Annotated in this window: 37 protein-coding genes and 2 pseudogenes (1 of these 39 running past the window's edge); 18 read left to right on the top strand and 21 right to left on the bottom strand. The window is 59.8% G+C overall.

All coding sequences use genetic code 11. The features are described from left to right. From AD659_RS27515 to AD659_RS27500, 4 genes are all read right to left on the bottom strand, one after another. Positions 1 to 6607: the 5' portion of a dermonecrotic toxin domain-containing protein gene (locus tag AD659_RS27515; protein ID WP_053126683.1), read on the bottom strand. It extends 440 nt beyond the left edge of the window; only the first 6607 of its 7047 coding nucleotides appear in the window; its start codon is at positions 6605 to 6607; its stop codon lies beyond the left edge, outside the window. Positions 6608 to 6783: 176 nt separating this feature from the next. Next, entirely contained in the window at positions 6784 to 7884 is a 1101-nt protein-coding gene (locus AD659_RS27510; protein WP_053126681.1) for a polyamine ABC transporter substrate-binding protein, read from the bottom strand. Between the two features lie 11 nt (positions 7885 to 7895). Then, the gene (locus AD659_RS27505) at positions 7896 to 8927 is read right to left on the bottom strand and encodes a histone deacetylase family protein (protein ID WP_053126679.1); all 1032 of its coding nucleotides are present in this window, start codon (positions 8925 to 8927) and stop codon (positions 7896 to 7898) included. 279 nt (positions 8928 to 9206) lie between these two features. Beyond that, positions 9207 to 9773, bottom strand: coding sequence for a hypothetical protein (locus AD659_RS27500; RefSeq protein WP_053126677.1), 567 nt, complete (start codon positions 9771 to 9773; stop codon positions 9207 to 9209). A gap of 483 nt (positions 9774 to 10256) precedes the next feature. Here AD659_RS27500 and AD659_RS27490 point away from each other — a divergent pair, with 483 nt between their 5' ends. Both AD659_RS27490 and AD659_RS27485 read left to right on the top strand, forming a co-directional pair. Continuing rightward, the gene (locus AD659_RS27490; RefSeq protein WP_153043964.1) at positions 10257 to 11399 is read left to right on the top strand and encodes a hypothetical protein; all 1143 of its coding nucleotides are present in this window, start codon (positions 10257 to 10259) and stop codon (positions 11397 to 11399) included. A gap of 164 nt (positions 11400 to 11563) precedes the next feature. After that, positions 11564 to 12715: an alpha/beta hydrolase gene (locus AD659_RS27485; protein ID WP_082343622.1), complete on the top strand. Its 1152-nt coding sequence runs from the start codon at positions 11564 to 11566 to the stop codon at positions 12713 to 12715. A gap of 601 nt (positions 12716 to 13316) precedes the next feature. Here the strand turns inward: AD659_RS27485 and AD659_RS27480 are convergent. From AD659_RS27480 to tssI, 4 genes and pseudogenes are all read right to left on the bottom strand, one after another. Beyond that, the gene (locus AD659_RS27480; RefSeq protein ID WP_053126668.1) at positions 13317 to 13676 is read right to left on the bottom strand and encodes a DUF6124 family protein; all 360 of its coding nucleotides are present in this window, start codon (positions 13674 to 13676) and stop codon (positions 13317 to 13319) included. Between the two features lie 618 nt (positions 13677 to 14294). After that, a complete protein-coding gene (locus AD659_RS27475) occupies positions 14295 to 14873 on the bottom strand; it encodes a plasmid pRiA4b ORF-3 family protein (RefSeq protein WP_053127127.1) in 579 nt (192 codons plus the stop codon). 210 nt (positions 14874 to 15083) lie between these two features. Then, a complete protein-coding gene (locus AD659_RS27470; RefSeq protein ID WP_331716617.1) occupies positions 15084 to 16250 on the bottom strand; it encodes a lipase family protein in 1167 nt (388 codons plus the stop codon). A 5-nt stretch (positions 16251 to 16255) separates the two neighbouring features. Beyond that, positions 16256 to 17653, bottom strand: a pseudogene (gene tssI / locus AD659_RS27465) (type VI secretion system tip protein TssI/VgrG); the annotation flags it as partial. A 446-nt stretch (positions 17654 to 18099) separates the two neighbouring features. Here tssI and tssA point away from each other — a divergent pair. The 16 genes from tssA to AD659_RS27385 all read left to right on the top strand — a co-directional run bounded on the left by tssA (position 18100) and on the right by AD659_RS27385 (position 37855). Then, entirely contained in the window at positions 18100 to 19656 is a 1557-nt protein-coding gene (tssA, locus tag AD659_RS27460; protein ID WP_053126666.1) for a type VI secretion system protein TssA, read from the top strand. Positions 19657 to 19686: 30 nt separating this feature from the next. Then, the gene (gene tssB, locus AD659_RS27455) at positions 19687 to 20190 is read left to right on the top strand and encodes a type VI secretion system contractile sheath small subunit (RefSeq protein ID WP_053126665.1); all 504 of its coding nucleotides are present in this window, start codon (positions 19687 to 19689) and stop codon (positions 20188 to 20190) included. Positions 20191 to 20215: 25 nt separating this feature from the next. Beyond that, positions 20216 to 21691 (top strand): type VI secretion system contractile sheath large subunit, encoded by a 1476-nt coding sequence (tssC, locus tag AD659_RS27450; RefSeq protein WP_053126662.1) that lies wholly within the window; start codon positions 20216 to 20218, stop codon positions 21689 to 21691. 6 nt (positions 21692 to 21697) lie between these two features. Beyond that, positions 21698 to 22108, top strand: a complete 411-nt coding sequence (tssE, locus tag AD659_RS27445; RefSeq protein WP_053126661.1) for a type VI secretion system baseplate subunit TssE — start codon at positions 21698 to 21700, stop codon at positions 22106 to 22108. Positions 22109 to 22114: 6 nt separating this feature from the next. Beyond that, positions 22115 to 23902: a type VI secretion system baseplate subunit TssF gene (tssF, locus tag AD659_RS27440; RefSeq protein ID WP_053126659.1), complete on the top strand. Its 1788-nt coding sequence runs from the start codon at positions 22115 to 22117 to the stop codon at positions 23900 to 23902. Then, positions 23866 to 24870 carry a type VI secretion system baseplate subunit TssG gene (tssG, locus tag AD659_RS27435; RefSeq protein WP_053126657.1) on the top strand — a complete coding sequence of 335 codons (1005 nt, stop codon included), beginning with the start codon at positions 23866 to 23868 and terminating at the stop codon, positions 24868 to 24870. Before tssF (AD659_RS27440) ends, tssG (AD659_RS27435) begins: the two co-directional genes overlap by 37 nt. Positions 24871 to 24881: 11 nt before the next feature. Then, positions 24882 to 27467 (top strand): type VI secretion system ATPase TssH, encoded by a 2586-nt coding sequence (gene tssH / locus AD659_RS27430; protein ID WP_053127126.1) that lies wholly within the window; start codon positions 24882 to 24884, stop codon positions 27465 to 27467. Between the two features lie 10 nt (positions 27468 to 27477). Beyond that, a complete protein-coding gene (locus AD659_RS27425) occupies positions 27478 to 28989 on the top strand; it encodes a sigma-54 interaction domain-containing protein (RefSeq protein WP_053126655.1) in 1512 nt (503 codons plus the stop codon). 61 nt (positions 28990 to 29050) lie between these two features. Continuing rightward, positions 29051 to 29191, top strand: a complete 141-nt coding sequence (locus tag AD659_RS27420; protein WP_053126653.1) for a hypothetical protein — start codon at positions 29051 to 29053, stop codon at positions 29189 to 29191. A 20-nt stretch (positions 29192 to 29211) separates the two neighbouring features. Next, positions 29212 to 30057: a type VI secretion system-associated FHA domain protein TagH gene (gene tagH, locus AD659_RS27415; protein WP_053126651.1), complete on the top strand. Its 846-nt coding sequence runs from the start codon at positions 29212 to 29214 to the stop codon at positions 30055 to 30057. A gap of 5 nt (positions 30058 to 30062) precedes the next feature. Next, positions 30063 to 30566 carry a type VI secretion system lipoprotein TssJ gene (gene tssJ, locus AD659_RS27410; protein WP_053126649.1) on the top strand — a complete coding sequence of 168 codons (504 nt, stop codon included), beginning with the start codon at positions 30063 to 30065 and terminating at the stop codon, positions 30564 to 30566. Then, positions 30563 to 31894, top strand: a complete 1332-nt coding sequence (gene tssK, locus AD659_RS27405) for a type VI secretion system baseplate subunit TssK (protein ID WP_053126647.1) — start codon at positions 30563 to 30565, stop codon at positions 31892 to 31894. Before tssJ ends, tssK begins: the two co-directional genes overlap by 4 nt. A gap of 5 nt (positions 31895 to 31899) precedes the next feature. Beyond that, on the top strand, positions 31900 to 32763 hold the full coding sequence (gene icmH / locus AD659_RS27400) for a type IVB secretion system protein IcmH/DotU (RefSeq protein WP_053126645.1): 864 nt from the start codon (positions 31900 to 31902) through the stop codon (positions 32761 to 32763). A gap of 13 nt (positions 32764 to 32776) precedes the next feature. Then, complete coding sequence (gene tssM / locus AD659_RS27395; RefSeq protein WP_053126643.1) at positions 32777 to 36214, top strand: type VI secretion system membrane subunit TssM; 3438 nt, start codon at positions 32777 to 32779, stop codon at positions 36212 to 36214. Next, entirely contained in the window at positions 36211 to 36939 is a 729-nt protein-coding gene (locus tag AD659_RS27390) for a PP2C family protein-serine/threonine phosphatase (RefSeq protein WP_053126641.1), read from the top strand. The genes tssM and AD659_RS27390 overlap by 4 nt, the downstream gene beginning before the upstream one ends. Before the next feature lie 31 nt (positions 36940 to 36970). Further along, on the top strand, positions 36971 to 37855 hold the full coding sequence (locus AD659_RS27385) for a serine/threonine-protein kinase (protein ID WP_053126640.1): 885 nt from the start codon (positions 36971 to 36973) through the stop codon (positions 37853 to 37855). Positions 37856 to 38188: 333 nt separating this feature from the next. On the opposite strand, the pseudogene AD659_RS30615 reads toward AD659_RS27385, so the two are convergent. From AD659_RS30615 to AD659_RS27325, 13 genes and pseudogenes are all read right to left on the bottom strand, one after another. After that, a pseudogene (locus tag AD659_RS30615) lies at positions 38189 to 38275 on the bottom strand (DUF6124 family protein); the annotation flags it as partial. A 37-nt stretch (positions 38276 to 38312) separates the two neighbouring features. Beyond that, positions 38313 to 38978, bottom strand: a complete 666-nt coding sequence (locus AD659_RS27380) for a hypothetical protein (RefSeq protein ID WP_053126638.1) — start codon at positions 38976 to 38978, stop codon at positions 38313 to 38315. Next, positions 38975 to 43306, bottom strand: a complete 4332-nt coding sequence (locus AD659_RS27375) for an RHS repeat-associated core domain-containing protein (RefSeq protein WP_053126636.1) — start codon at positions 43304 to 43306, stop codon at positions 38975 to 38977. The genes AD659_RS27380 and AD659_RS27375 overlap by 4 nt, the downstream gene beginning before the upstream one ends. A 72-nt stretch (positions 43307 to 43378) precedes the next feature. Further along, positions 43379 to 43657 carry an antitoxin Xre/MbcA/ParS toxin-binding domain-containing protein gene (locus AD659_RS27370; protein ID WP_053126634.1) on the bottom strand — a complete coding sequence of 93 codons (279 nt, stop codon included), beginning with the start codon at positions 43655 to 43657 and terminating at the stop codon, positions 43379 to 43381. A 1-nt stretch (position 43658) separates the two neighbouring features. Continuing rightward, on the bottom strand, positions 43659 to 48110 hold the full coding sequence (locus AD659_RS27365) for an RHS repeat-associated core domain-containing protein (protein WP_053126632.1): 4452 nt from the start codon (positions 48108 to 48110) through the stop codon (positions 43659 to 43661). 12 nt (positions 48111 to 48122) lie between these two features. Further along, positions 48123 to 48557, bottom strand: coding sequence for a DcrB-related protein (locus AD659_RS27360; protein WP_053126629.1), 435 nt, complete (start codon positions 48555 to 48557; stop codon positions 48123 to 48125). Between the two features lie 18 nt (positions 48558 to 48575). Then, positions 48576 to 50507, bottom strand: a complete 1932-nt coding sequence (locus AD659_RS27355) for a type VI secretion system Vgr family protein (protein ID WP_053126627.1) — start codon at positions 50505 to 50507, stop codon at positions 48576 to 48578. Between the two features lie 173 nt (positions 50508 to 50680). Then, positions 50681 to 53359 (bottom strand): type VI secretion system ATPase TssH, encoded by a 2679-nt coding sequence (tssH, locus tag AD659_RS27350; RefSeq protein WP_053126626.1) that lies wholly within the window; start codon positions 53357 to 53359, stop codon positions 50681 to 50683. Next, the gene (gene tssG / locus AD659_RS27345; protein WP_053126623.1) at positions 53352 to 54404 is read right to left on the bottom strand and encodes a type VI secretion system baseplate subunit TssG; all 1053 of its coding nucleotides are present in this window, start codon (positions 54402 to 54404) and stop codon (positions 53352 to 53354) included. The genes tssH (AD659_RS27350) and tssG (AD659_RS27345) overlap by 8 nt, the downstream gene beginning before the upstream one ends. Continuing rightward, the gene (gene tssF / locus AD659_RS27340; protein ID WP_053126622.1) at positions 54368 to 56227 is read right to left on the bottom strand and encodes a type VI secretion system baseplate subunit TssF; all 1860 of its coding nucleotides are present in this window, start codon (positions 56225 to 56227) and stop codon (positions 54368 to 54370) included. Before tssF (AD659_RS27340) ends, tssG (AD659_RS27345) begins: the two co-directional genes overlap by 37 nt. After that, complete coding sequence (gene tssE / locus AD659_RS27335; protein ID WP_039593609.1) at positions 56224 to 56736, bottom strand: type VI secretion system baseplate subunit TssE; 513 nt, start codon at positions 56734 to 56736, stop codon at positions 56224 to 56226. The genes tssF (AD659_RS27340) and tssE (AD659_RS27335) overlap by 4 nt, the downstream gene beginning before the upstream one ends. Next, on the bottom strand, positions 56730 to 57179 hold the full coding sequence (locus tag AD659_RS27330) for a hypothetical protein (RefSeq protein ID WP_053126620.1): 450 nt from the start codon (positions 57177 to 57179) through the stop codon (positions 56730 to 56732). Before AD659_RS27330 ends, tssE (AD659_RS27335) begins: the two co-directional genes overlap by 7 nt. Then, positions 57176 to 57631, bottom strand: coding sequence for a type VI secretion system amidase effector protein Tae4 (locus tag AD659_RS27325; protein WP_053126618.1), 456 nt, complete (start codon positions 57629 to 57631; stop codon positions 57176 to 57178). The genes AD659_RS27330 and AD659_RS27325 overlap by 4 nt, the downstream gene beginning before the upstream one ends. Positions 57632 to 57671 lie beyond the last annotated feature (40 nt).

Below are 57671 nucleotides of genomic sequence, written 5' to 3'. Positions count from 1 at the left end.
GCGCTACCCGTTGTTGCTCCACCGAGAGGCCAACCGTTTCGTTTGCCGCATTGTCCAGGCCTTTCGTGATCGCGATGGCGACCTTCTCCATTCTATTGGCGTGTGCGTTCAGGATCAGGCCGATACCGCTGGGCGACCGCTCTGGCTGCTTCGTGTATTGCTCGACCAGGGCCTTGAACGCCGCCAATCCGTCGAGCAGGGCCTTGCCCTTGGTGATGCTGGTGGACAGCACCGGGACGGCCAACGGCGTGTCGGTATTTACATGGGGCAGCCACTCGCCGGTTTCCTTGCGGTGGAAGGTGGCGATGATTCGGTTCGTGAGCGGATGCTTGACGTCGACCCAATCGGTTTCTTCTCGGGTCTTGGTTAAACGGGGTTCGCCACTGACCAGCCCCCAGAAGCGCGCCCGGATGAATTTTTTCCTGGGCTTGGGGCGTTCCTGGTAAGGACCGGCTTCGCTTCGCCGGTTACTTCTTTCGTCGAGGGCGCGGACCAGATGACGCACCGCCCGTTCTTTAAGAAGACCGATCTGCTTGCCCAGTCGATTGAGTTCCGTTGCACGGACGCTGCCCTTGTATTCCTCGGCCAGGTATTGGCGGTGCTCCTCGATGGCCGTGAACTGCTCCGTCAGGCTGCCGAATGCGTCGATCTGCTCGTCCAGGCGGATCACGCTTCGCTCATTGATGGCCTCGTGCAAGCTTTGAAAAGCGACCGTGGTGTTGTCGACAAGCTGGTTGATGTCCGCCCAGCCTTCGGGCAGGTCGTTGACGCTTTCCAGTGACAGGCAGAGGTGGCGATACATGTCCAACTGGATGAGCCGAATCGCATCGCTCTTGTAGGCTGGCATCCTCGCCCGGTGTTGCCGGAGCAGTTCAACGCCTTCGCGCCCGACCTTCCTCAGCCGGGAAAAGCGCGTTTCCATGTAATCCAGGCGCTCGATCATGTCGTCACCGATCCTGATCATGCTGTCGGCGGCATCGACGTGCGCTTGTTCCACGCTCTCGATGTTCGAGGTGGTCATGTCCACGGCCGTCTTCAGGGCGGGGGCGAATCGCTCCTGCAAGGTGTCGATCTCCTCGAACGTGAAGTTGATCTGCGCGTTCAGGTAACCGAGCCGGGCCTGAGGTGCGTCGGGCCTTGATTGGAAGACCGGCCACTGGATCAATATCGCCAACGCCTCTTCATAGCTTTCCCGCTGTGTTTTCAAGGTGCTCAAATAAACCTTGTGCCTGGCCTCCCTGGAAGCGCCCGAAGCCTGGTTCATTTCCTGGGCGTTCATGGTCAGCAGCTTCTGGTCCTGGGTTTTACGTTCCTCGAACCGGTTCAGCTCGGCAAGCAGTTGGACGCTGAGGCGTTTCGCCTCCGCGAGGACTTTTTGCCTGACGCCTTTCGACCCGCTGCCGCGCAAACGCAGGCGCGTGTCGACACGCCATTCGCCCTCTGCATCGTTGATCAGGGGTGAACCGGTGCGTGCGGGGTCGTTTCCATCGACGATGGAGACTTGCTCGCCTTCCACTTTCACATTGAACCACTGGTTGGCCATTTTTGCGTACCACTTCCCTCGCTGCTCGTAGAGCCCTTTGAGCGCGCCTTCGATCATGGGTTGTTCGGCGTTGTCGGGTGGGTTCACGCTGAAGGATTCAAGCAGCTTCGCGCGCTTGGCGGGTTGGCCCGTCAAGGCACCGCTGGCGTGGATGACCTCGTAGTGCTCAGGTGAACGTTTCTTGTCCGTAAAAGGGGCCAGCTTCTCGATCACGCGTTCAGATTGGGTCGGGCTTACCCGTTCATGGACGACCGCTGGCGCCTGCAGTCGACGGCTGTCCGCGCTTTCCCTGGCGCGGTCGATGGCGTGGGTGGTGATCGCCATGGCCATGTTCAGCAACACGTCGACGAAGGCTTCCCACTTGGCTTGGCTCGTTGCTTCGTCGCTCTGCGTCAACGTTTCCAGGTCGTCCAGGATTTGCCAGAGCCAGGCTGCAGTGCCCACGGCGGTCCCCAGGTAAGGCAGTGCCAGGTTGAAAATCAACCAGCCTGCCTGTTTGAAGGTGGCCCAACGATTTTCGCGGTTGGACACCGATTGACGATCGGCCAACTCGACCAGGGCATCGGCATTGGCTTTGAACAGCCGTGGCAGGAAATCAGCCCCCAGGGTTTTCTCGCTCAAACCGATGGGCGTGCTATTGAACCAGGACGACACAGGGTCTACCGCAAACTCCGCGATGGCCCAGGGTGAAGGCAGGGCTCCCGGAAAAACGAATCGGCTGTAGCTTGCCCGCACGCCATCGGGTAGCCACGCCAGTACCGATTGGCGCAAGGAAGGCGTTTGCCTGATGGCGTAGATCAGGTTGCTGAACGACGGGTACTGGCACAGTTGCGGCTCAAGCAACGGTCGATACAGCAGGCAGGGACCGGCATTCGGATCGTGCGGGCCGATGATGAACATGTTGGTCACGACGTCGGCCGAGGTGCCCAACGAGTGCTTGGATTCGAACGCCAATGGGCGCAGGACGATGGCTTGCCCATCGACCTGGCGATCGGACGCCTTGGGTTCCATCACCGCAGCGACATAGCGATAACCGCGCTCATCGATGTCTCCCACCCCACGGATTTTGCTCTCCAGCGCCAGCATCGGTAACTGGATGCATAACTGAGCGGTGTAGAGGTTTTCACGCCGGGTCGATTCGGCCGGATCGTCGAGTAGTTTGGTTTTGATCAGCTCGGGATAAATCCGACCGATGTCGGCGGTGGTGACGAGGCTTTCGACGTAATCGGCCGTCATCCACCCGGGTAATGCATGGCCATCGACCGATCGAACTGTTTTGTCCCCCAGGGGCAGCGCAATCAGGTTTTGCAAGGCCAGCTCGACGAGGCTGAACCGAGTGGTTTCGATTTTGCCGGGGACCACGAAAGTCCCCCAGACGACGGGGCTGCGTATCTGGATCTCGATGTTTTCCAGGTCGAGGGTCGAGGCGTCGGCATGGTCCGATTGCATCTGCTGCGTCAGTCGGTTCAACGCGTACTGCTTGATGGCGGGAATACCCTCCAGGTAGGTCTTGCCGGCATGGGCGCTGCTCAGCGCCGAGAGATTTTTCAGGTGTTGGGCGAACAGGAACTGATCGGAGGTCGACGCGGCCTGCAGCCACTCGGGAATCTGTTTCTCGAACCAGTCCCCGGTAGGTCCGTTAGTGCTGTCCGGTCCGTTGTTGTCAGCCTGTTCACTCTCGTCGGCGATCAAGCCTTCCAGGTAACCGGGATCCCCGATGATTTTGACCTGCATGGCGATCAACCCGCAGGCCTTGTGATCGAACACATTGCCGTCGGGTTCGTACAGCCGCCATTGGAGTTTTGTGCGGTTGACGGTGTTCAGATGCGTCGGGAGGGATCGCCCCAGCGCGTCTTGTGAGTCGAACTTCTCATAACCGTTGCGCAGCGAGTACATCAGGATGACTTCTTTGCCGGCGACCTTTCCGATCAAGACCACGATCGAGTTTTCGTTCGCGCGGCTGACCGTATCGCCGTCCACTTCATCGATATCGATCAAATAGCCGAGTCGGGTTCGAGGGTAGTCGGGCCGCGACTGGAATACCGGCCACTCCAACAGGATTTGCAAGGCTTGCTCGTAGCTTGCCCGCTGGGCTTTCAAGGTACTGACGTATACGTCGCGCTTGGTCTCCTTGGCCGCGCCGGTCGCCTCGTTCATTTCCTGCGCCTGCATCGTCAGCAGCTTCTGGTGCTGGGGTTTCTTGGCTTCGAACAGGTTCAGTTCGAGCAGCAGGCTGATCCGGTGACGTTTCGCATCGGCGATGACTTTCTGCCTGACGCCTTGCGATCCGCTGCCGCGGATTCGCAAACGCGTATCGATGTGCCATTCGCCGTGGATGTCATTCATCAGCGGCGGGCCGGCGCGCGTAGGGTCTTTGCTATCGATGATGGACACCTGTTCCCCCTCGACCAGCACCTTGAACCATTGGCCGGCCAGGTTGGCGTGCCAGTCCCCATTCTGCTCGTAGAGCCCCTTGAGCGCGCCCTCGGTCTGGCGTTGGCCAGGGTCTTGGGGCGCTTCGACGCTGAAGCTGTCCAGCAGCTTGGCGCTCTCCCTCGACCGGCCCATCAGCGCACCGCTGGAACGAATGGTCTCGTAGTGCTCGGTCGGCAATGCGGTGCTGGCCAGGGGCGAAAGTTGCTCTATCACGAGTTCGGGTTTGGGTTTCGGCAGGCTTTCCAATTCGCGTACCACCTCCGGTACTTCCGGGGCCTCGGGCCGGCGCGGACGGCGGGCGGTCCTGGCGCTCTCAAGGGTGTGGGTAATGATCGCCAAAGCGATGTTCAATAGCAGGTCGGTGAACGTCTCCCACTTGGCTTGGCGGTCGGCCCCTTCGCGGGTCTGGGTCAGCTTTTCCATGTCGTCCAGGATCTGCCAGAGCCACGTGGCGGTGCCCACGGCTGTTCCCAAGTAGGGCAAGGCGAGGTTGAGGATCAGCCAGCCGGCCCGTTTAAGGGTTTGCCAGCGATTCTCGCGATTGGAGATCGATTCCCGATCGGCCAATTCGACCAGGGCATTGGCATTGGCTTTGAACAATAGCGGCAGGAAATCCGCGCCCAGGGTCTTGTCGGTCAAACCAACGGGGCCGCTATTGGCCAGGGACGACAATGGCGCGGCCACGAACGCGACGATGCTCCAGGGGGAGGGCAGCAGGTCCGGGAACACGTATCGGCCGTAATCGTCACGCACCCCATCGGGCAACCAGGCCAGCACTGATTGGCGCAAGACCGGCGTTTGCCTGATCGCATACAGCAAATTGCTGAACGACGGGTATTGGCACAACTGCGGGTCAAGCATCGGTCGGTACAGCAGGCAGGGCCCGGCGTTCGAATCCTGGGGGCCGATGACGAACATGTTGGTGACCACGTCCTGCGAACTGCCCAGTTGCAGCTCCGGGACGAAGGCCAGTTGGCGCAGGACGATGAGGTTGCCGTCCACCTTGCGATCGGCTTCGTCAGGCTCCATCAGCGCCGCGACGTAACGGTAACCCTTTTCGTCGAGGTTACCCTGGCCGCGAATCTTGCCTTCCAGTGCCAGCATCGGCAGCTGGATGCGCAACTGGGCGGTGTAGAGTTTTTCGCGGCTGGCCGATTCTGTTGGATCGTCGAGCAACTTGCTTTTGACCAGCTCGGGATAAACGCGACCGATATCGACTTGGGTGATCAGGTTTTCGAGGTAGGCGACGGTCATCCATTCGGGCAGTTCCGTACCGTCCTGGAACTTGACGGTCTTATTGCCGAGCGGGAGTGCGATCAGGTTTTGCAAGGCCAGCTCCACGAGGCTGAAGCGGCTGGTGTCGATCCGACCGGGCACCACGAAACTCCCCCAGATCACCGGGCTGCGCACCTCGATCTCGATTGCTTCCAGATCGAGCTTCGAGGCGTCGGCATGGTCGGCCGTCATCTGGGTTTGCAGGGCGTTCAACGCATAGGCCTTGAGGGAGGGAATATCGTCCAGGTAGGTTTTGCCGGCATGGGTGTGACTCAGGATCGACAGGTTTTTCATGTGCTGGGCGAACAGCACCTGATCGGAGGGCGAGGCCGCCAGCAACCAATGGGGCATCTGTTTCTGGAACCAGGTCTCCACAATGTCGTCATTGGCATCCACGCTGGGGGACTGGCTGGTTTCGCGGAACGTCAACACGTCCGGGACGTTGGAGACACCGATGATCTTGACCTGCTCGGCGATCATCCCGCAGGCCTTGTAATCGAAGATGTTGCCGTCGGGCTCATACAGCCGCCATTGGATTTTCCGGTAGCTGTCCGGGCCCAAATGGGCCGAGAGCGATTGCCCCAACGCCTGCTGGGTCTCGAACCGTTCATAGCCGTTGACGATCGAGTATTTAAGGATGACCTCCTTGTCGTCGATCTTGCCGATCAGCACCACGATGGTGTTGTCACTCATGCGCTGCACTTGGTCGCCGTCGATGCCATCGATGTCGATCAAATAGGCGTGGGCGTCATAGAGGTTATTGTCCTGGCGGCCTTGCCGGTCGGGATAACGAAACAGATGCCGGGCCATGGCGCATTCAGCCTCGCTCCAACCCTTGACCCGCCGGACGTCCCAGGCCGTGCGCAGCGCACTGGAGAGTTCATGCCAGCGCGGGCCGGCATCGCCCACCGAGGCATTCCAATAAGCCAATTGCTGTTCCTGGCAGGCCGTCAACATGGCCGGTTGCAGCTCATTGAGCAGCCGCCCGATCTGGTCGATGCGCACCGGCAAATGCACGTCGGGGGACGTGAGCGGGAGCTGGGTCAGAAAATGCAGCCCTTCGATCAGCAGCGTCGGGCCGCTGTCGTTCACCAGCCCGGCGAGCATGTCGCTGAGGGTTTCGTAGCGCGTCTGGCGTTCGACGATTTCGTCGCCGACGATGTCCCACGCCGGCTCGCCGACCACGGTGGTGTGAGGATCAAGATTGAGCGTGGGATAGAGCTTCTTGAGGCCGTCCCGCAAGAGAATAGCGGCCACCTCGGGGTAAGTGGGGCCGGCGAGCAACCGATTGAGCACGGCGTCCTTGGGGTCGGTGGCGGGCTTGAGGCGGGTGGCGGTAGAGGTTTGTGTCATCGAAGTCTCCCTGACTTGTGCGACGTGGAGTCCCGCAGCGAAACGCTTGGGAAATCCATGCTAGGGCGGCACAAGCCAGGGAAGGTGGTAACTATGTATAGCGCCTGGGTTCACTTGACCCGTGGCGAGGGAGCTTGCTCCCGCTTGAGCGCAAAGCGCTCACAAAGCAGTCAACCTCACTGCCCCGATTTAATCCGCGTCCAGGCCCGCGTCCGCGCACGCTCGGCATCCCTGGGCAACGGTTGCAACGTGTAGAGCGTGGTCATGGCCGCTTCAGTCGGGTACAGGTTGGGATTGCCGCGAATCGCCGGGTCCACCTTCTCGGTAGCGTCCTTGTTCGGGTTCGGATAACCGACAAAATCGCTGATCGGCGCAATCACCTGCGGTTGCAGCAAATAGTTGATGAAGGTGTAGGCGTCGTCCGGGTTTTTCGCGCCTTTGGGGATCGCGAGCATGTCGAACCAGATCGGCGCGCCTTCCTTGGGCAAGCGCATGTCCACCGTCACACCGTTCTTGGCTTCCTTGGCCCGGTTGGCCGCCTGGGAGAAGCTGCCGGAATAGCCCACCGCCACGCAGATATCACCGTTGGCGATGTCGGCCATGTACTTGGACGAGTGGAAATAGGTGATGTACGGGCGCACCTTCATCATCAGCGCCTCGGCCTTGGCGTAGTCCGCCGGCTGCTTGCTGTTGGGGTCCAGGCCCAGGTGCTGCAAGGCCAGGGGCAGGATCTCCGACGGCGAATCGAGCAGCGCCACGCCGCACTGCTTGAGCTTGCTGATGTTCTCTTCCTTGAAGATCAGGTCCCAACTGTCCACCGGCGCGTTATCGCCGAGGGCGGCCTTGACCTTGTCCGGGTTGAAGCCGATCAGGATGGTGCCGTACATGTAGGGCACGGCGAACTTGTTGCCCGGGTCGTTGGCCTCGATCAGCTTCATCAGCTTGGGGTCGAGGTGGTTCCAGTTCGGCAGCTTGCTGCGGTCCAGGGGCTGGAACACTCCGGCTTCGATCTGCTTGGCCAGGAACACGTTGGACGGCACCACCACGTCATAGCCGGAGTTGCCCGTCAGCAGCTTGGCCTCCAGGGCCTCGTTGGTGTCGAAGATGTCGTAGACCAGCTTGACCTGGCTGTTCTGCGCCTTGAAATCCTCCAGGGCCTTGGGCGTGATGTAGTCGAACCAGTTGTAGACGCGCAAGGTGCGCTCCTCGGCCTGGGCAGCGCCGCAAAGCAGCGCGGCGCACACGGCTGGGGCCATTAAACGCTTGAGTCTGTTCATGCTGTTGTTCCTCATGGGGCGCTTTGGAAACCTTCAAGAACGTTCACGGCATTGATGCCGATTTCTGCCACCGCGTAACCGCCTTCCATCACAAACAGCGTCGGCTTGCCGAGCGCCGCGATGCGCTTGCCCATCGCCAGGTAGTCCGGGCTGTCGAGCTTGAATTGCGAAATGGGGTCATCCTTGAACGTGTCCACGCCCAGGGACACGACGATGACATCGGCGTCGTAACCGCGGATTTGCCCGCAGGCCTGCTCCAGCGCCGCGCTCCAGGTGTCCCAGCCTGAGCCGGCTGGCAAAGGGTAGTTGAAATTGAAACCCTCACCTTCGCCCTCGCCATGCTCGTCGGCATAACCCAGGAAAAACGGAAACTCCGCCTCTGGATGGCCGTGGATCGACGCAAACAACACGTCGCTGCGCTCATAGAAAATCGATTGGGTGCCGTTGCCGTGGTGGTAATCCACATCCAGGATCGCAACCTTCTTATGGCCCTGGTCGAGAAAGGCCTGGGCGGCGATGGCCGCGTTGTTGAGGTAGCAATAACCGCCCATCAAGTCCCCGGCGGCGTGGTGCCCCGGTGGGCGGCACAAGGCAAAGGCACTGCGCGCACCACGCTGGATGTCCGCCTGGGCGGTGAGGGCCACTTGCGCGGCGCTGTAGGCCGCCTGCCAAGTGCCAGCGGTGATCGGCGCGCCGGCGTCGAAGCTGTAATAACCCAGTTGGCCGTGCAGGCTGGTGGGGATGATCGTGCGAAAGGTCCGCGCCGGCCAGGTGAAGGGCAACAAATCGCCCTCGCGGTTGTACTTGGCCCAGCGGTCCCAGGCGCCTTTGAAAAATTCCAGGTACGCCGCACTGTGGATACGCTGGATCGGCCCCAAGCCAAAATCCTGCGGCGCCTCCACCGGCCCCAGCCCCTGCGCCTTGACCCGCTCCAACACATGATCGGCCCGCGACGGCATCTCGAAACAGGGCATCAGTTGCCCGTCCATCAACTCGCAGCGGCCGTGGTGCAGGTGGTGATCGTCTGAGTAGATCGTCAGCATTTTTGTTCTCCGCAAGGCTGGTCGGTTTGAATACAGTCTTGCGGTGTACGGGGTTTTGGAGAACGGCAGGAGAGGCCAAAAGGGGATCTAAATGGCCAATAAATTTGACCGTAAATCGCCCCTTGTTGGCGCGGGTGTGCGCGGGGTTGGGGCATACGGGCCGTTGGCTTGAGAGGTTTTGAAAAGTCGCAGCGAACACGCGTGCTTAGGGGAAAGGAGACGAGTAAATGAATGACCGGGCCCCCCTGGAGAGACCGGCCATTCAGTGCATCTTTTCAATCATTGGGGCTTGATGGCGGGAAGCGAGAGGGCAGCACGAATTTCGTTCAAGGACTCGTAGAAGTCCTTGGTGATTCCGAACAGCCCTTTGCGAATCTCGTGAATCAGAGCCTCGTCCTTTTGCTTGGCGATCTCAATGAACAGGGCAAACGTCAAGGAGATGCCCCGTGGCAGTCGCATGTAACCCTTATTTACTAGCTGCTGGGCGCGCAGTTCAAGCAATGGGAGGTTCCCTTTAAACACGGCATCCACTTTATCGATGCTATCCAGCTTCAGTTTGGTGCTGAGGTAACGGTCGTACTGGATGGTGTGCTCGCTTTCATACCATTCCGAAAGAATCTCGATTCCGAATTTTTTCGCCAGCTCGGCATCCATCGCCGAAACCAGCAAATTCGACCGGGCATAGGTGGAGATGTAGTTGTAAAACTCCCGCTCCAACGTCTCAAGGATCAAGGTGTTTTTCGATTTGCCAAGCGTATTGGCCACAGCGGCGATGGTCTTGTCCAGGCTGCTGCTCAAATTGCGCAGCGTGTAGGAGACCGTTTCGGCCTTTTCAACATCGTTCATAGGATACAGCTCTGGTAACGCTCCTCCGAAGCAGAGGAGATGGAATCATCCTGTGCTCATAGAACCATTTAGTCAACAGTGGTTCATAAAATAAAATATGGTTATTTATTGGTCGCTTGAATCTCGACTCGTTAGGAACGTACCTTTTCCCAAGGTACGCAGGGCTGCGCGAAGCCTTTCAGCGCAAAGGCCAAGTCGCAAACCATTTCGAGGTGATCACAGAATGGGCACCCAACACCAATCCCTGTGGGAGCGAGCTTGCTCGCGATGGCGGCAGCACATGCATACCCCGATCTGAAGGCACGCACGATCCGTGGCGAGGGAGCTTGCTCCCGCTCGGCGGCGCAGCCGTCGTAAATCGGTTGATGCGGTGTGTCTGTGCGGTGATAGGAAGGCGCTTGAGCAAATTCATGAATGATGGCATTTTGGATCCAGTATCGAGGCCTCGCTGTATTGCAATTTTCACAATCAAGGACGTACACCGTGAATGACATATCATCAACTCAACTTCCCCCACCAGCTAACTGGCAAGATTTTGAAAGCCTCTGTCGCGATTTATGGGCGAAGATTTGGGATGATGAAAATGCCCAGAAACATGGTAGAAGTGGTCAGAATCAAAATGGCGTTGATGTTTCTGGGAAGGATTTTTTCCACTCCGGTGAGGTTTGCGGGGTGCAGTGTAAAGGGAAAGATAGCTACTCAAATAAAATAGTATCGATCAAAGAACTCGACGAAGAAGTCGATAAAGCAAAAAAATTCGAGCCTGGTCTTAGCCTATTTATAATGGCGACTTCTGGCCCTAAAGATACTACCGTGGAAAAGCGCGCTCGGGAGCTGACAAAGGAGCATGAGGCAGAGGGGCTTTTCCGAGTGGTAGTAATGGGATGGCGAGACATTCTCGAAAAATTAGCCGATCATGAAGATATTCTTAGGAAGTATTATCCTTGGATGTTCATGTCTCATAAGGATCCGGTAGGGCAGCTATATAACTTTTGGCGTGAAGAGATCGGGCTTGCAAGCTTGGTACATTATTGCTGCGAGTTACCTTTTCATGAGGTTGATGTCCGGATCTCGGAAACATTTACCGGTCGGCTTCAATCGTATTTAGCGAAAATGGACTGGGTTGTTAAGGATTATGAAGGGATTTTGAGCGTTGCTCCGCTTTTGGTTGGTATATCAAATTTCAATATGGTTTGTCGTGATTTGCTAACGATTTGCTTTGTGCATGAGAATAAACATTATAAAGATGATGTGTACACATACTGGGTAAGCTGTTCGCACTTGGAGTATAGCCATAGAGGTAACTATATATCTTACCGAAAAGGTGTCCTTCAAAAGTTATATTATGAATTGATTGTGGCTGCTAATTATGTTGTGGCTCTCAAGAATAAATTTCCTAACGGATCGTTTGAAAAATATGTGCCGTTCAGAAAAGAGTGGGATGAAATTGAATATTTTCCCACCTATGATGAGTCTGCCGCTGCTCTCGGTAAGCTATATCTTGGTTATTATGAGATAGATCTTTTTATACGCAGGCAATTTTACCCAGAGCCAACGGCTATAACGCCGGATGGGATTAAATTTCCTTATAGTACGAACCACCCAAGTGACGGTTTTTTTTGGTGAGAGACTGCTTCTGATCGACTCTCGTGGGACTAAATAGACCTACAGGAGGGAGAGTCGCGCTAATGGAGCGGGGAAGTTACGTAATTTCTGCCGGCAGTGGCTTTTTGACACAACAGAATCTTGGGCCATAATGCTTTAGACGGTTTCTTATTAAGGAGAAAAGCATGAAGCCACTTTTGTTTGTTCACATTATTATTCTGGTTTTCTTGAGCGGTTGCCAATTAAAAAATGATGCTGTTAAGGATGGTGACGTAGTTGATCCCAATGCAGGCTATGGAGCAAATACAGGTGCAGTCGATAATGGTGAGCTAGGAATCGTTCGGCCAGTCACTGATGGGGCTCACGGATTAGTTAAGGTTTTATTCGCAACAAACAGAAAGCAATTAGACTCCGAACGGTGCACAGAAGCATATAGTGGGCGCCGGGGCAGCTTTGGTGATACCAAATATGGATATTGCATGGTCTCAATTCCGGTTGGGCACGAAGTTGGAGTAATTGAAGAGAAGAGATGGTACCAGTTAAGTGAAGATCCTGACAAACATGTGATGCTTTTGGGAGGGCAGACAATCAGTAAAAAAGAATTCGATAAATTACTAAATTTAGGGTTGGCTAATAAATCGACTTCTACGTTGCTCTTTGTGCATGGCTACAATGTCAGTTTTGCTGATGCAGCAAAGCGTACCGCGCAAATAGCTTATGATCTGAATTTTTCCGGTGTTCCATTGTTTTTTAGCTGGCCAGCAAATGGGACTGTACTCTCGTACTCTGCTGATGAGGCTAGTGTCGAATGGTCAGAGCCGGCATTGTATAATTTTCTTGTAGACCATCTTTCTAATCCAAAGATAGATCAGACGTTTTTGATTGCTCATAGCATGGGGAATAGAGCGGTTCTGAACTCGTTGGAGCGTTTAAAACTTGAGCGTCCTGATTTGCGATATAAACTGAAGGAAGTCGTCTTGGCTGCTCCAGATGTGGATGCTGAACAGTTTGTCGATATTATAGTGCCGAAAATAGCTGACCCGAAGACGCCGGTTACTTTGTATGCTTCGAATAGAGACAAGGCTTTGCAGACCTCAAAGAGCCTTCACTATTACAAGCGCGCCGGGGATGTGCCAGAAGTTATAAAGGTATTTGGTGGCGTGGAGTTTATCGATGCAAGCGCTGTTAAGACGGACTTTTTAAACCACTCTTATGTATCAGAGTCTAGGTCTGTTATAAGTGATATCTTAGATTTGTTTGGTGGAAGCCGTCCTGCTAGTAGAAGTGGTTTGCGTGTAAGGGACGCTCAGGTAGGGCAATATTGGGAAATAAAGTAGTTGCAGTCGGCAAGGTTGCTCGACACGATTGTTTCGGAGGGCAATTTTTTGAGTGGCGAAAATTTGCATGCGAATTCCAATGAGAGGAGCACCGATATTTTTCAATACAGCTTCGTCTCTCTATGAATGTCAGCAATGCCGATTGCTGCCTGTCGAAGAGCGGTCGATTATAGCTGAGACGCGCCGCCGCTAGTTTGTCGCCTCTGACCTAGAACTGGCGTAATCAAGAGTTCTATTACGCAGATCGGAGCTTTTTTCAGCGCGCCAAGAAAATCTTCATTCGAACCAGTATTGCGCATTCTTCTTGACTCACCGTACACCCCCTAAAATATTCAGGCTGAGCTTCTCAGAGCGGGTACCCATTGCCAATCCCCTGTGGGAGCTTGCTCGCGAAGGCTGCAATACATACACATCTAAATCCGCCCTTTCCTCGGTCTGAGGTTTATGCGATCCGTGGCGAGGGAGCTTGCTCCCGCTCGGCGGCGCAGCCGTCGCAAACCGGCCGACGCGGTATTTCCGGAGAAAAGCGTCAGCTTGTTTTGGGGCGGCTTCGCCACCCAGCGGGGATAAATCCCCTCGCCACAGGTGGGTGGTGTCGCGGTTAGCGCGGGTCGACGTTATCCAGCACTCGGTTCGCCAGCAATGAACTCATCTCGATCAATTGCTGAATGCCGAGGGCGATGTGGCGGCGGGGGCCTTCCAGGTCGAAGGCGAGGTTGCTGATCATCGCGTCGGCGGATGCCAGGTTTTCGCTTAGGTTGGCGAGCAGGCATTCGTTGTCGGCGTTTTTTGACACGGTGAAGAGTTGGTCCGGTTTGGATGCATCTTCAGGTTTTTCCGGTTTGGGTAACAGGTAGTGATCCAAGACGCGTTTGGCGGTTTCGTCGTGCTTTTTGTTTTTGCGACCGGAATGGGTAGACGTTGAGTCAGTTTCTGGAGGGTTCGGAGTTATCTTGAACATTTTTACGTTTCCTTTGTTAGTAGGCCGCAACCATCTCGCTACTAAACGAAGGGGTGGCAGCTGTGCGCAAGTTAGTAGACCGGTAAAGGACAACGGAAACCCGGCGCGCCTGAAGGCGCCATGCGCACAGCCGCCATCGAGTGCAGGCGATGCCTGACTGATGAGACTCATGCAACCGTTGTCATTACCGGGCTACTAAACCCGACCACTGATGAGCAGTGGCAGGGAAACGATAGAACCCATGGGCAAGGCGCACAAGCGGGCGGATTCTGGCCTAGTTGTAGGCAATGGCGCAAGGATTCGTAGCTTGGTGGAAGCGTTGCGCAGGGTGAATAAACAAGCCTTCGTAATGCCCAGGATTCGGGGCGAGGAGGCTTGCTCTTGCTCGGTAGTGCAGCGGTTTTTCTGTAGGAATGCGTCGGCTTTTTTGGGGCTGCTGCGCAGCCCAGCGGGAGCAAGCTCCCTCGCCACAGGTTGAGTGTCGTTGACCATCCCGAGGTGATCATAGAGCGGGCATACACCGCCAATCCCCTGTGGGAGCGAGCTTGCTCGCGATGGCGGCAGCACGTTACATACCCAATCTGAAGGGTAAAGGTCCGAACTACACCGGTTTGAAACTCAGACCTTGAGTTGTTTAAACCATTGGTTTACGCCTTCGCAATCAAAGAGCGTCGGGTCAAAGATCTCCCCGTACCATTCCACCATAGCGTCATGCTCGGGATGTTCAGAGTTAGCCATGGCCTCTAAAAACACTTCGTAACCCGGAACTCCACCCACGTCTTCCGGCGGGCAAGCATTGGCGCCCTCGATGCAGTACGGCACTTGAGGGTAGGTAGCAGCAGGTAAGGTTTTTTCGACCTTGATACGGTGATGCCAGTCATCACCAAAGTCATAGAGATAATTGAATGTTCGCTTTCCGTTCAGTGCCTTGATCAAGGTTTTACGAGCTTCCGGATTCACCGGCGGTCCCCAGCCATCAGGATCGGGCACGCCGTAATTCTCACCGGCAATTTTAAATTCATGCAGATGGTAATCGCCCCAACCCATCACGATCTGGATCACCTGATGCAACCTGCCCAGGGTAATGTTTTCAGGCACTGCGAACCGACGCCAAATCGTTGGAGTCATCCACTTCAGCTCGATGTGCAGTAGCAACAAGTCACGCTTGGGCTTTGGCAAGCGAACAGTTTTAGTCATGGGGCAAGCAGCCTTGCAGTGTTTCGTGAGTGTAGAGATACGTTCCAGTACGTAGGTCATAGTAATGAACAATCTGAGTCAATCAATGTTGCTCCTGCGGTCATGCCCAGTTTCAAGGTAATTGAACAACCTGAGTCCGGCCATTTTCGCTTCCTCCCGCTCGGCCGGTCCGATGCTTCGGATCGGCCGCTGTATTGGCAACTGCGCCGATCAGACAATGGAATCAAGATCCAGCGTGAACGGTTTACCGATGGCATACCCGTGGGCACCACGGATCAACTCACTGTCGTCATCCTTGGACGGCGCCATCGCCAATGGCTCGGCCACTCTGTTTTCCGGATGTGCCTGCCAACGGGCCAGGCTTTTTGCCAATTGCTCAGGTTGTTCCGACAAGCTCCCATAGACGTCTTTTCCGCTCACCGACGCAGTGCGCAACGTGGCCAGGCGCGCGCGCGTGCTGTGCAGCTTGTCGACCTCACGGATGAGCGCAATGTTGATGGCGTTTTCGCTACGTCCATTGGGCGCGCCCCGTCCCGCCAGGCGACGCTCTTCATCACGCAACTGCTGGGTAATCCGGGCCAGTGCTTTGTCGATCCCATCATATTCGCGCTCTGTCACTAGCGTGCTTCCGCTGATTTGTGCTTCCTGCCAACGCCGCAAAGTCGCCCAGCAAGCAGGAATGTAGCTGGGAACCATGAAGTGATTGCCGGTCTGGACGAGTTGGGCCAGTAATGCCGGACGGTCCGGCAGGCCATGTTTATGCTTGAGGGCCACCTCGCAGGCGGCGTGTTGGGTGATGGTGTCGCAACGGGGCATCCACAGGATGGAAGAGCGCTCCTTGCGATCGAATTCCACCGGCAGGAAATGCCGCAAGGTGCCGTGGTGTTCATACGGTTCGCCCGTCCAGCGGGTGATGCCCGCGACGAACACGGAAAGCCCGACCGGTACGTTGGCGAATGCAAGGGCCAACCCTGTGCCATAAACGCCTCCCTTGGTATTCATCCAACTACCGGGCACGCTGGGTATCGGGTCGTTGTGGTTGACCATTCGATAATGCACCAGGGCTTCGGCATTTTTTATGAAGGTGGCATCAGCGGCGCGAGGTGCACCGTAGGTGTAGAGCTGGAGTGTGTAGCCTTCCGGTCTGCGCCGCAGCATTTCTGCGAGCAGCAATGCCACCGCACCACCCAGGCTGTGGCCGCAGATCAGCAGTTTTTGCCCGGCATAGAACCGGTCCAGATAGTTCGTCACGAAGGCGGCGGTTTTTTTGGCAGCGCCATAGAACCCTCGATGCACCTGGCCGACACCTTCTTCAAACGGCACTTGGCGTGCGTCGGCGTCGCGGAGGAAGTCGGCGAGTTGTTGGGTGCCGCGCACGGCTAAGGCAAGGCATTGGCGCTATTGGTCAGGCATCCGCTGATCAAGGGCTTGTCGGGATCGCCCTCGATGAAGGTCACCAACACCTCCATGCCCACCCTTGGGACCGTGACACCGCCGTATTGGTTGCCCGCCCAGTTGGAGGCGACTCGCAACCAACAACTGCTACCGTCGTCGAAGAGCCCCGCGCGATCCCAGAAAAACCTGACCTTTACCCGGCCATACGGGTCGCAGTGGATATCTTCACCCTGAGGGCCGGTGACGATTGCTGTCTGACTCCCCGATACACGTGGTTTCTTATACATCCGTTGCGAACGGAAGCTCGCCTCCCAAGGTGTAGCAACGAAGCGATTGCGATAGCCCTGGTTGAAGGAGGCTTCATGCCTGCGCGTGTCGCTGGGGGCTATTTCCTCAAGCACTTGCGGCTGTTTGCCTTCGTGATGCACCTCGGTCAGGAGCCATAAGTCGTTCCATTCCTGGCGAGGGTGTTCACTCAATGTCAGGAAATGCCCCGTCGTCAGTGCCGGTTGATCGCTCTCTCCTTCGGCTTGGCAGTAGTCGGCGCGATGGCGTTCCAGGGCTCGCCGGCTCAATAACTTGCCGCGTTTCTCTTGGGTAAAGTCTCCCGGATATTCATAGGCTTCCAAGTCAGGCCGGAATTTTTCAAAGCCAGGCTGGCAGGTGCTTTCCAACAGGAATGCCGACTTCTTGAAATCATAATCACGGCGTGTGACGCGGCTGGTCCGGGTCTCCAGTCGCAGGCCAAACCGATGAATAACCGGTTCGTCGTAAACCAGGCCGCTGTCGTGTTTATAGACAGTGCGGTGTTTGAGTCGGGGAAATACGGTCTGGTCATCTCCCAATACCAACTGATGACCCGAACGACTGTGCTGGAAGTGATAATGCAGGCCTTCTTCGTGACACAGGCGCTCAACGAAGTGCAAGTCGGATTCGCCGTACTGCACGCAGTAATCTCGGGGCGGATAATGTGCACTTAGTTGGAAACGGTGAGCGTCAGTGAGAATGCCGTGTTCCTTGAAAATCAGAGTGATGATTTGCGGCACACTGGCGTGTTGGAAAATACGCTGGTTGATGCGGTGTTCCAAATAAGCCAGTCGTGGCACTAAGCGTATTTGGTAATAAGTCAAACGCTGGTCTGAGTCGCCTTGTGCAACACGATAAATCAGACCATGAACACCGCTTCCCTGTTTATCGAATGATAGAAAGGCCTGTCTGTTTAATAAGTGTTCCAAGTCCATATTCGCATGTTCGCTGACGAGTTCAATGTCGAACGAATAAGGTGTGCTCATGGCTTCGCAACCTTCGAAGGCCGCGACTTGAAGGTCATGTTCGAAATCCGTAATGGTTAGGCAGAAGCTGGGCAAATCAAGGGTGTGTGGCATGGGAACGTCCTTGGGCTGTGGCTTTGACTCCTTTTCACATTGAAGCAGCCGGGATGGGCGAGCACGTAGGCACCGGTAAAAAAAGAAAAGGCTGTAGGACCTTTCCTCGCTGGGAGGGCAGGTTGCGAATGAAATAATTTGAAGCGATTTGCCGTTGCTTGAAGAGCGGATTTCAAGGTTGTCCAATGTCGCTCAGATGTCGGAAATTTCAGTGGGGCGTAATTTGGATTTGTTTCTTTGAAAAAAGGAAAGCTCCTACTTTTTTATGCTGAAAATCTTGGCATTCTTCGCGGCGTTCGCTGGTAAGGAAGCAGCGCGGGCTTAGGAAGGGTGCCGGGATTATATTTGGCGAAACTTCCTACGAGTGAAGTTGAATATTTACCTTGAATAACCAAGTCATCCAAACAACCCATGCCACAAACCGAATTGTCATAGCAGGGTCGTGAATGTCGTACTCCGAAAAACTGTCCGCCTATTATCTGGCGCTCGCTAAAACGCCCGTGTCCAAGGAGTTTTTCTCGGGGGCGGACGTGCGTTTTTCAAATGAATACGAAGCGCTGGAAAGTGAGCTGGGCAAAGCCCAGTCGATGCACGAAAGTGGCCAGGTCGACTGGCTAAAGGTCCTTGAAGCAAGTGAAGCGCTGTTGCGCACCCAGTCGAAGGACCTCCGGGTAGCGGCCTGGTTGGTTTGGGCGTTGTATCAGCGTGAATCGTTCCAGGGGCTGCTGGCCGGGCTGGGACTGTTGCTGCACTTATGCAAGCACCATTGGCTTGAAGTTCATCCGACCAAAATCCGAACCCGTGCCGCCAGCGTCAATTGGCTGGTACCTCGCCTGGAGCAAGCGCTCGGCGATGACATTGCGATCAAGGAGCAGTTGCCGATGTTCCGTCATCTGGCGGAACAACTGGAAGGCCTCGATGCTGCTTGCACCGCTCACTTGGGTGATGATGCGCCTCTACTGCTACCGCTGTGTCGGCGTCTCAACACCATGATCCAGCGGGCCACCGAGAGCCGGCCGCAGCCTGGTGCCATTGGGACGGTCGTGGCTCAGGTCAAGCAAGTCGCGACCCAGTTGCTCACGCCCGGTGCTCCGCTCGAAAACGAAAAAGAAGCTCACAAGGCCCTGCGTGCCCAGCAGGAAGGCGCCCGTCCGTTATGCAACTGGTGGCTCAAACAGAAAGCGACTGACGTTCGTGCCCTGCGCCTGAATCGCACCATGCTCTGGTTGGCCATCGATGTGTTGCCCGAGCGCAACGCCGAGCAGGTCACCCAGTTGCGTGGCCTGCCGGCGGACAAGCTCAAGGTCTATCAGGACCGTCTCCAACAGGGCGACTACGCAGACCTGCTTGTGGAGATCGAGGCCAGCCTGGCGACAGCACCGTTCTGGTTTGATGGCCAGCGGCTTGCCTGGGAATGTCTGCAAGGGCTGAACGCGGAGCTTGCCATGTGTGAAGTGGAAGTCCCTTTCGCATTATTTATCCAGCGCCTGCCGGGCATTGTCGAATTGCGCTGGCATGACGGTACGCCGTTCGCCGATCCGGCCACCCGGGGATGGATCGCTGCCCAGGTCATGCCTCGCCTGCAAAGGCCTGGCACGGCGCCCTCGGTCGATGTTGCCGATAACCATGCCCCCTGGGAGCGGGCGCTGGAAGAGGCCCAGGCAAGCTTGCGCAAGGAAGGTCTGAAGCCTGCTGTTCAGATGCTCAGGCACGGCCTGCAAAGCGCCTTTGGGGCACGCGAGCGATTTCTCTGGCGGTTCGCGATGGCTCGCCTGTGCTTCTCGGCCAAGAAATATGAACTCACCAAAGTCCAGCTGGAGGCGCTCGATCAGACGCTGTGCCATGCGGGCCTCAATACCTGGGAGCCCGCCCTGGAGGTGCAGGTGCTGCACCTGTTGCACAGTTGTTGCGAGTTGTTGCCACAGAACCACTCTGTACGTGAGTGCAAGGAAGAGACCTATCGCAGGTTGTGTCACCTCGACCTGGAACGGGTCATTGAATAGGCCTCCGGGCCCAACTGTTAGGAGAAAGTCATGGCCAAAGAAGGCTCGGTCGCCCCCAAGGAACGCATCAACGTCACCTTCAAGCCCGCCACTGGTGGCGCTCAGGAAGAAATTGAACTGCCGTTGAAACTGTTGGCGATCGGTGATTACACCCACCGCAAGGACGAACGCAAGATCGAGGATCGCAAGCCGATTGGCATCGACAAGATGACCTTTGACGAAGTGTTGGCCAAGCAAGAGCTGAGCCTGACCCTGAGCGTACCGAATCGTCTCCAGGCAGAGAGCGGCACTGAGGAGTTGGCTTTACAGCTGCGCTTGAATTCGATGAAGGACTTCAACCCGGCGAGCCTGGTCGAGCAAGTACCGGAGCTCAGCAAACTGATGGCGCTGCGCGACGCATTGGTCGCGCTCAAAGGGCCATTGGGCAACGCCCCGGCGTTTCGCAAAGCCATCGAAAGCGTACTCGCCCATGACGATTCACGCCGTCGCGTATTGAGTGAGTTGGGCCTGGACACCACAGCGAAGAGCGCTTGATTCTTTCAGCCAAGGAAGCCGAAACATGAATACCCATGCAGTACCGCAGCAGAGCCGGGACGACGCTGATTACAGCATTCTCGATAGCATCATCGCCCAGACCCGCCTGACCCCGGACGATGAGGCCTATGACATTGCCAGGCGAGGTGTGTCTGCATTCATCGAGGAACTGCTCAAGCCGCAGAACAGCGGCGAGCCGGTCAAGAAAGCCATGGTCGACCGCATGATCGCCGAAATCGATGCCAAGCTCAGTCGCCAGGTGGACGAGGTCCTTCATCATCCGCAGTTCCAGGCATTGGAGTCGGCATGGCGCGGTTTGCAGCTGTTGGTAGACCGCACCGACTTTCGCGAAAACATCAAGATAGAAATGCTCAATGTGTCCAAGGATGACTTACTGGACGACTTCGAGGATTCGCCCGAGGTCATGCAGTCGGGCCTATACAAGCACATCTACACCGCTGAGTACGGCCAGTTCGGTGGACAGCCGGTGGGGGCGGTCATCGCCAACTACTTCATGTCCCCAAGCTCGCCGGACGTGAAATTGATGCAGTACGTGTCCAGTGTCGCCTGTATGTCCCATGCGCCCTTCATCGCCGCGGCAGGTCCGAAGTTCTTTGGCCTGGAGAGCTTCACCGGGCTGCCGGACCTCAAGGACCTGAAAGACCATTTCGAGGGCCCGCAATTCGCCAAGTGGCAGAGCTTCCGTCAATCGGAAGACGCCCGCTATTTCGGCCTGACCGTACCGCGCTTCCTGTTGCGCAATCCATACGACCCGCAGGAGAACCCGGTCAAGTCGTTCGTGTACAAGGAAACCGTTGCCAACAGCCATGAGCATTATTTGTGGGGTAACACGGCGTACGCGTTTGGTACGAGGCTGACCGACAGCTTCGCCAGGTTTCGCTGGTGCCCGAACATCGTCGGTCCCCAAAGCGGTGGTGCGGTTGAAGATTTGCCCTTACACCACTTCCAAAGCATGGGCGAAATCGAAACCAAGATTCCGACCGAAGTGCTGGTGTCCGACCGTCGCGAATACGAGCTGGCCGAGGAGGGCTTCATCTCCCTGACCATGCGTAAAGGCAGTGACAATGCCGCGTTCTTTTCCGCCAGCTCGGTGCAGAAAGCGAAGTTCTTCGGTAACAGCGTCGAGGACAAGCATGCAGAGCTCAACTACAAGCTTGGCACCCAGTTGCCGTACATGATGATCGTCAATCGCCTGGCTCATTACCTGAAGGTTCTGCAACGGGAGCAATTGGGCTCCTGGAAGGAGCGCACGGACCTGGAGCGTGAGCTCAATAACTGGATCCGCCAATACGTGGCCGACCAGGAGAACCCGAGCGCCGAAGTCCGTGGCCGCCGGCCGCTGCGTGCAGCGAAGATCGTGGTCAGTGATGTGGAAGGGGAGCCGGGCTGGTACCGCGTTGGCCTCAACGTTCGGCCTCACTTCAAGTACATGGGCGCCGATTTCACACTGTCATTGGTTGGCAAACTGGACAAGGCGTAAGCACCGATGACTTACGGCAGCCTTTTCGAGCGCCTGGCCGGTGATTCTGGAAAACGCGCGGATTTGAGCCGCGAGGCGTGCGTCGTCGCATCCGTGGCTGCGCACCTGGCGAGAATGCTCAGCACCCGGGCAGGTAGCGTTCAGACACTGTCGGATTACGGGCTGCCGGTCCTCAATGACATGCGCTTAAGCCTGCACGACGCGGGGAGCCAGGCCCGCAAGGCGATCGAGACCTTCATCAAGGTCTATGAGCCACGCTTGCGCAATGTCCGTGTCGTTTCAATGCTGAGTAACGCCGATCAGCTTCGCCTGGCCTTCAGCATCGATGCGTTGCTGGATGTGGAGGGGGTCAAGCGGCAGGTCAGTTTTTCCGCGCGCCTGGACGGCAGCGGTCAGGTCAAGGTCAGACAAGGATAGCCATTGATGTCGTTCAATCATTACTACCAGAGCGAGCTGACGGCGCTCCGCCAGCTGGGCCGCCGTTTCGCCGAGCGTAACCCGGCGTTGGCGCCCTTCCTCGGGCAGGCCGGACGGGACCCGGACGTAGAGCGGCTACTGGAGGGTTTTGCCTTCCTGACCGGGCGATTGCGCCAGAAGCTCGATGACCAATTGCCGGAGCTGAGTCATTCGTTGATGCAACTGTTGTGGCCGAACTACACGCGGCCATTGCCAGCCTTCGGCATTTTGCAGTTCGATCCGCTGCAGCGATCCGGTCCCGCGCTGCGGGTCGAGCGCGACACGCCGGTCGAAAGCAAGCCTGTCCAGCAGGTGCGTTGCCAATTCCGCACGTGTTACCCCACCGATGTGCTGGCGCTCGATCTGGTCCGGTTGAGTTATTCGGTGAAAGGGGAAGGGTCGTTGTTGAGCTTGCATCTGCAGATGCGTTGCGACGGTCATTTGGGCGAGCTGCAACTGAGCCGTCTGCGTCTGCATCTGACTGGCGAGCGCTACATCAGCCAGATGCTCTATCTCAGCCTGTTACGCAACCTTGAAGGTATCGAGCTGATCCCGCTGGACGTCTCCGGCGAGGCCCTGCGGGCGGCAGATGGCAGCCCGGCGACGCTCCGGCTCCCCGCTGACTGTGTCCTGCCAGTAGGGTTTGCCGAAGAAGAGGCGTTGATCCCTTATCCGCTGAATACCTTTCGTGGCTATCGCTACCTGCAGGAATATTTCGCTTTCCAGGACAAGTTCCTGTTCGTCGACATCAATGGCCTGGACGTGATCAACGCCTTGCCGCGCGGCAGTATCGAGCGGATGTGTGGCCTGGAATTGCGTTTCGATATTGGCAAAAGTGGTATCCAGCGGATGCGCCCGACCCTGGATAACATAAAGCTGTACTGCACCCCGATCGTCAATTTGTTCAAGCACGACGCCCAGCCAATCCGCCTCGACAGCAAGCAGGATGAGTACCTGCTGCTGCCGGCCGATTATGACCAGGAGCACTGCGGCGTGTTTTCAGTCGAAAGCGTCACTGGCTGGAACCCCGGTGGGCTTGGTTATCAGGCCTATGTACCGTTCGAATCCTTCGAGCACGATGCAAGCTTCGATGTGCCCCACAGTCGTCCCTATTACAGCGTTCGCCAGCGGCCTTCCTTGCTGCACGGTGGTCTGGACACCTGTCTGGGCTTTGGTGTCCGGCATGCTCATCCTCATGAAACGCTGTCGATCGAATTGATGTGCACCAACCAGAACCTGCCACGCCAGCTCAAGCCAGGGGACATCGATCAACCCGGTGAAAAGAGCCCTGAGGCGCTGAGTTTTCGCAACATCGGTCCGGTCACGCCAAGCTTCGCACCGCCACTCAATCGCGACTTCCTCTGGAAGCTGATCAGCAACATGTCACTCAATTACCTGTCGTTGGCAGACGTCAATGCGCTCAAGGTGATTCTCGAAACCTACGATTTCCCGCGTTACCACGACGAGCAGGTAGGAAAAGTCAGCAAGCGTTTGTTGGATGGGCTCAAGTCGATCCGGCACCAGCCTATCGATCGGCTGCACCGGGGCTTGCCGGTGCGTGGCTTGCGTACCGAACTGACCATCGACCCGCAGGGCTATATCGGCGAGGGCGACTTGTTCGTCTTTGCCTCGGTCCTCAACGAGTTTTTCGCGCTCTATGCCAGCCTCAATTCGTATCACGAGCTGCGAGTGAACAGCACACAAGGAGAGGTGTACCAATGGACACCCCGCATGGGCCAACAGCCGCTGCTATAAGCGTGCTGACGCAAGGAATACGTGAGTATTCATTGTTTCAGGCGGTGTTGCTGGTCATTGACCGGCTGCGCGAGGTCCATCCTGGCCTGGACGATGACGCGTTGTACGACCGGTTGGAGTTCCAGGCCAACCCAAGCCTGGGTTTCCCGGCCAGCGATATCGATCGCGTGGAGTTTTTCGAAGAACACGGCCAGGTTCGGGCGCGTCTGCGCTTGAACCTGGTCAGCCTGGTCGGTGCAGGATCGCCGTTACCGGCGTTCTATGGCGAACAGGCATTGGGAGAGGAAAACGGTAACCCGACCCGGGACTTCCTCGACATTTTTCACCATCGTCTCCAACGGCTGATGCTGCCGATATGGCGCAAGTACCGTTACTGCGCAAGTTTTCAGAGCGGTGCGCGAGACCCGTTTTCCGAGCAGTTGTACGCGTTGATCGGTCTGGGGGGCGAGGAGATTCGCAAGGCCAGCCAACTGAACTGGAAGCGCCTGCTGCCGTACCTGGGCTTGCTGAGTCTGCGTGCCCATTCGGCGGCGCTGATCGAAGCCGTACTGCGTTATTACTTCAAGCACGCCGAACTGAACCTCGAACAGTGCATCGAGCGGCGCGTGGACATTCTTGACGAGCAACGCAATCGCCTGGGCAGTGCCAACAGCCTGCTCAGCCAGGACCTGATGCTCGGCGAGCGGGTGCGCGACCGCAGTGGCAAATTCCGGATCCATATCGGCGAGCTGGACTGGCAGCGTTTTCACGAATTCCTGCCCATCGGAAGCGGTTACCAGCCGTTGTGCTCGCTGGTGCGATTCACCCTGCGTGATCCCCTCGAATATGACATTCGCCTGGTCCTGCGCGAGCAGGAAATTCGTGAGCTGTGCATAGGCGAACAGAACACCTGCCGCCTGGGATGGACCAGTTGGCTGAGACACGAGCGCGCCGATGGCGTGGTGACCCTTGGCGGCAAAATTCATTAGGAATGGACGACATGATCAACGTAGACCTTCAGCAACTGATCCAGGCGCTGGACGCCGAAACCAGAAGCGACCTGGAGCACTCGGCCGAGCAATGCGTCGCCCGTGGCGCGGACAAAGTTCTGGTGGAAGATCTGTTGCTGGGCTTGTTGGAGCGTCCCCAGGGTCTGCTCGTGCGCGCCTTGCAGGATGCCCAGGTAAGTGCCGGCGAGTTGAGCGCGGCCCTGCAACCACGGATGGGGCACAGCGCTTCGCGCAATCCGGTATTCGCCCCGGAGTTGGTGCAATGGTTTCAGGATGGACTGTTGGTTGCCAATCTCGAACTCGGCCACAGCCAGGTCGGGCAGGCTGCGTTGATCCTGGCGTTGCTGCGCAACCCGCTTCGCTACGCAGGGAGTGCTTATCTGGCGCTGCTTACCCGGCTGAACGTCGATCGGTTGAAAGAATTCGCCTTGTCGCAACAGACCCAACCGGTTATCGACCAGCCCGCCACATCCGGCGACTCCCTGCTGGCGCGCTTTACCCATGATCTGACCCGGCAGGCCCGCGAAGGTCAACTCGACCCGGTGCTTTGTCGCGACGGCGAAATCAGGCAGATGATCGATGTCCTTGTTCGTCGCCGAAAAAACAATCCGATCGTTGTCGGTGAAGCCGGGGTAGGCAAGACCGCCATTGTCGAGGGTCTGGCGCTGCGCATCGCCGCCGGGGAGGTCCCGCCAGTGCTTCAAGGCGTTGAATTGCTTTCACTGGACATGGGACTGCTGCAAGCCGGCGCCAGCATAAAAGGTGAATTCGAGCGTCGTCTCAGGGGCGTGATCGACGAGGTCAAGGCTTCGCCAACACCCATCATCCTGTTCATCGACGAGGCCCACACCATGATTGGCGCGGGTAACAATGCCGGGGGCGCCGATGCAGCCAACCTGCTCAAGCCGGCCTTGGCCCGGGGTGAGCTGCGTACGATTGCGGCCACAACTTGGACCGAGTACAAGAAATACTTCGAGAAAGATCCGGCACTGGCCCGTCGTTTCCAACCGGTGCAATTGCACGAGCCGACCGTCAGCGAAGCGGTGACCATCCTGCGTGGCCTGGCCCGGGTCTATGAGGACAGTCACGGCATTTACCTGCGTGATGATGCGGTCGTCGCGGCGGCGCAATTGTCGGCACGCTACCTGACCGGTCGTCAGCTACCGGACAAGGCCGTGGACGTGCTCGACACCGCCTGCGCTCGTGTGCGCATCAGCCTGGCTGCTGCTCCGCAAAGCCTGGAGCGACTGCGTGGAGAGCTGGCGGAGGGCGAGCGCCAACGCCAGGCGCTGCGTCGTGATGTACAGGCCGGTCTATCGATCGATCTTCAGGCACTGGAGGCCCTGGAGGTACGTCTGCAGGACATCGAAGACCAGTACCAAACACTGGAAATTCATTGGACCGAGCAACGTATCCTTGCGGAGCGTTTGCTGTCGCTGCGCCAGCAATTGGCCCGAGCCCGGGTAAGTGAGGTGGACCGAGCCCTCAGCGTGGACGCCCTGGAAGCGGCGGTGCGTGAAACACACGATACGCTGGTGACGGCGCAAACCCAGGAGCGCCTGGTCAGCTTCGAAGTTTGCCCGCGACTGGTAGCTGAAGTGATCAACGCCTGGACTGGCGTGCCGCTGGCGCAACTGGCGCGAGAGCACAATCTGCAAGTCGCCAGTTTCGCGACGAACCTTGGGGCGCGCATTCGCGGCCAGGCGTCGGCCGTGCAGGCACTTGATCGCGTGATGCGCGCTGCAGCCGCAGGTTTGAACAAACCCGACGCCCCGGTAGGTGTGTTTTTGCTGGTAGGGCCCAGTGGCGTCGGCAAGACTGAAACGGCGCATGCCTTGGCGGACCTGCTGTATGGCGGCGAGCGGTTTATTACCACGCTCAACATGGCGGAATTCCAGGAGAAACATACCGTTTCCCGGCTGATTGGCGCACCGCCGGGCTACGTCGGTTTTGGCGAGGGGGGCATGCTCACCGAAGCCGTGCGGCAAAAGCCCTACAGCGTGGTGTTGCTCGATGAGGTCGAAAAAGCCGACCCGGATGTATTGAACCTGTTCTACCAGATCTTCGACAAAGGCCTGGCCAATGATGGGGAAGGGCGGGAAATCGATTTTCGCAACACCCTGATCCTGATGACGTCGAACCTGGGCAGTGAGCGTATCGAAGAGCTGTGCGAAAACGGGGCACAACCGAGTGCCGAACGCCTCGAAGAGGCCATTCGCCCGATCCTCAGCGACTACTTCAAGCCAGCGCTGCTGGCCCGCATGTGCGTGGTGCCGTATTACCCGGTCAGCGGGCCGGTGTTGCGTGAGCTGGTGGAGATCAAACTCGGCCGCCTGGGCGAGCGGCTACGTCGTCGCCAATTGGGCTTCAGTTATTGCGAGCGCCTGGTGAACCACCTGGTCGAGCGCTGCAGTCGCAATGACCGTGGCGCACGGCTGATTGACCAACTGCTCGACTTGCACCTCATGCCGTTGGTTACCGACCGCTTGCTCGCGGCCATGGCCGGCGGCGAACCGCTGAGGCATGTACACGCTGTACTGGACGGTGATGCCAGCGTGGCGTGTGAGTTCTCCTGAGGTGGGCGCCATGTTCAAGACGCTCTTGCAGCCGCTGGACTACGCCGAGGCACTCTTGGCGCAGTTTTCCAATCTTGCACGGTTGGCGGACGGCGCTGAGCTGGTAGGGACGTTCATCCAGGGAGTAGCGCGGCTCAGCGGCTGTGAGCTGGCGCAGTTGTACTTGCTTGATGCCACCGGTACGCGGCTGGAAATGAACACCGAATGCCTGGAAGGCCAGTTGCAGTTTCGTGATCCGCAAAGCCTGCCTCCCGATTACCACACCGAGCAATTGCTGCAATTCTCCCTGCGCCAGAACCGTGTGGTGTGCCTCGGCACGTTGAGCGACAGTGTGCATGAAACCCGTTTCCTGCCGCCCCGGGCGACCCCCTGGCAGTCGCTGCTGTGTGTTCCCGTGGTCGACCCGCAGGGTAGCGTCGGGGGCCTGTTGTTATGCGCCAGCGATCAGCACTTGGACCTGCACGGCGTCGCTGAATCCCTGAGGCATCTCGGAGCCTTTGCTCTTGGCCAGATGCACCTGCTGCAACGCCTGTCCCGTCCTGTCGACGACCCCGCGGGCTCAAGCCTGCCGAGTGGTATCAGCTACGGCCTGATCGGCAAGAGCGCGGCCATGCGCAAGGCTTGCTCCCTGCTCAGTAAAGTGTTGCACACCCCCTATACCGTTTTACTGCGGGGCGAGACCGGTACTGGCAAAGAGGTGGTGGCCCGGGCCCTCCATGACCACGGCCCGCGTCGATCCAAGGCGTTTATCGTGCAGAACTGTGCTGCGGTCCCTGAGAACTTGCTGGAGAGTGAGCTTTTCGGCTATCGCAGGGGCGCGTTCACCGGTGCCGATCGAGACCGTGCCGGGCTGTTCGACGCGGCTGACGGCGGCACGCTGTTGCTCGATGAAATTGGCGACATGCCGTTGTCCCTGCAAGCCAAGTTGCTCCGAGTGTTGCAGGAGGGCGAAATTCGTCCATTGGGGTCCAACGACACTCATCACGTGGATGTCCGCATCGTTGCCGCCACTCACCGCGACCTGAAGCAATTAATGGAGGAGGGCAAGTTCCGCGAAGACCTGTATTACCGCCTCGCACAATTCCCGATCCAATTACCGGCGTTGCGTCAGCGCGACGGCGACATCATCGAACTGGCGCGGCATTTTGCCGACAAGGCCTGCACGCTCTTGCAGCGTGATCCGGTGCGTTGGTCAGACGCGGTGCTCGATCACCTGGCGGCGTATGCCTTCCCGGGCAACGTCCGTGAACTCAAGAGCATCGTGGAAAGGGCTGTGCTGCTGTGCGAGAGCGGCGAATTGCTCGTCAAACACTTTGCGCTGCACATCGAGCCTCCTTCCGGGCACGACCGCCTGAACCTGCGTGAGCGGATGGAGCAGATCGAACGTGGCCTTCTGATCGACTGCCTGCGCGAGAATTCGGGCAACAAGACGCGGGCCGCGCGCGAACTCGGCCTGCCGCTGCGCACGCTGATCTATCGCCTCGCGCGCCTGAATGTTCAGCGCGGTGACTTCAATGATTGATCCCGTCCTTGCCCTACTCGTAGCCGGTCCCGCCCGGCCTTCCATTCCTGGAGACTTTTCGATGCCTGACTTTTCCTGGCGAGCCGTCCTGTTGGCGATGCTCGTGTCATTCGCCCTGGGCGGTTGTAGCGCCAATTACAAATTCAACGACAGTGGCTATCGCCCTCTGGGTGATCCACAGGCGGTCAATCGCGGCAAGTGACCACAAGGAGCCTTTGATAGATGGAACTTGTTTTTGAAATACGCAACGCTCACCAGTTCGTCCCATCACGGCGGTGCCAAAAAACCTTCGGGCCGGCCGGTGGCATGATCGGGCGGGGCGAAGACTGTCACTGGGTCATCCCTGACCGCGAGCGCCTGATGTCCAAGCGTCACGCGCAGGTCAGCTTCCGTGACGGCGCTTTTTTCCTGACAGACACCAGCGGTAACGGTACGACCCATCGCGAAAGCGGCGTGCGCCTGCCCAAGGGCGAGCCGGTACGGATACAGGACGGAAACGCCTACCTCATGGGCGATTTCGAGTTACTTGCACGGCTGGTCTCCACGCCGGCGGGCGGCCTTGCCGAAGCGAGTCGTCCGATGCCAGTCGACAGTCTCATTCCGGACGACGCGTTTCTGGAACTCGACCCGCTGAAGGCGCTGGACCAGCGCGAGCGGGCCTCGCTGGACATCGATGAGCTGATAAACCCCACTGCCATGCCGTCGGACGGCCTTGGGCGGCCAGATTATGCGCGTATCGACATGGAAAGCCTGCTGTTGCCGGAGCTGGTCGAAGCGCCCGCGGAGCCAGCACCTGCCCCCGTTCCGTCAACCGGCGCTGTTGATCACAGACTTGAAGCTTTTTGGGCTCGCTTCGGCACTGCTCTGGGCATGGATCTCCGAAGCCTGGATGGCGAGGCTCGCGAAGCCTTGGCGATTAACGCCGCGCTGCTGCTCAAGCAAAGCATTCAGGGTTTGCAACAGAGCCTGCGTATTCGCGCGGGGTTGAAAAGCGAACTGCGCCAGGCCCAGACCTATGAAGAGCAAGTTCGCCTGATCGCCAGCCTGCAAGTCGACCACCACGGATGACACCTATGTCGCACTGCACGATGCACTTATCCAAGTTTCTGACGGCGCTAGCCATGACCCTGCTGTTGATCGGTTGCACCACCTTGTCGCCCTTTTCGACGATGACCAAGCTCAATCTCACCCTGACGGCCAGTGATCAACTCAACCCTGACCTCAATGGACGGCCATCGCCGGTGGTGGTGCGGTTGTTCGAGCTCAAGCATCCGGTGGCTTTTGAAAATGCAGATTTCTTCAGCCTTTATGAGCGCGAGAGGGAAACACTGACCCCTGATCTTGTTGCCAGCGAAGAGCTGGAATTGCGCCCGGGCGAAACCGTCGAGCTCAAGCTCGGCATCAGCGGGGATGGCCGTTATGTAGGCGTACTGGCGGCGTACCGCGACCTGCCACACACACGCTGGCGCTACACGCTGCCGGTGGCTGCAACGCAGTTGACCGAAGTGAACCTGACCCTCGACGGTGATGGGATCGTCAACACGCTCGAGCGACTGGCCAAGGTGGATGACCGATGAATCACGATAAGGTCATCTGGCAGGAAGGCATGCTGCTGCGCCCACAACATTTGCAACACAACGATCGCTACTTCGACCACCAGTTGAAGATGCGTACCCGGTTGCTGGCCAGTTACGCCTGGGGATTTCTGGCGTTGGAAATCGATCTGCAATTTCTCAACATGGGGCAACTGGTGGTCAGTCAGGCCAGCGGTGTCCTGCCGGACGGCAGTCTGTTCGAACTGGGTAGCAACGCCGAGCCGCTGGCGCTGGAAGTACCGTCCAATACCAGCAATACATCGATCTACCTGGCCCTGCCATTGGTGACAGGCAATCACATCGAATCCCGTCGTCCGGAGCAGTCTGAGGTGCTGGCGCGCTACACCATCTACGACGCGCAGGTGACCGACTCCAATGCCGCAGATGCTGGCGCAAGCCAAATCAGTTGTGGCCGTCCGGACCTGAGGCTGCTATTGGGCGAGCAACAGGGTGGCCCTGCGTTCGTGAAGCTCAAGCTCTGTGAGGTGCTCGATACCACGGCCGATGGCATCATCAGGCTCGATCCGAACTTTGTCCCGACTTTCATCCAGGCGCGCTCCTCCCATTATTTGCTGTCGTGTCTCAAGGAGATCATCGGCATGCTTGCCCATCGGGGCGACACCTTGGCCGAACGGATCCGTTCCAATGGTAAGGTCGGTGGTGCGCAAGTCGGCGATTTCATGATGCTGCAGCTGATCAACCGCAGCGAACTGTTGCTGCGTCATTACCTGGACCTGGAGCAAGTGCACCCCGAAACGTTGTACCGAACGCTGCTAGCCCTGCTGGGTGATCTGGCAACGTTCTCCAGCGATAGCAAGCGCCCACCGCTCGACAACCGCTACCAGCACAGCGATCAAGGCACCTGTTTTCGAAGCCTGATGCAAGCGATCCGTCAGGTCCTGTCGAGGGTGCTCGAACAACACGCTATCGAGCTGCCACTGCAGCCGCGCCAATACGGGATCCTCGTCTCGCCAGTGCAGGATCTGTCACTGCTGGACACCGCTTCATTCGTACTGGCGGCGAGTGCCAACTGTGACGGCGAAGAACTGCGTCATCGATTGCCGGCGCACCTCAAGGTCGGTTCGGTGGAGCGCATCCGCCAGTTGGTCAACCTGCATCTGCCCGGCATCAAGATCAGGCCGTTGCCCGTGGCCCCGCGGCAGATTGCGTTCCATGCCAACAAAACCTATTTCATTCTCGAGCCCAATGCCGAGGACCTGGCGCAACTGAGGCGCTCCGCAGGTTTTGCATTCCATGTCAGCGGTGATTTCGCCGAGCTTGAACTGAATTTCTGGGCCATCAGGAACTGAACCAAATGGATAAGGAACAGCTTCAGGACGAAACAACGGTCCTGCTCGACCATCATGGGCAACGCCCTTCTTCAGGGCCCTTGACCGACGCTGCCGCGCCGCCGCGTTTCGAACAGTTGCAAGAGCGAATGATCTACGCCGCGCACCTGCCGCAGTCCCAGGCATTCACGATCAGCCTGAATCCGTTGGTCGCGGCGGCGTCCGGATTGCTCTCGCACATGGTGCAGCTCAAGCACGGCCGCGAACGCGAGGATCTGCAAGCGCTAAAAGGGGAACTGAAGCGCGGCCTGGAACAGTTCGAAGCCTGTGCCTTGCAGGGCGGTGCTGAAAACAGTCAGTTGATCGCTGCGCGTTACGTGCTGTGCACGGTGATCGATGAGGCAATTGTCACCACGCCGTGGGGCCACGGCGGCGGTTGGTCACAGATAAGCCTGCTCAGCACCTTCCACAACGAAACCTTCGGCGGCGAGAAAGTCTTTCAATTGCTTGAGCGCTTGTCGAAGAACCCCATCAAGCACCTGCCGATGCTGGAGTTGTTGTACCTGTGCCTGTCCCTGGGCTTCGAGGGCAAATACCGGATTCAGCCCCGCGGAATGCTCGAACTCGAAAGCCTGCGCGACGCCCTGTACCGGCTGATCCGCCAGACACGCGGTGACACCCCGCGTGAATTGTCGCCTCACTGGGAGGGTTTGGACGGTGCGCGACGGCGTCCGGTGCGCATTGTCCCGGCCTGGACGGTGGCGGCTTTCACGCTGGTTTGCCTGGGGATGATGTACGCAAGTTTTGCCTGGGTATTGGACGAGCAACGCAAAAGCGTGTTGCAACCTTATCAACTGCCAGAAGCGGTCGCCGCTCAGCCGCTATCATAAACAGGGACGTGTCATGAAATCGCTTTTCAGGAAAACCAGTGCCTGTGTGCGCCAGACCTGGGTTTGGACGTTGCTGCTGGTCCTTTTTGTCGCGCTGCTGGTGTGGTTCGCCGGGCCATTCCTGGCCGTCAACGACTATAAGTTCTGGGCAAGCCCGACGGCGCGGTTGCTGACTGTCAGCGTGCTTCTGCTGGGCTGGGGCCTGGGCATGGTTTTCGTCAACGGGCGCGTCGGTTCCAGGGTGAATCCCCGACAAAACGGCCCCGATCAGACTCGGGCCCTGCACCAGGGCCGGATTGATGATGAGCGGCGCGAAGTGCGCTCGCGCTTCAAGCAGGCGTTAACCACGCTAAGGTCCTCGAGCCTGTATTCCGGCCGCAAAGATATGCCGTGGTACCTGCTGATAGGTCCGCCTGCCGCCGGCAAGACCCAACTGCTGGATTGCTCAGGCCTGGAGTTCGCGCTCAACAGGCCAGAGCGCAGCGCTGCCAGCAACGTAGTGGGCACGCGGTATTGCGATTGGTATTTTGCCGAGCACGCCGTGCTGGTCGACACCGCCGGGCGCTACCTGACCCAGGCGGACAATGATGTCGACGGCAGCGCCTGGACCTTGTTGCTCGAACTGTTGCGCAAACGTCGCCGCGGTCGCCCGTTGAGTGGCGTACTGGTGACGGTGCCGATCGAGGATCTGTTGCAGGGCAGCGAGGACGAATTGACCACGTTGGCCCGCCAGATTCGTGGTCGCCTGCAGGAACTGCAAGGGCGACTGTACGTCGATGTGCCGATTTACCTGGTCTTGAGCAAAGCGGACAGCGTGCCGGGTTTCGATGAGTTCTTTGATTCGCTGACTCGCGAGGAAAACGACCAGGTACTGGGCGCGAGTTTCAGCCGGGACCTGCGCGGCAATAACGTCACCGTGTTGCGTACCGAGTTCGAGACACTGCTGCATCGGCTCAACAGCCAAATGATCATGCGTATGCATCAGGAGCGTGACACGTTGCGCCGTAGCCGCATGCTTGATTTCCCCCATCAGCTTGGGCAACTCGGCACCCGCCTGTGCCTGCTGGTCGAACAGGCATTCAGCGGCAATGTCGGTACGTTGCGTGGTTTTTATTTGACCTGCGCATCGTCAGCGAACGGCACGGCGGCCCCGACCGCCGAACCTGGTCGGCGCTCGCGATTCATTCATCACCTGCTCAGCCGGGTGATTTTCCCAGAAGCCGATCTGGGCGACCTCGTTCAGCGCGAGCGCCGTCGTATCCATTGGGGGCAGCGGGCGTTGTACCTGGGGGCGCTGACGATCGTTGGCCTGTGTGGGCTGTTGTGGGCGAACGGCTTTTCAACTAATCACGAGCGTCTGGACAGCTTGCGTACGCTGGCGCAGCGCTGGGATCAGCAACAATCGACTCAAGTGAACGCCGATGATTGGACCTCGATGCTCGAATCATTGGATACCCGCTTCGAAGCCTCTCGGGTTTTTCCACCTTCCAGTGCGGTACCGTTGTATGAGCGTGTCGGCTTGTATCAGGGGGAAGCGATCAAGGCTGTGGTGAAGGGTGCATATGAGCGCGAACTGCAGGCGCAACTGTTGCCAAAGATCGCGCAGAGACTGGAAGAGCAAGTCCGCAACAGCGGGACTGACCGCGAGCAACTATTCAATAGCCTGCGCGCGTACTTGATGCTGGGCTTGAAAGAACGTCGCGATATCGCCTGGCTCAAGGATCGGGTGGCCGATGACGGGGCGCTTCGTTACCCCGGCAACACGGCGCTGCAAGAGCGTTTGAATGCTCACTTCGCGCGCCTGTTGGAGCTGCCCTTCATCCATGTGCTCAACGAGCCGCTGGTGACCCAGACCCGAGAGGCCCTTCGGCGTGAGTCCTTGGCCGCCGTCGTGTATCGGATGTTGAACGAACAGGCCAGTCATTTGCCGGTATACCGACTCAGCCAACATCTGGGTTCACAAGGTGCGCTGTTGGTCGGCACTGACCGGGTGATCCCCGGCTTCTATACCCGCGAGGGTTACGATCGCTACTTTTCGGTTCAGGGGGCGACCCTGGTTACCGAACTGCTGCGAGACAACTGGGTGCTGGGTGAGGGCGAGAGCCTCAGCGGCATGGACATGCGTCGCCTGATGGTCGAATTGGAACAACTGTATTTCCGTGACTATGCCGACCACTGGGGCGAAGCGGTCGGCCAGGTCGCCCTGCAGACCATCAACAATGCGGGCGAGGGCGCCGAGCAACTCGCGGGCCTGACGTCGGCTCATTCGCCGATTCTGCGGTTGTTGACGCAAGTGCGCGAAAACACCCGAATCCAGGCTGCTGCCGAGCAACTCAACGACCTGACGCAGGTGGCAGGAAAGGGTGCACATGCCTCGACAAAAATCGCCACCGTTACAGGGAAAGCCTCGGCGTCCCTGACCGAACACCTGCCGGATACCGCGCAAAAATCCTTGCGACGGCGTTTCGAACCGCTGCATCGCCTGATCGATGGGGAGGGGGCTCCCACGGCTGATCTGGTCCAGGCCTTGCGGGCCCTTGATGAGCTGCAACTGCAACTGTCGAACCTGGCCCGTGCCAGCGCACCGGAACAAGCGGCGTTCGAACTGGCCAGGCAGCGCATGGGCGGCCAGCGCGATGCGCTGAGCAACCTGCGCAGTGCTTCTGCTCGCCTGCCGCGGCCAGCCAATGCATGGTTCAACGTGCTTGCCGAGGACAGTTGGCGTTTGGTGCTCAACGACGCGTACCGCTACCTGAACCAGCGGTATCAGAGCGAGCTGTACAGCTTTTATAGCAAGGCGATCAACAAGCGATATCCGTTCAGCGCCCACAGTGCCAGCGACGTCGCGCTCAACGATTTCCGGGAGTTCTTCAAGGATCAGGGCATCATCGAGCGATTCTTCGACCAATACATGCAGCCCTTCGTCAGCGGCCCTGCGGGACACTATCGCCTGCGCAGTATCGACGGCCAGGGCTTGCCAATGTCCCGGGCCTATCTGGATCAGATGGGGACCGCGCAGACCATCCGCCGAAGCTTCTTCACCGACAACCCGACCGAACCGCAGGTGCAGTTCAAGCTTGAGCCGTACACCCTGGATCCAGCGGTGAGCCGCGCTGAATTCCGCTTTGGCGACCAGACGCTTGAGTACCGCCACGGCCCAATCCTGCCGATGGCGTTTACCTGGCCAAGCGACGCGCAGAACGGTCGAACGGCCCTGGTGCTGGACAAAATGGTCGGACGCGGCGTCGGCATCGAGAAAAATACCGGGCCTTGGTCGCTGTTTCGTTTGTTCGACCTGATGCAGAGCGAATACCTGACCGGGCGCGATGTACGCGTGTTGAAGGCGGACTTGGGTGGCCTGCGTGCCAATTATTTGCTGACGAGCCAGCGCACGCCGAACCCTTTCGACATGAGCGTGTTGCGCACCTTTCGCCTGCCGGTGCAGCTTTGAACCAGGCGCCTGGCTCCTGGTGCAGCGCCGCGCGCACGGACCCTGGCAAGACCCGGGCACGTAACGAGGACGCCTTTCTCGACTGCCCACAACAGGGAATGTGGGCAGTGGCCGATGGCATGGGCGGCCACTCGGGCGGTGACATTGCCAGCCAGTTGATCGTGGCCAACCTCACGGAACTGCCGTTCCACCAGGACCTGGATCAACGTTCCAAAGCGGTGCGCCAATGCCTGCGCTGGACCAACCGACGGCTGAGCCAGGAGCTTACCGTCACCGACGATCATCCCGGCATTACTGGCAGCACGGTGGTGGCGCTGCTGCTGGAAGGAAACCGTGGGGTCTGCATCTGGGCGGGCGACAGCCGTTGTTACCTGTGGCGCGGTCGACGGTTGTACCAACTGACCAAGGATCACTCACTGCAACAGCAACTGATGGACACGCAACAGATCAGCCGCGATGAAGCCGGTGCCCACCCTGCGGCCAAGGCGTTGACCCGCGCGGTGGGCGCGGCGCCGGAATTGACGTTGGGGCTGTTGGCGCTGGATGTTCACCCGGGCGATACGTTCTTGCTGTGCAGTGACGGTCTGTATCAGGGCCTTGGCGCACAGGCCCTTGGCAATGCCTTGGGCCTGGCTTCGCCATGCAAGGTGCTGGAGGATCTTTTCGATGTCGTCTTGCGTGGCCCGGCGCGGGATAACCTGACCGCCGTAGTGATCCGAGCGTGAAGAGGTTGGCCGTCCCGCATATGCCGACGCGGTGCCCGCTGTGACAACCGGTCAGCGTTGCCTCAGCGAAGCACCGGACTTACTTGCAGGACGCTATCGCCTCGAACGCTTGCTGGGGGCGGGCGGCATGGGTGTGGTTTACCGCGCGCGGGATCTGTTGCACGAACAGTACGCCGATCCCGATCCTTACCTTGCCGTGAAGATGCTCAGTGAGGCATTCGATGAGTCGGCGGATGCGAGTGCGCTGCTTTACAGCGAGTTCGCCCTGATGCGGCGATTGCACCACCCGAATATCTTGCGTCCTTACACCTTCGAAGTGGATGCCGCCCAAGGGCGGGCCTTCATCACCATGGAGCTGATGCGCGGCCTGACCCTGGACCAACTCCTGTGCGAACGACCCCTGGGGTTGCCTTGGCCCGAACTGAAGGCGATCGCCGTGCCGCTGCTCGATGCCCTGGCGTACGCCCACAGTCGTGGCGTACTGCACGGCGACATGAAGCCGAGCAACATCATGTTGAGCGAGGAGGGCCTGCGTCTGTTTGATTTCGGCTTGGGCCTGGCCGAGGAAGGGCCCACGCAGCACCTGCCGAACCTGAACCGTGAACGCCTCAACGCCTGGACCCCTGGGTACGCGGCGCCTGAACTGCTTGAAGGTGGGCCCCTGTCAGCGAATGCCGATGTCTATGGGGTGGCTTGCGTGCTGTATGAACTGGCGAGCGGCAAGCACCCGTTTCGGCGCTTACCCGCCACCCAGGCTCGCGATGCCCGGTTGGAACGCGGGCTCAAGGCACCGCGCAACCTGCCCAGGCGTTGCTGGCCGGCGCTGCGAATGGGGTTGGCGTTTGAGCCGAGGCAGCGTCGTATTAGTGCGGCTCAGTTACGTGATGCCTTGGGTGATGTTTCGCCTTGGTGGTGATATCCCCTGTGGGGGCGAGCTTGCTCGCGATAGCGGTCCGTCTGATCCGGTGAGGTTGGATGTGCCGCCGTCATCGCGAGCAAGCTCGCTCCCACAGAGGGACGGGCAAGAATGCTGTGAACGAGCTTGCTCGCTGCTCGCGGAGGCGGCAGCACATACATACCAGGCTTCAAGGTGTATGCAGACCGTGGCCAGCGATTGCTCCCGCTAGGTGGCGCGGCCGTCGTAGACCGGGGGGTGCGGTCTGCCTGGAAGAATGCGCCGGCCTTTTTGGGGCGGCTTCGCCGCCCAGCGGGAGCAAGCTCCCTCGCCACGGGGTTGGTGGTGGTGCGGTTAGCGCGGGTCGGCGTTATCCAGCACTTGGTTCGTCAGCAATGAACTCATCTCGATCAGTTGCTGAATGCCAAGGGCGATGCAGCGCTCGTCGGCCAACGGCACGTCGCTCCTTGGATAGCTGTCAAAGCTTGTCCAGGCTAGAAACCGTGGTGGTGTAGAAGGCCACGCCCGACTTGTCGATGACTTTTATCCTGCCGCCTTCTTCCTTGAGGTCTTTGAGGTACGGACCGAACGCTATTTCGTCGGGCGCGGTTCGCAGAATTTCTTTGTCGAGTACCGGTGTGTCTTTCCTCAAGACCTTAAGGTTCATGAGGAAGCAGTCGATGGTTAACTGGCACTCGAGGGCGCAGACATAATCCGTCCCTTTTATTTTTTTCTGCTTGAAGGTCCACTCGTTTTTATAGTGGTTGCGGCGGAACTCATCCATTGCGTTTTTCAGCAGATCAAGGGGCAAGGCCATGTGTGGGCGGCATTTTTCCAGGCCTTCCAGCAACCTTTGTATAAAGAACTCATTGAGCTCGTTGACCGATGTGCATTTTTTATACTGTTCGGTATCCAGGCTGACATTGACGATGAGCGCGCCGCTGGAGTTTACATAGGGTTCATCGACGGCTTGGCGGGTGCCGACAAAGCAGATTTTCTTGAAGTTCGGCGTTTCGAATTTTTCTGCACTCAGGTGGCGCTCAAGAAAATTGCAAATCGATCGGCTTTGGTCGCGAAACGGATGAATAATTTGGTCGCTGAATTCGCCCAGGTCGGGGTATAGGTAAATTTCTTTTAAGATCATGGTCTTGAATGCCTCGCTGGGTCTAGTTCCTGCCTGCGTCGATTCGCGTTTCTTCGCTCCCAATGCTCGATTTTCCAACGAGCACCTGGGCCGGCCGGCACCTTTTTGATGACTCTGGATTCGTAACGTCCCGTGTTACCCGGTTCGTTGTTCCATTTCCTCACCTGGGTCTCGGCGCGAACGGATTTTCCGTTTGTTTTTATCTTGCCGCCACTCACGCCGGTTTTGGCGACTTTACCCGTTCGCGTGTCCACGATCTCGTAACCATGTTGCGGTTTGCGACTGGTTTTCGAGTTGCCGTGGCAGGACCAGCCCCAGGGGTCTATCCAGCCGAGCGGGTTGGGGGCGTATTGATAGAGGTTGATTCCGCCCAGCAGTTCGATGGGATCGGGTGTCGTGAACCGCCCGATATCCGGGTCGTAAAAGCGGAACGTGTTGTAGTGCAGGCCTGTCTCTCGGTCCAGGTACTGGCCTTGGAAGCGCAGGTTCTGTTCTTCGATGTAGTGAGGCTCACGTATTTCCTCAAAAGTGTTGCCCCACACGCGGTAGCGCGCTTGCCAGACGATGTCGCCCTTGGCGTCCGAGAGCTGCTCAGGCAACCCGTTCTGATCATTGTGGTAGAAGTGAATATTCTGTTGAGCACCGATGCCATCCACTCGGGCGATGGGCTCGTGGCTGTCCGTGTCGTAGAGGTAAACGCTGCACTGGCTGTTTTTTTGTTCTTGAAGCAGCCGCAAACCGTCCCAGATGAAGCGTGTTTCACCCAGTGGATAACCACGACTGTCATGTTCGGTTTTTGCCGTCCGACGACCCAGTGGGTCATAGGTCATTCGGACGACCGTATCTTGGGAGCCGCTGCGGTTATGCACCTCGATCAAACGGTGTTCGGCATCGTAGACAAAGCGTTGTACCCGATGGCCGCCGCTGCGTTTTTCGATCATCCGGCCAAAGGCGTCGTAACGATAACGCTTGTCTTGGTAGGTCAGTAATTTGTTATGCACCACCAGCCCGGCGCCGGGTTGTGGGCCATCCAGCAAGTTGGCGGCAGCGTCGTAGGCGAAGGTTTCGCTCGGGCCTTGAACGTTGTCTTGGCTGGCGAGAATGCGCCCCGTCGCATCGTAGTGCAGCAGCCGTTGGCGATCACCGCTGGGCGTCTGGTCGAAGCGACTGATCAGATTGTCAGTAGGATCGTAGTTGAATTGTTTCCGCGCCACAGGCGGCAACAGTGTCGACTGGTCCGCATGACGTTGCAGGCGCGAACGCACACGTCCGCCCCGGTCATATTCACTACGGGTGATGAGTCGTCCCTGAGTGCGAAGGACTTCACGGTGCAATCGATCGCGCTCGAAATCACTGATCAGTTGCCCGTCGATGTTGAGTTGGTGCAGATGGCCGCTGCCGTAATACAACCGATTGAGTCGACGGCCATCAGGTAACTGCGTTTGTATCAGGCTGCCCAGCTCATCGTAATGATGCCGCAGGCAGCCAGCCGAACTTTGCTCTTCCAGCAGTTGGCCGATGGCGTCGTAGGCAAAGTTCAGGTTTTGTTGGTTGCCCTGATTGTCTGTAAAGGTGACGGCAATGAGTTGGTCCACTGCATCGTAGGTGTACTCGGTTCGGCCATCTGCCGTCATTTTGCCAATCAGCCGCCCGGCCGCATCCCGCTCAAGGTGATGAACGATGGGCTCTATGGGAGTGCTGGATACCAGCGCCATACCATTGCCAAAAGGGGCAGGGAAATGGGCCTCGCGAATGGCGTTATTCAGCCCGTCGTAGGCATAACGTCGGGCGCTGCCATCCAGGTCCTGTTGCTCGATCATCCTGTCGCCGGCGTCCCAGGCGAATCGATAGCTCTCCCCGTTTTCGTTGGTCAGCGCCTGGAGGCGTCCATAGGCGTCGTAGCTGAATTGAACCGCCCTACCATGGGCGTCGATGCGCTGGCGAACTTGTCCGCGACCATCGTGCTGATAGACGGTGGTGTGACCGGCCGGATCAATGTAGCCAGTGAGTTGTCCGCTGGCGTCGCGCAAGTATTGCTCGACGCGGCCATCGGGCAACTGATAACGCAGCAGGCGACCGCGGGCGTCATGTTCATAGACAGTGCGCTCGCCCAGAGCATCCGTGATGACCTGCAGATAACCGCGATGGTCATAGCTGAATTTTGTCGAGTATCCGGAGCAGTCAATATGTTCAGCCAGCCGCCCCATAGTGTTCCAGCGCAAGGTGTTGCTTTTGCCGGTGGGGTCGACAATTTCTATGATTTGCCCATGAGCGTTGTAGCGATATCGGGTGACGAGGCCCAGAGGGTCTGTTTCGCGGATGCAATTGCCGCGGCGATTGTATTCGTATCGCCAGTTGTTGCCGGCGGCGTCGGTTTCTACCAACGGTAATGACCAATGATCGAGCCATAAAACGGACTCAATGCGCCCGAGCGGATCACTGGACTGGCTGAGATTGCCAGCCTCGTCATAGCCATAGGTGTAGCGCCCGCCTTGCGGATCGGTAGCACTGAGCAACTGGCGCTCATCGTTCCATTCGAACAGCCAGGTCTGGCCGAGGTTGTCGCTGAACCGGGTGATCTGGTGCTGGCTGTTCCAGTGCCGAATGCTGACCCGTTGCAGGCTGTCGCTGATGCGGGTGATGCCAGCCTTTAGGTCATAGTCGAACTGGTAGGCGTCGCCTTCGTCGGTCCAGTGCCGGACCACGCGCCATTCCTGATCGTCGATCAGGGCCCATTCGTAGAAGCAGTGCAGGCCGGTGGGCAACTGGTGCTCGACCATTTGTTGCCCAGCGTCGTAGCGGAAGCGCCGTTGCACCTGGCCGGTGGCGTCGCGCACTTCGGCGAGTGTGTTGGCCGCGTCGTAGGCGTAGCTGACCAGCACTTCCCGCGATTGGTCGGGGTAGAGGCGTTCGATGTGGGTGACGCGTTCGCCTGCGCGGATCAGCTCGACCTGCACCAGGTCGAAGGTGTCGCGCAGCCGTGCCAGGCGTCCGGCGTCGTCGTAGTCGAGGTGGATGCGGTTGTCGTTGCGGTCGCCCAATTGGCTCAGGCGCAGGTGTGATGGGTTGGCTGGCGAAGGTTCGAACAAACGGTACAGGCCGTCTTCGCTTTCGATCAGCAACTGCCCGTTCACATGGCGGCGCACGGCCAGGCCTTCGCCAGCGCTGAACACCGCGCCGCCCAAGGGGATGGAGCCCATGTCGATGGGCCGGCCCTGTTCGTCGGTGTAGACCAGGGTGTCGCCGCCCTCGGGGTGGGGCAGGATGTCCACTTGGATTTCGTAGGCGACGCTCCAGCCGGCGCCGAACAAACTGTCGCGGCGTTCGTCGCGGCTGTTGTACACGCGCTGCCAATCGATGGGCAGGATGCCGGGCAGGACGAAATCCAGGTCTTCGTCACCGCCCAGTACTTTGGCCCCGGTGGCGGCGTGCACCGGGTTCGACGAACCCATGGCGGCGTTGGCGGCCGCGTTCGCCGCGCTGCTGGCGGCCATGGACACCGCGCCGCCCACCAGCATGCACGGCAGTTTGCTGAAGAATTTGCCCTTGCCGCCCTTGAGCATCAGCAACGCGGTGACCGCCAGGCCCACGCCCGGAGTCTTGCCGCTGCGGATCTCGCGCACCACCACCGAACCGCCGCCAATGGTCACGTTGGGCGAAATCAGCCCGGCCGACACCACCGTCGCATCGCAGGTGCTGCGGTCGCCGCTGCGCACGGCGGGCTGGCCGTTGATGGTGACCTTGTCCGAACCTTCGGCCATGAACTGCGGTGGCATCGGTGGATGCTTCATGCACACGATCATATCCAGCGGCTTGGGCACGGCGCCGGGGGCGGGTGTTGCGACGGTGGGGCGCCACATCTGCGAGAAGAAATTTCCGGCCATGTCCAGGTAGCTGGGATCTTCTTCGGGCTCGGGGGCTTCCAGCTCGGTGCCGGCCGGGGCGACATGGGATTGAATCGCCCCGGCGGCGCGGGCTGCGGGGATGTTGTTGGTCAGGGTGTTGGTGGAGCCGGTGAGGATGTTGGCCTGCACCGTGGGCGGAAAGAGGGCGTTGCCGATGCCCTCGCATAGATTGCTCAGGCCTTTGTCGGCCCCGGTCTTGCTCATGGCCAGGCCGACGATGGTGCCCACCACCAGGCCAAGGACGAAGCAGCCCAGGCCGCCGGTGACCACGGTGATGCCCGTGGCGGCGACCACGGCGGCGGTCGCCACGGCGGTGATCGCGATGTTCGCCGCCACCTCCAAAACGCCGCCGAGGATGTCGGCCATCATCGAGGTGTGGTTGAGTGCATCGCCCAGGCGGGCGGCCCAGAGGGCGTCAGACATGCCGGATACTCAGGCAAACGGCTGCGTGCTTACGTGATGCGATGCCTTCCATGGGCCATTTTTCCTGGTCGGTTACGGCATGCTCATCAAGGCCATTCTCAGGCGCTTGATCAGTTTTGGGGTGTCGAGGCAATCGGCCGGGCGTTTGTTGCCCAGGGCGGGCACGGTCTGTTCCAGCCACCACAGGCCTTCCTTGAGCCCTCTTTTGCCGTAGAGCACCACGGCCATGTCGAGGTGGTCGTTCATGGCCTTGGCCAGCGTACGGGCGTTGTCGTCGAGGTAGTCCTCTTCGTACAACCGCACGAACGTCTGCCAATCGGCGTCACCGACGTATTCGTCTTCCAGTCCCATGTCAAAAACCTGCAAAGGAAATCAAGTTGCTGCCGGTCGGGTTTCGCGCCGACGGCGCCAGGATCCCATCATAGCCATTAGCCTTGGCCCAGGCGCCGATTTGATGGGTCTGGGTGTATTTGTCGCCGGTGATGCTCTTGAGGGAAACCCCCAGTTGCTTGCGCACATCGGCCCGGGTCAAGTCCAGGACGTTGTTGAGCTGCACTTTCTTGCTCACCAGCACCCGTGTGGAGAGGTCCACCCCCCAGTGATTGACTTCGCCCATGGCGGTCTTGCGTGAGTTGGCGCCATAGACACCGCCCAGCCCCGGGGCGGTGTAGCGGTGCCGGGAGGCCACGTTCCACTTGTGCGCGGTCCACGTGGTGCTGATCCGTCCTGGCTCTTCAAAGCGATAGACCGTCCGGTTGACCTTGCGGCCTTTGGGCGGCGTCGAGCATTTCATCAGCCCTGACGGGTCGACCCAACTGACCGGGTTTGGCGCGTACTGGTAGAGATTCAGCCCTCCCGCCAGGCCGATGGGGTCCGGTGTGGTGAAGCGGCCGATGTCCGGGTCGTAGAAGCGCAGGGTGTTGTAGTGCAGCCCGGTTTCGCGGTCCAGGTATTGGCCCTGGAAACGCAGGTTCTGCTCTTCGATGTAATAGGGTTCGCGCAACTCTTCGGCCGTGCTGCCCCACACCTGGTGACGGGAGCGCCAGAGGGTGTGGCCATCGGCTTCCGAGAGCTGCTCGGGCTGGCCATTGAAGTCGTTGTGGTAATAACGGATCTTCTGCTGCTCGCCCAGGCCGTCGACGCGCGCCAGCGGTTCGTGGCTGTCGTCGACGTAGAGGTAGAGGCTGGTCTGGCTGTCGCGGTGTTCCTGCAACAGTTGCAGCGCATCCCAGGTGAAACGGGTGCGGCCGAGCAAGGTGCCGTGGCGGTCGTATTCGGCTTTCTCGATGCGTCGACCCAGCGGGTCGTAGGTCATTTTTACGACCGAACCATTATCGTTGTGAACCTCCGCCAGGCGTTGTTCGGCGTCGTAGCGAAAACGTTGGACGCCACGCCGGGCACTGCGCTTTTCCACCATGCGGCCGAACCCGTCGTAGCGGTAGCGCTTGTCCTGGTAGGTCAGCAGGCGGTTGTGCGCGACCCGCCCGGCGCCGGCCGAGAGCTCGTCGAGCAGATTGGCGGCGGGGTCATAGGCAAAGCCTTCACGCTGGCCCTGGAGGTTGTCCTGGCTGGCGAGGATGCGGCCGGTGGCGTCGTAGTGCAGCAGTTGGCGATGGGCGGCATTGGGCTGGCTGTCGAAGCGTTCCACCAACTGGTCGCTGGCGTCATAGCCAAACAGCGATTGCGCCGCGGGGGGTAGCAAGGTGGATTGGTCTTGCTGCCGACGCTGGCGGGCACGCAGCCGGCCGCTGCGGTCGTATTCGCTGCGGGTGCTCAGGCGCCCTTGGGTACGCAGCACTTCGCGGTGCAGACGGTCGCGTTCGAAATCGCTGATGACTTGGCCATCGAGGTTGATCTGGTGCAGATGGCCGCTGCCGTAGTGCAGGCGGTTCAGCCAACGGCCATCGGGCAGCAGCGTCTGGGCCAGGTTGCCCAGTTCGTCGTAGCGATGTTCGAGGCACCCGGCCCAACCCTGCTCGGTAATCAGCTGCCCCAAGGGGTCGTAAGCGAACGCCACGGTTTGCGTTTCGCCGCCCTGGCCGGTGAAGGTGATGGCGATGACTTGGTCGAGCGCGTCATAGCGGTACTCGGTACGCCCGTCTTCGGTGACTTTTGCCACCAACCGTCCCACTGCATCGCGTTGCAGCTCATGAATGATCGGCGCTTGGGGTGCGAGCGCAAGGTCAGTGCTGCCGGGCACCGCAAGGGCCTCTACGCGGGTGACGTTGTCCAGCGGGTCGTAGGCGTAGCGCTTGAGGCTGCCGTCCAGGCTGTGCTGGGCGGTCAAGCGGTCGGCGGCGTCCCAGGCAAATCGGTAGCGCTCGCCATTTTCGTTGGTCAGCGCCAATAGGCGCCCATAGTTGTCGTAGCTCAGTTCTACCCGACGGCCATGGGCGTCGGTGCGCACCTGCAGTTGACCGCTTGGGGTGTGCTGGAAATGCGTCGTGTGCCCGGCGGGGTCGCTATAGCCGATCAACTGTCCGCTGGCATCGCGCTGGTAGTGCTCGGTGCGCCCGTCCGGCAGTTGTTTGCCAAGCAACCGGCCTTGATCGTCGTAGCTGAACAGCGTCCGCTCCCCCAGCGCATCGGTGCTGCTGAGCAACAGCCCGCGCTCGCAGTAGCTCAAGCGTGTGGTGTAACCGGAGCAGTCGGTGTGTTCGCTGAGTTGACCCAGGGGCGTCCAGCGCAATGTCTTGCGTTTGCCGGTGGCGTCAATGACTTCCACAACTTGGCCGTGGGCGTCGTGGCGGTAGCGGGTGACGTGACCCAGCGGGTCGGTTTCGCGAATGCGATTGCCTCGTGAGTCGTAGCGGTACTGCCAGGTGTTGCCCGCGGCATCGGTTTCAGCCAGGGGCAGGGCCCAGTGCTCAAGCCACAGTGTCGATTCGCTGCGCCCCAGCGGGTCGCGGATTTCGCAGAGGTTGCCGGCTTCGTCATAGCTGAACTGATGCTGCCCGCCGTTGGGGTCGGTTGCCCCCAGTAGCTGGCTTTCGTCGTTCCACTGGAAGGTCCAGGTGCGGCCCAGGGCGTCGGTGGCTTCGGTGATCTGGTAGCGGGCATCCCAGCGTCGGGTGCTGATGCGATTCAAACCGTCGGTGATGCGCGTGGTGCCGGCCACCAGGTCGTAGTCGAAGGTGTAGGTGTCGCCGGCATCGGTCCAGTGACGAACGACCCGCCATTCCAGGTCTTCCACCAACGCCCATTCATAGAAACAGCGAAGCCCGGTGGGCAGTTGGTGTTCCACCATTCGCCGCCCGGCATCGTAGGCATAACGACGTTTCACCTGGCCGTTGGACTGGCGGACCTGGGCCAGGGTGCCCTGGTCGTCGTAGCCGTAGTGCATCAGCACTTCGCGGCGTTGATCGGCATAGAGGCGCTCGATCCGGCTGACCCGTTGCGGCCAGCGCTCGTCATACGCCAGCGCGATGCGGGTCAGGTCGAAGGTGTCGCGCAGTTGCGCCAGGCGTCCGCTGTCGTCGTAGTCCAGGTAGATGCGATTGTCGTTGCGATCACCCAATTGGTTCAGGCGCAGCCGCGATGCATGCGCGGGCGTGGGTTCGAACAGCCGGTACAAGCCGTCGGCGCTCTCGATCAGCAGTTCGCCGTTGGCATGGCGCCGCACACTGAGGCCTTCGCCGGCACTGAACACGGCGCCGCCCAGGGGAATCGAGCCCATGTCGATGCGCCGGCCCTGTTCATCGGTGTAGACCAGCGTTTCGCCGCCCTCGGGGTGAGGCAGGATTTCGATGCGCACCTCATAGGGCACGCTCCAACCGGCCCCGAACAGCCCGTCATGGCGTTCGTCGCGGCTGTTATAGAAGCGCTGCCAGTCAATCGGCAGGATGCCGGGCAGGACGAAGTCCATCTCCTCGATATCGCCCAGGACCTTGGCCCCGGTGGCGGCATGCACCGGGTTCGACGAGCCCATGGCGGCATTGGCCGCGGCGCCCATCGCGCTGCTGACGGCCATCGATGCCGCGCCGCCCACCAGCATGCACGGCAGGTTACTGAGGAATTTGCCTTTGCCGCCCTTGAGCATCAGCAAGGCGGTGACGGCCAAGCCCACGCCTGGGGTCTTGCCGCTGCGGATCTCGCGCACCACCACCGAACCGCCGCCAATGGTCACGTCAGGGGAAATCAACCCGGCCGACACCACCGTCGCATCGCAGGTGCTGCGGTCACCGCTGCGCACGGCGGGCTGGCCGTTGATGGTGACCTTGTCCGAGCCTTCGGCCAGGAACTGCGGTGGCATCGGCGGATGCTTCATGCACACGATCATGTCCAGCGGCTTGGGCACGGCACCGGGCGCGGGCGTGGCGACGGTGGGGCGCCACATCTGCGAGAAGAAGTTCTCGGCCATGTCCAGGTAACTGGGTTCGGCTTCTGGCTCGGGTGCCTCAAGCTCGGTGCCGGCCGGGGCGACATGGGATTGAATCGCCCCAGCGGCGCGGGCGGCAGGGATGTTGTTGGTCAGGGTGTTGGTGGAGCCGGTGAGGATGTTGGCCTGCACCGTGGGCGGGAAAAGGGCGTTGCCGATGCCCTCGCAGATATCGCTCAAGCCCTTGTCGGCCCCGGTCTTGCTCATGGCAAGGCCGACGACGGCGCCCACCACGGCACCGAGCAGGAAACAACCCAACCCGCCCGTGGCAACGGTGATGCCTGTCGCGGCCACCACGGCAGCCGTCGCCACGGCGGTGATCGCAATGTTCGCGGCCACTTCCAGGACGCCGCCGAGGATATCGGCCATCATCGAGGTGTGGTTCAGTGCGTCGCCCAGTCGGGCGGCCCAGAGTGCGTCAGACATGCACGGTGCTCATCAAGCCGGAACGTCGAACAACAGCGAGCCTTTGATCATCGCCCAATGCGCCGCTTCGGCATCGCCCAGTTTCTCGGCTTTCACGTAACTCAGGGCAAGCATCTTGCGGGTGCCGGGCAGTACCAGTGCGAGTTGATATTGGAAAACCTTTTCATTGCCCTTGTTGAACTGGCTGCGCAGCTCGATGGCTTCGACTTCCTGGTTGGCGCCCACGCGCAGGGTGGCGCCTGGTTGGCAGCGCAAGTCCTGGACCTGTTTTTCCAGGCGCTTGAGTTGGTCGTCGAGGTTGCTTTGCAGGGTCTCGCCTTCGGCCAGCAAGCTGCGGCTGACGATCAAGGAGGTGCCCAGTTCAGGGAACTTGAGGATGTTGATCGTCGCGTCCAGCAACTCGCTTGGCGGCAGCTGCAACTGGAATTCATTGAGGCGGTAAGTCATGGCGCATAAATCTCGAAGTTAGCCCTTGGGGAACGCGGCGCTGATGTTGGCGTCGATACTGCCCTTGACGCCCTGGCCGTCCGGCGTGGCACCGGGGCCGCCACCGTTGTTCAGGTGCAGCACGCCGCCGGTGTTGAATTCGGCATCGCCGCTGGCGTAGAAGCTGATCTGCACGCCAGTCAGGTTGATCTGGCCGCTGGCGTTGAGCTCCAGGATGCTTTCACCGCATACCAGGCGCAGGTTCTCGCCCACTTCGATGACGTAGCTCTGGCTGATGCTGTCGGTCTTGCGCTGGCCCACCGAGAGGATGTCCTCCTGCTTGACGATGCGCAGGCGGTTGTTGCCGATGGTCACCGTTTCGTTGTGGCCGATGCTTTTGTTGCGGTCGTGGCCCACCGAATGGCTCTCGTCCACCTCGACCACGATGTCCTGGTTGCGCTCGGCATGGATGTACAGCTGCTCGGCGCCTTTCTTGTCTTCCATGCGGATTTCGTTGAAGTTCGCCGGCGTGCCGCCCTTGCTCGAACGGCTTTTCATGCCGCTCTGGGTCGCGTTCTCCGGCAGGTCGTAAGGCACGGTCTGTTCGGCGTTGTAGACGCGACCGGTGATGATCGGCCTATCGGGGTCACCTTCAAGGAAGCTGACGATCACTTCCTGGCCGATGCGTGGGATCTGCATCGAGCCCCAATTCTTGCCGGCCCAGGATTGCGAAACACGAATCCAGCACGAGCTGTTTTCATTGGACTGGTCGTGGCGGTCCCAATAGAAATGCACCTTCACCCGGCCGAACTGATCGGTCCAGATTTCCTCGCCTTTGGGGCCCACCACTAACGCGGTCTGCGGACCTTTGACGATGGGGCGGTGGGTGATCGCCAACGGGCGATAACTCTGCTGGGCGTCGATGCAGGTCAGGCTGCTTTCGAACTGCGCGGTCGGCGCCCCGCCACCGGTTTCGCCACTTTCCTGGGAAAGGTAGTAGCGAGCACCGACGATCAGGTATTCGCGGTTCTGGTCCTGGCGGCTGAAACCGGTGAGGCTGAACAGATGCCCCGAACCCAGGCCCCGGGCGTTGCCCGACAACTCGACCTGCTCGTGCAGGGTCTGCAAGGCCTCGATGCGGGTGCGGGCGTAGTGTTCGCCATCGGCGCTTTGCACGTAGGTGCCGGGGTAGTCGTAGAGCGGATAGTCGCCGGCGGTGTGCGGACGCGGCATGGCCGAACGCACGTCGATGCGCGCGCTGGGCCGCTGGAAATCGTAGTCGTTAAGTTCCAATGAGCCGGGCTGGACTTCCTGGGCCAGGTGCCAATCATGAATATGATCGCGCTCGCGCTGTTGCTCGTTCTTCGGGTAGTAGGGCACCGAAGCGTAGCCGGGCGCGGGGGTGTGGGCGCCATAGGCATCGGCCAACACCAACACATGACGGCCCTGCTCATGGCGGAAGAAGTAATAGATGCCTTCCTGCTCCATCAAGCGGCTGACGAAGTCGAAGCTCGTCTCGCGGTACTGCACGCAGTATTCCCACTCGCGATAAGGGCGGCTCAAGGTGTCTTCGAAGTCGGAAAAGCCCAGGTCGCGGAATACCTGCTTGATGATCTGCGGGATGGTCAGGTTCTGGAAAATCCGGCAATCGGAGGTACGGGTCAGCAACCACAGCCATGGCCGCAAGGTGGCCTGGTAGCTGGCGAACTGGCCCTGGTCGACGTTCTGGCTGCAACGGGCAACGATGCCATGGAAGTAGCGCTCGCCACCGCCATCGAGTTGCAGGCTCACGCACATGGGTTTGCCAAGCAATTGGTTGAGGTCGATGGCGTTGTCCAGCGAGTGCAACTGCAACTCATAGTTGAACAGCCGCCCCAGCTCTTCGCCACCGCCCATGTCCTTGAGCAGCAACACCTCGGGTCCCAGGGGGCTGGTGATCTTGGCCAGGCGTGAGGCTTGGTTGAATAGCATCGAATGTCCCGTGCAAATGGTAGTAACTAAAGGAACCGAATACCCACTGTGGGAGCGAGCCTGCTCGCGATGGCGGTGTGTCAGTCAACATTGACGTTGAATGCAACTCCGCTATCGCGAGCAGGCTCGCTCCCACAGGGTATCTTCCACAGGCGTGGCGGTGTTCCTTCGGGTCAGGCCGCGTCGCTGAAATCGTACTTCAGTTCGTTGTCCACGGCACTGATCCGCACGCCGGCCAGGGCCTTGCCTTCGAGCATGCGGGTCAGGAACTCGCGGCTCATGTCCGGCAGCAGGCTGTTGGTCAGGATGGTGTCGATCATGCGCCCGCCGCTTTCGGTTTCGGTGCAACGCGAGACGATCAGGTCGATCACCGCGTCGTCGTAGTCGAAGGCCACTTTGTGGGTGCTCTCCACGCGCTTCTTGATGCGGTTGAGTTGCAGGCGGGTGATGGCCTTGAGCATCTCGTCGCTGAGCGGGTAGTACGGAATCGTCACCAGGCGGCCGAGCAGGGCCGGCGGGAAAATTTCCAGCAGCGGTTGGCGCAAGGCCTTGGCGATCTCTTCCGGCTCGGGCACGTTCTGCGGGTCTTTGCAGACCTGGGCGATCAGCTCGGTGCCGGCGTTGGTGGTCAGCAGGATCAAGGTATTCTTGAAGTCGATCACCCGGCCTTCGCCGTCCTCCATCACGCCCTTGTCGAACACCTGGAAGAAGATCTCATGCACGTCCGGGTGGGCTTTTTCCACCTCGTCCAGCAGCACCACGCTGTACGGTTTGCGCCGCACGGCTTCGGTCAGAACACCGCCTTCGCCATAGCCGATGTAGCCCGGTGGCGCGCCCTTGAGGGTGGACACGGTGTGGGCTTCCTGGAACTCGCTCATGTTGATGGTGATGACGTTCTGCTCGCCGCCGTACATGGCTTCGGCCAGGGCCAGGGCGGTTTCGGTCTTGCCCACGCCGGAGGTGCCGGCGAGCATGAACACACCAATCGGCTTGCTCGGGTTGTCGAGGCCGGCGCGGGAGGTCTGGATGCGCTTGGCGATCATCTGCAAGGCGTGGTCCTGGCCGATGATGCGTTTTTTCAGGTGCTGGTCGAGGTTGAGCACGGTTTCCAGTTCGTTGCGGGCCATGCGGCCCACCGGGATACCGGTCCAGTCGGCGACCACCGAGGCCACGGCCTGGTAATCCACGGTCGGCAGGATCAACGGGGTTTCACCTTGCAGGGCGGTCAGGCGCTGTTGCAGGTCCACCAGTTTTTCGCGCAATTCGTGGCTGGTTTCGCTGCCGTCCTCGCTGTCCACCACGCCGACGCGTTCGCGCAGGGTAGCGCGGGTTTCCAGCAATTCGTCCACCAGGGTTTTCTCTTCGGCCCAGCGGCTTTCCAGTTCGGCCAAACGCTCACGCTCGGCGCTCAGCAGGCTTTCGCTGTGGGTCTGGCGAGTGCCGATGACCACGCCAATCGCGTGTTCACGGGCGATGATTTGCAGCTCGGTTTCCAGCGCTTCGATACGCCGACGGCTGTCGTCCACTTCAGCCGGCACGGCGTGCAGGCTGATGGCGACGCGGGCGCAGGCGGTGTCCAGCAGGCTCACGGATTTGTCCGGCAACTGGCGCGCGGGAATGTAGCGGTGGGACAGCTTGACCGAGGCTTCCAGGGCTTCGTCGAGGATCTGCACCTGGTGGTGTTTTTCCATGGTCGAGGCCACGCCGCGCATCATCAGCAAGGCCTTGTCTTCCGACGGCTCGGCCACTTGCACCACTTGGAAGCGGCGGGTCAGGGCTGGGTCTTTTTCGATGTGCTTCTTGTACTCGGCCCAGGTCGTGGCGGCCACGGTGCGCAAGGTGCCGCGGGCCAGCGCCGGCTTGAGCAGGTTGGCCGCGTCGCCCGTGCCGGCGGCGCCACCGGCACCCACCAGGGTGTGGGCTTCGTCGATGAACAGGATGATTGGCTTGGGCGAGGCCTGGACGTCTTCGATGACCTGGCGCAGGCGCTGTTCGAACTCGCCTTTCATGCTTGCGCCGGCTTGCAACAGGCCCACGTCGAGGCTGCGCAGTTCCACGTCCTTGAGAGACGGCGGCACGTCGCCGGCGACGATGCGCAGGGCGAAGCCTTCGACCACGGCGGTCTTGCCCACGCCGGCTTCACCGGTGAGGATCGGGTTGTTCTGCCGCCGGCGCATGAGGATGTCCACCAGTTGGCGGATCTCTTCGTCACGGCCGACGATCGGGTCGAGCTTGCCGCTGCGGGCCTGCTCGGTGAGATCGACGGTAAAGCGCTTGAGGGCCTCCTGCTTGCCCATGGCGGCCGGGGCCATGGCGCCGCTGGCTTCGCCCGGCACGGCGCCGGCATTGAAGCCGTCGCTGGCGGTCAGGGCGTTTTCCGGCGAGTCGCCGACGTATTCGTCAAACCGCTCGCTCAGGGCTTCGACCTTGACCTTGTCGAATTCCGACGACAGGCCCAGCAGCGCGTGGCGTAGGCTCGGCGTCTTGAGGATACCCAGCACCAGGTAACCGGTGCGAACCTGGCTTTCGCCGAACATCAGGCTGCCGTAGACCCAGCCGCGTTCCACGGCTTCTTCGACGTGGGAGGACAAGTCGGTGATCGAGGTGGATCCCCGTGGCAAACGATCCAGCGCCTCGGTCAGATCGCGAGCCAGGCGTGCTGGTTCGATGTTGAACTGGCGAATGATGCGATGCAGGTCCGAGTCCTGCAGTTGCAGCAACTGGTGAAACCAGTGGGCCAGTTCCACATAGGGGTTACCGCGCAATTTGCAGAACACGGTGGCGGCTTCGATGGCTTTGTAGGCCACGCTGTTGAGTTTGCCGAACAACGCGGCGCGACTGATTTCACCCATGCTCATGGCTCCTTGAGGTCTGTGAGGTGTTGGCCTGTTCGGCGTAATGCCGGGCCAGTATTAAATCGTTGGCATCTGTTTCAGGGCGGCCCAGCCAGGTGTTGAAGCCCAGGCGGAAACGACCGTTGAGTTGTAGCGCGGGCACTTCGGGCTGTTCCAGGACCAGGTTCAGGTCCCAGTCCAGCTCGTGGCCCAGGTATTCGGCGACCCAGGCCACCAGCTCGTTGAACGGTTGGCTGCCGGGCAGCATGCCCATGTAGTCGACGAGCTTGAGCGGGCCCAGGCGAATGCGGAATTTGTGCTGGCGATCCCACACGAAGCGGCCCAGGCAGAAATCCACGCCCAGTTGGTGCGCGCTGACTCCGAGGCGGCTGCGTTCCGGCAGTTCCAGCCATTGGCCGACGTATTCTTCGATCTCCACCGGCAGGCCGAAATATTCGCTGAGAATCGCTTTCAAACCGTCCGGGTAGCGGGTTTGTGCCGAGAGGTGGCCGCTGTAGTGCAGCTTCGCCGTGTCGGGGATCAGCCCCTGGTTGAGCAGGCTCGGCATGCCCCGGCCGCTGAGTGCCGCCAGGCGCGCCGACCAATAGTCATCGTCGGGGCGGTCATGGCTGACGGTCGGCCGCGCTTCGGCCCAGGCCCGGTAGAACAGGCTGAGCAGGCGATGGTGGAACACATCGAGGAAGCGCTTGCTGGTGCTGTCGGCATTGTTGCGCTGGCGTTCGCGCACGTACTCGGTGATGTGCAACGGCATCGGGCCGTTGGGGCCGCCGAGGCCGAAGAAGAACTGCTCCAGGCGCGCCGGCGTACCGTCGCCGCCCGGTTGCACCGAGGCCAAGGTGGCCGGGGCGAAGGTGCAGTCGGCCTGTTGCCCGAGGCGCAGCGGGTCATCGGCCAGGCGCAGGGAATGGCCCAGGCGCGGCAGCTCGGGGGATTCGCACTCGATGCGCCGCAACGCCTGGAAAAAGTCGTATTCCCAGGGTTCCTGGTGCATCGCTTCCAGGGTACTCACAGGGTCGGACGACGTCCGGGCTTGGCTTTCCATCGCATGATCTCGCCGCGTTCGGTGGTACGGATCACCGTCTCGGTAAAACTGTTGATCGACACGTAGCGTGCCAGGAAGCGCTCGAACACCGCGCCGAGCAGGAACACCCCGGTGCCGCGAAACGCGTTTTCATCGAATTCCAGGGTGATCTCCAGGCCACGACCAAACACGATCGGGCCGGGCATCGGCAAGCGTCGGGTGCAGGCCTTGCTGCTGACCTCGCGCAGGCCTTCGATCTGCAATTGCAACGCCGCGTCGTTGCTGTCGCCGTACAGGCGCAGCAGTTCGCGCAGGGCCGCGGCGCCTTGGCCTTGTTCGCTCAACGACAAGTAGTTCAGCGACAACTGGCTGATCAGCCGCCAGGCCTTGGCGTCGTGGGCATGGCTGGCCCGTGGCCGACTGGGACCTGCCACGCAGCGCACGGCGCCCACCGGCGCACTGTCGGCCAGGGTGAAATCGGTCTTGCCGTTGCCCACGCTCATGAACAGCGGCAGGTCACGGTTGGTGCACAGCGCGGTCACGCCGAGTTGGCGCAAGTCGTGGCGGTAGGGCGCTTGCTGGCTGTCCACCAGGCTGACGAACGTTTCGCTGCCGATGTAGGTCGAGCGCGGGCCGTTGCGCCGTTGATCGCTGGACAGCACCCGCGGTTCGCGCCGTACCGTGTAGTAGGCCTGGTCGCGGCCATAACGGGATGGATCGCGCACCGCATAGAACGGCAGGAATGGTTGCTCCGGCCCGGTGCCGTGGCCGGTGAGGCCGTTGAGCGAATGCACTTCGAAATCCATCGGCCGGGTCCGGTCGGCGATCACATGGTGTTCGTTGACCCGCTCCGACAAGTGAATGCGGTCCAGGCGCTTGGGAAACAGGTTGATGGCCGGGGTGCAGAACGGCAGGAACTGCGAAGCACCGACGCTGCCTTCCAGGCTCGGATCGTGACGGTCGAACAGCACGATCAGCTCCAGCTCCTGGCCGTCGCAGCGCTTGACCGCACGGCCCAACTGGGTGAAGTCGACAAACAGGAAGCGGTGGGGCAGGGCGAAGTATTCCTGCAACAGGCGATAGCCCTGGAAGGCCCGCGACACCAGGGGCAGGGCGGCGTCGGCATCGTCGAAGCCGCGCGAGCGCAACGCATCCTGGGGCAACCGCTCCACCCAGTCGCCGCCGGGCTTGCGGGCGAACACCGCGCAGGCATTGCCCAGCAGTTGTTCGTAGAGGCGGAAAGGCTGTTCGTCGGCGCCGCTCAAGTACAGCGGCAGGTTGTCCAGGGCCAGGCTGTTGAACGGCAGCTCGGCGCCGGTGCGCAGTGTGATGCGCAGCCCGGCCTTGGCCTTGGGTTCGCTGGCGGCCAGGCGCCCGAGCACGGCGGACGGGTTGCCGAAGTATTCGGCCTGGCTGACCTGCAACGGCCACAACGTCACCGCGTGGGCGGTGCGGTACTCGCAGCAGGTCTGGGTTTCGCGACCCAGGGCGGCGCGCAGGACGGTATCGCGGGGCAGCGGGAAACCACTGCTCAGCGAGCCTTCGTCCGGGTCGGCCTGCATCTGCACCACGGTCATCGACGGCGTCGGCGCCAAGTAATGCGGGTAGGCGATTTCCAGCAGGTTGTGGGTGAAGGTCGGGTACTCGGCATCGAGCTTGAGCTGCACCCGGGCCGTCAGGTAGGCGAAGCCTTCGAGCAGGCGCTCGACATACGGGTCGGCGCAGTCCATGCCGGACAACGTCAGCCGACTGGCGATCTTGGGGTATTCCTTGGCGAACTCCGCCGCGCTTTCGCGCACGTGGTGCAGTTCCTGGTTGTACAGCTCCAACAGGCGCGGGTTCATGGGCGTCTCCGCTGGTCGGCGTTGACCACGCGCACATGGCCGGTTTCCAGGTCCAGGTCGGTCTGCAGCATCAGGCGCAGCGGCACGGGCTGGGCCCAGAGGTCGCCTTCGATCTCGAAACTCAAGGCGTTGTGGTTCATCTCGGCCGTCGCCCGGGCGCGCACCCGTAGGGTGTGGCGCAGGATGCGCGGTTCGAAGGTGGCGATGGCCTGGTGGATCAAGGTTTCCAGGGCCGAGACATCGACGTTCGACGCGCTGTTGCCGGCCAGCGCCGGCAGCCCGAAATTCACCACCGAGGTGCCCGCCGGGGTGTGCAGCGTCGCATCGGCGTCGAGCAATGACGTGGTGTTGAGCAGCCACGCCAGGTCACGCAGCACCGAGGCTTTCAATTGGGTCAGGGAGAGCACGCGCTTGTCGGCGCTTTCCTTGGGGTTGGTCGGATCGTCGTCGGTCAACCGGTCCAGCAGGGACGGTTGCAGGCGATCGCGGGTGGCGATTTCGGTTACCAAGTGAAAAGGCCCGTGTAATTCTTCTGGTCACCTGTGCCGCGCATGCAACTGGCGTTGCGCGCGATAACCGAGGGCTCGAGCTGCCCATTGATCTGGCGCACGGCGCGGTATTCGGAGCGACATTCCTGATTGTTATGGGGGCCAGCAGATATATGGACAACGATGACAATAGGCACCTTGCCGAAGGTCTCGACGTGGGGTTTGCCCTGTCGATCGACCGTGAACTGGCAAGGCCAAGCCAAGTCGAGTGGCATCAGGGTCTGGTCGGGCTTGCGCAGCGCGCAGCGCGCCTGGTCGTTCTCCAGCCTCAACGTTTGCCCGCCCATCGAGACGACCTGCTCCACCGCTACGGAGGCCGTTGTCGGTGGGGATTGCTGCTGGGCACAGGCGGTCAGGCTGGTCAACAGGCAGCCCACCCATATCGCGCAGTGAGTCTTGATCATACGAGCTCCCAGAACCAGATCGCTCGGGATCGATAGGCCGGATCGTCGTACCCGAGGGTTAGGCCACGGTTCCAGAGGTCGATATGATCGCCGGTGCGACCTTCCGAGGCCTCTCCCACTTGCTGGAAACAATCCTTGAAGAAAATCAGGCCAGTCTTGTCTTGTAGCTTGCGTCGGTCCGCGGCAGTTCCGCCGAGGATCAACGGGCGACCCAGATGATGTTTCCACAGCCAATTTGCCAATGACTCGGCCCCTCGTGCATGCCCATGGGCGCACTTGGGTTCGGTGTAGGTGGACTTGTTGACTTTGACGGTCAGCTCGGTATTGAGCGTGATGCTCATGCGAATCGCGCATTGGTTTGCCCAAGGACCGTCGCAAGGTTTCGCGTCGGGATAGGTCACCAGCAAATCGGAATAGGCTTTCCACAAATTGATAAACGAAGGCTTGGCCATGGCTCAGACACCGGAAGGGAAAGGATTGGTTGCGAGCAAG

The sequence above is a fragment of the Pseudomonas thivervalensis genome (assembly GCF_001269655.1).
GTDB lineage: Bacteria > Pseudomonadota > Gammaproteobacteria > Pseudomonadales > Pseudomonadaceae > Aquipseudomonas > Aquipseudomonas thivervalensis.
Note: the sequence above shows the minus strand (reverse complement) of the source record. Positions and strands in the feature narration are given on the sequence as shown.

Bases quoted from the DNA above. Each gene is read 5' to 3' on its own strand.
- AD659_RS27510 (WP_053126681.1), bottom strand. From the start codon at position 7,884: ATGAACAGACTCAAGCGTTTAATGGCCCCAGCCGTGTGCGCCGCGCTG.
- AD659_RS27505 (WP_053126679.1), bottom strand. From the start codon at position 8,927: ATGCTGACGATCTACTCAGACGATCACCACCTGCACCACGGCCGCTGC.
- AD659_RS27500 (WP_053126677.1), bottom strand. From the start codon at position 9,773: ATGAACGATGTTGAAAAGGCCGAAACGGTCTCCTACACGCTGCGCAAT.
- AD659_RS27485 (WP_082343622.1), top strand. From the start codon at position 11,564: ATGAAGCCACTTTTGTTTGTTCACATTATTATTCTGGTTTTCTTGAGC.
- AD659_RS27480 (WP_053126668.1), bottom strand. From the start codon at position 13,676: ATGTTCAAGATAACTCCGAACCCTCCAGAAACTGACTCAACGTCTACC.
- AD659_RS27475 (WP_053127127.1), bottom strand. From the start codon at position 14,873: ATGACTAAAACTGTTCGCTTGCCAAAGCCCAAGCGTGACTTGTTGCTA.
- tssA (WP_053126666.1), top strand. From the start codon at position 18,100: ATGTCGTACTCCGAAAAACTGTCCGCCTATTATCTGGCGCTCGCTAAA.
- tssB (WP_053126665.1), top strand. From the start codon at position 19,687: ATGGCCAAAGAAGGCTCGGTCGCCCCCAAGGAACGCATCAACGTCACC.
- tssC (WP_053126662.1), top strand. From the start codon at position 20,216: ATGAATACCCATGCAGTACCGCAGCAGAGCCGGGACGACGCTGATTAC.
- tssE (WP_053126661.1), top strand. From the start codon at position 21,698: ATGACTTACGGCAGCCTTTTCGAGCGCCTGGCCGGTGATTCTGGAAAA.
- tssF (WP_053126659.1), top strand. From the start codon at position 22,115: ATGTCGTTCAATCATTACTACCAGAGCGAGCTGACGGCGCTCCGCCAG.
- tssG (WP_053126657.1), top strand. From the start codon at position 23,866: ATGGACACCCCGCATGGGCCAACAGCCGCTGCTATAAGCGTGCTGACG.
- tssH (WP_053127126.1), top strand. From the start codon at position 24,882: ATGATCAACGTAGACCTTCAGCAACTGATCCAGGCGCTGGACGCCGAA.
- AD659_RS27425 (WP_053126655.1), top strand. From the start codon at position 27,478: ATGTTCAAGACGCTCTTGCAGCCGCTGGACTACGCCGAGGCACTCTTG.
- AD659_RS27420 (WP_053126653.1), top strand. From the start codon at position 29,051: ATGCCTGACTTTTCCTGGCGAGCCGTCCTGTTGGCGATGCTCGTGTCA.
- tagH (WP_053126651.1), top strand. From the start codon at position 29,212: ATGGAACTTGTTTTTGAAATACGCAACGCTCACCAGTTCGTCCCATCA.
- tssJ (WP_053126649.1), top strand. From the start codon at position 30,063: ATGTCGCACTGCACGATGCACTTATCCAAGTTTCTGACGGCGCTAGCC.
- tssK (WP_053126647.1), top strand. From the start codon at position 30,563: ATGAATCACGATAAGGTCATCTGGCAGGAAGGCATGCTGCTGCGCCCA.
- icmH (WP_053126645.1), top strand. From the start codon at position 31,900: ATGGATAAGGAACAGCTTCAGGACGAAACAACGGTCCTGCTCGACCAT.
- tssM (WP_053126643.1), top strand. From the start codon at position 32,777: ATGAAATCGCTTTTCAGGAAAACCAGTGCCTGTGTGCGCCAGACCTGG.
- AD659_RS27380 (WP_053126638.1), bottom strand. From the start codon at position 38,978: ATGATCTTAAAAGAAATTTACCTATACCCCGACCTGGGCGAATTCAGC.
- AD659_RS27375 (WP_053126636.1), bottom strand. From the start codon at position 43,306: ATGTCTGACGCCCTCTGGGCCGCCCGCCTGGGCGATGCACTCAACCAC.
- AD659_RS27370 (WP_053126634.1), bottom strand. From the start codon at position 43,657: ATGGGACTGGAAGACGAATACGTCGGTGACGCCGATTGGCAGACGTTC.
- AD659_RS27365 (WP_053126632.1), bottom strand. From the start codon at position 48,110: ATGTCTGACGCACTCTGGGCCGCCCGACTGGGCGACGCACTGAACCAC.
- AD659_RS27360 (WP_053126629.1), bottom strand. From the start codon at position 48,557: ATGACTTACCGCCTCAATGAATTCCAGTTGCAGCTGCCGCCAAGCGAG.
- AD659_RS27355 (WP_053126627.1), bottom strand. From the start codon at position 50,507: ATGCTATTCAACCAAGCCTCACGCCTGGCCAAGATCACCAGCCCCCTG.
- tssH (WP_053126626.1), bottom strand. From the start codon at position 53,359: ATGGGTGAAATCAGTCGCGCCGCGTTGTTCGGCAAACTCAACAGCGTG.
- tssG (WP_053126623.1), bottom strand. From the start codon at position 54,404: ATGGAAAGCCAAGCCCGGACGTCGTCCGACCCTGTGAGTACCCTGGAA.
- tssF (WP_053126622.1), bottom strand. From the start codon at position 56,227: ATGAACCCGCGCCTGTTGGAGCTGTACAACCAGGAACTGCACCACGTG.
- AD659_RS27330 (WP_053126620.1), bottom strand. From the start codon at position 57,179: ATGATCAAGACTCACTGCGCGATATGGGTGGGCTGCCTGTTGACCAGC.
- AD659_RS27325 (WP_053126618.1), bottom strand. From the start codon at position 57,631: ATGGCCAAGCCTTCGTTTATCAATTTGTGGAAAGCCTATTCCGATTTG.